This is a genomic window from Streptomyces sulphureus DSM 40104 (genome assembly GCF_000381025.1).
Taxonomy (GTDB): Bacteria; Actinomycetota; Actinomycetes; order Streptomycetales; family Streptomycetaceae; genus Streptomyces; species Streptomyces sulphureus.
The window spans coordinates 1-56,475 of the sequence record NZ_KB905831.1 but is presented as its reverse complement, the minus strand read 5'-3'; the positions used below and the strand labels follow the sequence as shown (position 1 = coordinate 56,475).

The window sequence follows — 56,475 nt, the reverse complement described above, 5'->3', positions numbered from 1 at the left end:
CGGTCTCCTCGCCGTCGAGCTTCAACAGGCCCGCCTCGTGGAGTCGGCGCAGGTGGTAGCTGACGTTGGCCTGCGAGGCACCCAGCTCGCGGGCGGCCTCGGCCGCGCTGTACGCGCGTGCGGTGGTGAGCGAGAGCAGCCGGAGGCGCAGCGGGTGCGCGAGGACGCGGAGTCCGCGCAGCTCTTCTCGCGGTGCGTCGGGGGAAGTTGGCGGCATGACGGAAGTGTCGGCGGGCGGGGGGCAACCGTCAAACAGTTATTTGGGGGTGTCCAGCGGTGGTGGCGTGCCGGGTGCGACCTCGGCGCGGTGCCCTCCCCGCAGGCCGGCCGCCGGATTCAGTCGGAGACCGCGCTCTCCTCGTCGTAGACGAGCGCCTGGTACTCCGGGTGCTTGCGAATCCAGCCCGCGACGAACGGGCAGACCGGTACGACCTGGTGCCCCGCGGCCCGCTCCGCGTCGAGCCCCGCCCGCGCCAGCGCGCTCCCGACGCCGCGGCCCTCGTACGCGGGGTCGACCTCGGTGTGGATGAACGCGACGACCGTCGGCGACCGCACGTACTGCGCGAACCCCGCCAGCTCACCGCCGATCCGGGCTTCGTACCGGTTGGCGCCCGGAGCGTCCACGACCTCGACTTCCTCTCCCATGGCAGCTCCCTTCCTTTCGCCGACGACGGCCGGCCGGCCCGCACCGCGGCCCGGCGCTCCCGCACGCGAGCCCGGAAGCCACTTCAGGCTAAGCCCCGGCCACCTGGACCGCAGCCCGCCGCCAGGGCCTCAACTGCGCTGCTCGCGGTCCCAGTCGAGCATCCGGTAGAGGTACTCGGCGCCGAGCCCGTAGGTGCCCCCGTCGGCGCGCGCGAGGTCGCGGACCTCGCCGGACGCCCGGTCTCCACGATGGCCCGCGACGGCCGCGCCCGCACGGCGGACCGCTTCAGCGACCGCCCACGAAGAGGGAGGCGGGGACGAACACCCGGTGTCCCGTGCCGAATCGCACCCGCACGCCCGCGGCCGTCCACGCGACCGATTCGATCCCCTCGGCGGCGACCCCTGCGCCGAGGTCGACGTGGTGTCCGTAGCCGTGCCCCGGGTCCCGCCCGACCACCAGACGGTACGTCTCCCGCCCGGAGAGCGTGCGCTCCTCGACGAGCGCCAGGTGATGCCGCGACCCGTCCGCGTACTGCACGTCCGCCGGGGCCCGGCTCTCCTGGACGACGTCCGACCGCGGCCACCACAGCACCGCAACGGCCGTCACCGTCACGGCGATCCCCGCGGCGCCTCCGATGACGGCGGCACCGAGACGGCCGGGACGACGGCGCCGCCCTCGGCGTGCGGAAGCTTCCACCTGGCTCCTCCTGGCAGCGCCTGGGCGCGGCGCCTCGACGCCAGGGGGGACGCACGGGGGTTCGGCGTGGTTGCGGGGGCGATTCGGGGCGTGGGGTGGGGTGTTGGGCGCGCAGGGCGAGGCGACTGTGCCGGTGGGTGCCATCGGAGCGCTGGGGTTCGTCGCGTTGGGGCTCTTTCGGTCGGGGTTTTCGCGACTCGGCGCCGAACGGGTCCGCGCTGGCGGGAAGTTCGGCGGATTGCGTGGGATCTCGGGGGCGCAGGGAGAGTGGGGGCGCTCGCCCGCGGCCGGGACGGGCGGCCCTACGCCACCCGCCCCGTCCACTCCTCGCTGCCGAACTTCGTCCGTGCCAGTTCCTCGGCGCGGGCCATCTCCTCGGCGGTAACGGCTCCTTCGGTGAGGCCGTAGCGCTGGGCGAAGGAGGCGATCATGCGGTCGATGATCTCGGCGCGGGGGAGGCCGGTCTGGCGGCGGAGGGGGTCGACGCGCTTCTTGGCGCTGGTGGTGCCCTTGTCGGAGAGTTTCTCCTTGCCGATGCGGAGGACGTCGAGCATCTTGTCGGCGTCGATGTCGTAGGACATGGTCACGTGGTGGAGGACGGCACCGTCGCCGGTGGCGATGCGCTTCTGGGCGGCGCCGCCGATCTTCCCGTCCTTCGAGGCGATGTCGTTGAGCGGCACGTACCAGGCGCGGACGCCGATGTCGCCGAGAGCCGCGAGGACCCAGTCGTCCAGGTAGGCGTAGGAGTCGGCGAAGGAGAGCCCGGAGACGAGGGAGGCGGGGACGGAGAGGGAGTAGGTGATGGTGTTGTCGCGCTCGACGAACATCGCTCCGCCGCCCGAGATCCTGCGGACGACGGTCACCCCGTGCCGGTCGGCGCCCTCGGGGTCGACCTCGTTGCGGAGGGACTGGAAGCTGCCGATGATGACGGCGGGCGAGGCCCACTCCCACACCCGCAGCGTCGGCGGCCTGCGGCCCGCGGCGACCTCCTCGGTGAGGACCTGGTCGAGCGCCATATGGAGCGGCGGGGACTGCGGTGCCTCGTGGATGACCTGCCAGTCGTAGTCGGTCCAGTCAGTCGCCTCGGCGAGGGCGCGGCGCACCGCGACGGCGACGCCCGCAGCCGTGATCCCGTACATGACGGTGTCCTCGGGGACGGCCGCCTCGATCCTCGCCGCGAGACCGGTGAGATCCGTGTCGGCGGAGGCGCCCTCGAGCGACTGGTTGATCGCGGTGATCGCCTCGTCGGGCTCCAGGAAGAAGTCGCCGGCAACCTGCACGTTCCGCAGGACGCCTCCGCGCTGCTCCAGGTCGACGACGACCAGCTTGCCGCCGGGGATCTTGTACTCACCGTGCATGCCGAAATGCCTCCGTTGCTTCGAACCGTGCCTACGGTGAACGCCGCACGGGGCCGGGCTGTTCCGCGTCGCCCGGGGGTCGACGCCGCGATGTCGGAGCTCCCCGGTCACACAACCCCGCGTCCGCGGAACAACTCCTCGGCAGCCACATGCCACGGACGCGCCGTTCCCGCCTTGAGCAGACTTGACCGATCGGTATACCGTGGTCGTCACTAAACAGACCGGTATACCCGCGAGGAGGTTCCAGCGATGCCCGAGACGATGCGCGCGGTGCGGATCACAGAGCACGGAGGACCGGAGGTGCTCGAACCGGCGGAGGTGCCCCTGCCCGTTCCGAAGACGGGGGAGGTGCTGGTGAGGGTCGGCGCCGTGGCGCTGAACAACACGGACCTGTGGACCCGGCAGGGCGCTTACGGTCGCCCGGGAGACCCGGAGGCGCTGTCGGGCTGGCGGGGCCCGATCGACTTCCCGCGCATTCAGGGCGCCGACGTCGCAGGCCGGGTCGCGGCGGTCGGCGCAGATGTGGACGAGAGCCTCGTCGGCCGCCGCGTGGTCGTCGACCCGGCCATCTACGACTCCGACGGCCCCGACGCGCAGCCCGTCGGCCTGATGGGAAGCGAACGCGACGGCGGTTACGCCGAGTACGTCACCGCGCGCACCGACCGCGTGCACGACGCGACGGAGTCCCCGCTCACGGACGAACAGCTCGCCTCGCTGCCGACCGCCTACGGCACGGCACTCGGCATGATCGAGCGCGGACGCCTCCGCGAAGGCGAGACCGTACTGGTCTCGGGGGCGTCCGGCGGGGTCGGCCTCGCGGCGGTGCAGATCGCCCGCGCGCGGGGGGCGAAGGTGCTCGCGATCAGCAGCGGATCGAAGATCGAGTCGGTGCGCGAGGCAGGCGCCCACGCGGTCCTCGACCGCGCGCGGGACGTTCCCGAGCAGGTCCACGACGCCGCGCCCGAGGGCGTCGACGTCGCGCTCGACGTCGTGGCAGGCGAGTTGGTGAGCGACGGACTGCCGCTGCTCCGCGAGGGCGGCCGGTGGGTCGTCGCCGGCGCGCTCGGCGGCTACGAGGTCGCCTTCGACGTGCGCCGCCTCTACCTCCACAACGCGCAGGTGATCGGCTCCGCGATGCACACGCCCACGCACTTCGACCTCCTCATGGACCTGGCCCGGCGGGCCGACGTCCAGCCCGTCGTCGCCGCGAGGTTCCCGCTCGACCGGGCCGCCGAGGCACAGGAGGAGCTCGCCCGCAGGGGACACGTGGGGAAGCTCGTCATGCGGCCCTAGGGCGGCGCCTGCCGCCCGTTCGGGAGGCGAAGTCGGCCCGCCGTCCGGGGAGTTGCGGGGTGCTCCACGGGTGGCGGCGGACGCGCGCCGGGGACGCGGCGCCGTCCCGCGTCCGTCCGCCGAACGGTGCGACGCAGCCGAAGGCCGCGGAACGGTGCGGCTGACCATGCGGTCGCCCCGCGTCGCCGGTGGCCCGGCCTCCGGATGTGAGCGCTCCCCGTGGTGGGACGGCTCGACTCCGGTTTTCAGCCGCCCCATGTTGCTGAACGGTGCGCCCTCGGATGCGGGTGTCCGATGCCGCGGAACGGTGCGGCGTCGTGGGACGGCACGGCCGCTGCTGCGGCCGGCCCACGTTGCGGAACGGTATGGCTCCGGATGCGGATGTCCTGCGGTGCGAGACGGTGCGTCCCTTCGATGCCCCGCTACAGCCGCCCCGCCCGCCGTTGGCGCCACAGCAGCCAGGCGAGGTACACGCCGCCGGCGCAGCCGGTGACGACGCCGACCGGGACGATGCCCGGCAGCTTGCCGGCGGCCCAGTCGGACGCCACGACGAGGAGCGCGCCGACCCACCCGGCCGGCAGCAGGTTCGGCCCGGGTGAGCGCGTCAGTCTCCGCGCGATCTGCGGTGCGGCCAGCGCGACGAACGGGATGGGTCCGGCGGCCGCGACCGACATCGCCGTCAGCCCGGTGCCGGTGACGAGCAGCAGCACCCGCGTCCGCTCGGGGCCGACGCCGAGCGCGGCGGCCGCGTCGTCGCCGAGCTCCAGGAGCGAGAGGCGCCGGGCCGCGGCGAGGAGCACGGGCAGCAGGACGAGCAGGCCGACGGCGGCCGTCGCGGCGTCGCTCCAACCGCGCCCGCCGAGGCTGCCGATGCGCCACGTCGCTGCCTCCGCCGCCTTGCCGAGGTCGGCCCGTACGAAGAGGAACGAGGTGACCGAGTTGAGGACCGCGGTGATGCCGATGCCGATGAGCACCAGCCGGTAGCCGTGGGCGCCGCCCTTGCGGGCGAGCAGGTAGACGACGACCGCGGTGAGCAGGCCGCCGCCGACGGCACCGGCCGCAGTCGGTACGGGGCCCGAGTTGAAGACGAGGAGCGCCACCAGCGCACCCGTCGAGGCACCGCTGCCGAAGCCGATGATGTCGGGGCTGCCGAGCGGGTTGCGGGAGAGCGACTGGAAGACGGCGCCTGCGACGCCCATGCCGAAGCCGACGAGGAGCGCGTCGAGCGCGCGCGGCAACCGCAGCCCCGTGACGATGAACTCGGCGCCGGGCGGCCCGTCTCCGAGCAGGGTGCGTACGACCTCGACCGGGCTGAGCGGATATTCGCCCGAACCGATGGCGACCGTCGCCATGAAGAGCCCGAGCACCGCGAGCACCGCGGCGACGTACACCGCGCGCAGCTCGAAGCGGAGGGAGAGCCGGTCGCCGCGGGTGCGCAGATGGCTGCGGGTGACGCTGTGCCGCGGGGGCTCCGGCGGCGCCTGCGGCGGGTCGAGCGTGGTGCGGCCGGGGCCGGTCGGGCTCACAGTTGCGCCACCTTTCGGCGTCGTACCAGGTGGATGAAGAGCAGGCCGCCGAGGAGGGCGGTGATGATGCCGACCTGGATCTCCGAGGGCGGCGCGACGACGCGGCCCACCACGTCGGAGACGAGCAGCAGGACCGGCGCGTACAGCGCGCAGTACGCGAAGAGCCGCGGCGTGTGGGGCCCCGTGAAGAACCGCACCGCGTGCGGCACCATCAGGCCGACGAAGCCGATCGGCCCGCAGACGGCCGTCGCGCCGCCGCACAGCAGCGTCACCGAGACGACGGAGAGCACGCGCGTGCGCCCGGGGCTTGTCCCGAGGGCGCGCGCCGAATCGTCCCCGAACGCCATCACGTTGAGCGGCCGGGCGAGCGCGAAGGCGAGGAAGGCGCCGACGACGAGGAGCGGCGCGGCCTGCGCGAGCAGGTCGCCCGAGCGTCCGGCGAGGCTGCCGACGTCCCAGTTGCGGAGCCGGTCGAGGGCGTGCGTGTCGAGGAGTTGGAGGCCGTTGATGTACCCGGAGAGCGCCGCGCTCACCGCGGTGCCGGCGAGCGCGAGTCGTACGGGGGTCGCGGCGCCGCTGCCGCCGAGCGCACTGACGACGACCGAGGCGATCCCCGCGCCGGCGACGGCGAACCACAGGTAGCCGCCGAAGCTCTCCACCCCGAAGAGACTGATCGCGGTGACGACGGCGGCGGAGGCGCCCGCGTTGACGCCGAGCAGCCCGGGGTCGGCGAGCGGGTTCCGGGTGAGCGACTGCATCACGGCGCCCGCGAGCCCCAGCGCGGCGCCGACCGCGAGCCCGATGAGGGTCCGCGGCAGCCGCATGTCCTGCACGATCGCCGCCTCTTCGCCGTGTGCGCCGTGCACCAGCGCGTCCCAGACCGTCCCCGGAGGCACGGCCTCGGCGCCGGCGCACAGGCTCAGCACCACGGAGGCGACGAGGAGCACCACCCCGAGCACCAGCCCCGCGCCGGCGCGCGCGGGGCCCACGCCCGGTGTCTGCGCCGAACTACCCGTACCCGCAGCCGAGTCGGCGGCGAGAGCGGTCACGCGGCGCCCTCCGTCCTGTGGTGCGCGGCGCGGTACCGCAGGCAGGCGTCGTGGCGGGGGAGGAGTCCGGCCTCGGCCGCCTCGGCGAGCGTCGGCGCCTCCCGGTCCTTGGCGGAGAGGATCGGCTCGATGTCGGACGGCCACGCGATGCCGATGCCGGGGTCGAGCGGCTGGATGCCGTGCTCGCGTCCGGGCGCGTACCCGGTGGAGCAGAGGTAGACCACGGTGGCGGTCTCGCTGAGCGCGAGAAAGGCGTGGCCGAGGCCCTCGGAGAGGTGGACGGAGTGCCCGTTCTCCGCGCTGAGTTCGACGGCCTCCCACGCGCCGAACGTCGGCGAGCCGACCCGTACGTCGACGACGACGTCGAGGATCGCGCCCTGTACGCACGCCACGTGCTTCGCCTGGCCGGGAGGCACGTCGGCGAAGTGGATGCCGCGCAGCGCCCCGCGCCGGGAGACCGAGCAGTTCGCCTGCGCCGTCTCGAGCCGCTCGACCTGTTCCCCCTGCTCGACGGAGTCCTCCCGGCGGAAGAGTTCGTGGAACCTCCCGCGCTCGTCCGTGTGGACGCGGGGCGTGCGGCGCCACGCGCCCTCGATCGTCAACGGTTCCTTCACGACTCTCCTTCGAAGTTCGGCGCACCGGACGGGACGACGTGGGGGAGCGCCTCGGCGAGCACCTCCCGCCAGTCCCGGGGGGCGGGTTGGTGAGGCGCAGGGGTGCGCTTCTGCATCAGGACGCTCCACGCCGGGCGGGGCGCGGCGCGTGCGAGCGCCGCGCTGGAGACGGGCCGTACCCGCGCCGGGTCGGCCCCGCACCGCTGGAAGACCTCGCGGGCGAACTCGTACCAGGTGGTGCGGCCCGCCGAGGTGCTGTGGTGGACGCCGGTCGCCGGCTCGTCGGCGCGTCCGAGCGCGAGGAGGTGTCGGGCGACGTCGCGCGTCCAGGTGGGCTGGCCGTGCTGGTCGTCGACGACGTCGACGGTGGCGCCCGCCAGGGCGCGCCCGGCCATGGTGCGGACGAAGTTGTGCCCGTGCCTGCCGTAGAGCCAGGCGGTGCGCACCACCGCGCCCGCCGCCGGCAGCTCCGCCAACACGGCCTGTTCGCCCGCGAGTTTGGTGCGCCCGTACGCGGTGCGCGGCCCCGTCGGGGCATCTTCCGCGTAAGGGAGGCGGTGGGTGCCGGGGAAGACGTAGTCCGTCGAGAGGTGCAGGAGCCGCGCGCCGTTTCGGGCGCAGGCCCGGGCGAGGAGGCGCGGTGCCTCGGCGTTCTGCCGGTGTGCCTCCGGCTCGGCCTGCTCGGCCCCGTCGACGTCGGTCCACGCGGCGCAGTTGACGACGACGGAGGGCCGCACCGCGCCGAGCGCACCGGCGACCGCCGCGCCGTCCGTGACGTCCAACTCGGCGCGTGTGCACGGCTGTACGCGCTCCCCTGCGGCTTCGAGCACGGCGACGACGTCGCGTCCGAGCATGCCCTGCGCTCCGGTGACCAGCCAGGCGCTCACCGGGCCCACCGCCCCGGGTTGTCGCGGTACCACGCGACGGTGGTGGCCAGCCCCTCCGCGAAGGAGTGCCGCGGCGTGTAGCCGAGCTCTTCGTGGATGCGGGACCAGTCGACGCAGTAGCGCCGGTCGTGGCCCTTGCGGTCGGGTACGGGCGTCACGCGGTCCCAGTCGGCGCCGCAGGCGTCGAGGAGGCGCGCGGTCAGCTCACGGTTGGTGAGTTCGGTGCCGCCGCCGATGTTGTAGACGCGGCCCGGTTCGCCGCTCTCCAGCACGAGTTGGAGCGCGTGGCAGTGGTCGGCGACGTGGAGCCAGTCGCGGACGTTGCCGCCGTCGCCGTAGAGCGGGACCGTCTCGCCGCGCAGCAGTCGGGTGGTGAAGAGCGGTATCAGCTTCTCCGGGTGCTGGCGCGGCCCGTAGTTGTTGGAGCAGCGGGTGACGCGGACGTCGAGGCCGTGGGTGCGGTGGTAGGCGAGCGCGAGCAGGTCCGAGCCGGCTTTGCTCGCGGAGTAGGGGGAGTTGGGTGCGAGCGGCTCCTCCTCCGACCAGGCGCCGTGCGGGATGGAGCCGTACACCTCGTCGGTGGAGACGTGCACGAAGCGCTCGACGCCGTGGCGGACGGCGGCCTCCAGCAGCGTCTGGGTGCCGAGCAGGTTGGTGGAGGCGAACTCCCCGCCGTCCGCGATCGATCGGTCGACGTGCGACTCGGCGGCGAGGTGCACAACGGCGTCGTGGTCGCGCATGAGCGCATCGACGAGGTGGGCGTCGCGGATGTCCCCCTCGACCACGTCGAGGCACGAACCGGTCGCGGACGAGGGGAGGTTGGCGGGATTGCCCGCGTAGGTGAAGGCGTCGAGGACGGTGACGGTGCGGTGGGTCGAAGTCCCTTCCGCCAGAAGGGAGTCGACGAGGTGGGAGCCGATGAAGCCGGCCCCGCCGGTGACGAGGATGCGCATGGGGTCCGTTCAGGTCGTGAGGTGCACGCGGCTGTGGTCGCCGAGGACGAGGCGGTGGGCGCGCGGCGCGCGGGGGGCGCCCGTGACGTGCACGGTGCGTCCCAGCAGCGATCCTTCGATGCGCCCTGCACGGTCGATGCGGCAGCCGTCGAGGACGATGGAGAACTCCACCTCGCTGCCCTCGATGAGGCACCCGCCGGCGACGGAGGTCGAAGGGCCGATGTAGGAGTCGCGTACGACGCTGCCGGCGCCGATGACCGCGGGCCCGACGATCCGCGACCGCTCGACCCTCGCCCCCTCCTCCACCCGTACGCGGCCGACGAGTTGGCTCTCCGCGTCGACGCTCCCCGCGACGGTGCCGTCGAGGGTGTCGAGCACCGAACGGTTGACCTCCAGCATGTCGAGGACGTTGCCCGTGTCCTTCCAGTAGCCGGTGATGACGGTCGCCTGCACCGCGTGCTCGTGGTCGAGCAGCCACTGCAGAGCGTCGGTGATCTCCAACTCGCCGCGGTCCGAGGGCTCGATGGCGCGCACCGCCTCGTGCACGGCCGGGGTGAAGAGGTACACGCCGACGAGGGCGAGGTCGCTGCGCGGCTGCGACGGCTTCTCCTGGAGGCTCAACACCCCGCCGTCCGCAGCGAGTTCGGCGACCCCGAAGACCGTCGGATCGCTCACCTTGGTGAGCAGGATGCCGGCCTCGGGCCGGTGCTCCCTGAAGTCGGCGACGAGGCCGCTGATCCCGCCGACGACGAAGTTGTCGCCCAGGTACATCACGAAGTCGTCGTCGCCGAGCCACTCCCGCGCGACGAGGACGGCATGCGCGAGACCCAGAGGACGCTCCTGGCGCAGATAGGTGACCTCGGCGCCGAACCGCGCACCGTCGCCGACGGCGGCGCGGATCTCCTCGGCGGTGTCGCCGACGACGATGCCGATCTCGGTGACGCCGGCGGCGACGAGCGACTCGATGCCGTAGAAGAGCACCGGCTTGTTGGCGACCGGCACGAGCTGCTTCGCCGCGGTGTGGGTGATGGGCCGCAGCCGCGAGCCCGTGCCCCCGGCGAGTACGAGAGCCTTCATCGGAGCTTCCCCTCGGTGGCAGGTGCCTCCGGGGCTTCGGCCCCGGAGGTCGGTTGAGCGGGCACGGTGACGGGCAGGTCGTCGGCGCCGTGCTGGTGGCGCCAGAGCCGCGCGTAGGCGCCGTCGGACGCCAACAGCGCCTCGTGCGTGCCCTGTTCGGCGATCCGCCCGTCCTCCACGACGGCGATGCGATCGGCCTGCGCGGCGGTGGCGAGCCGGTGGGCGACGAGCACGGTGGTGCGCCGCGGGCCCGCCGACCTGGAGGTCGCCTCCGCGGCGAACCGCTCGGCCGCGGGGTCGAGCGCCGAGGTGGCCTCGTCGAGGAGGAGCAGCCCCGGGTCGGTGAGCCGGGCGCGGGCGAGGGCGAGCAACTGCCGTTCTCCGGTGGAGAAGTTGCGGCCCCGCTCGTCGACCTGCTGCCGGAAGCCGTACGGCTGCGCGGCCACCACCGAGAGCGCACCGGTCTCCCTGGCGGCGGCCTCGACCTCGGCGTCGCTCGCCTCCGGGCGGCCGTACCTGATGTTGTCGGCGAGGTCGCCGGAGAAGAGATGGGCCTCCTGCGGCACGTAGCCGATACGGCGCCGGTAGGCGGAGGACGGGTAGGCGCGGACGTCGACGCCGTCGACGAGGACCTGGCCTTCGGCCACGTCGTAGAACCGGGTCAGGAGCTTGACGACGGTGGACTTGCCGGCACCCGTCCGCCCGACGAGGGCGAGCGTCTCGCCGGGCTCGACGCACAGGTCGACACCGTCGAGCGAGGGGCTCGGGGCGCCCGGGTAGCGGTGCGAGGCGTGCCGCAACTCCACTGCGCCTGCGAGGCGTCGGGGGAGCGGGGCGGCCTCTTCGGGGCGCTTGTCGGGGACCGAGGAGGGCAGTCGGAGGAGCTCCACCGTCCGCCGCAGGCCCACGGCGGCCTGCTGGTAGCTGTCGAAGGCGAGCGAGAGCTGCTGGATGGGGGAGAAGAGAAGGCCGAGGTAGAGCATGAAGGCGACGAGCACCCCCGCGTCGAGGGTGCCCTCGGCGACCCAGGTGCCGCCCACGAACAGGACGAGCGCCTTCCCCAGTTCGGCGCAGATGTTGACGCTCGGGAAGTAGACCGAGGCGTACCGCTGGGCGCGCAGCCGGGAGGTGCGGTAGGAGTCCGAGAGCTTGTCGAAGTCGGCCGCCGTGTCCTTCTGCCGGTTGCCGGCCTGGGCGACGCGCAGACCCGAAATGTTCTCCTGCAGCGTGGAGTTGACCTCCCCGATGCGCCGCCGCGCGTCCGCGTAGGCGGCGGAGGAGAGTCGCCAGAAGACGAAGGTGGCGAGGGCGACGAGCGGCAGCGGCGCGAGCCCCGCGAGGGCGAGCGGCAGGTCGACGGCGAGCATCGTCACCGCGACGCCCGCGACCGTCGCCAGCGCCGCCAGCGAGGTGAGCAGGTGCGACTGGAGGAAGGTCGACAGCGCCTCGATGTCGTTGACCATCCGGGTCATGATCTGGCCGCTGCGCTCGCGCTCGTAGAAGTCCATGCCGAGCCGCTGGAGTTGGGCGAAGGTGCGGACGCGCAGCCCGTACAGCACTCGTTCGCCCGCGCGGCGGGTGAGGCGGGTGTGCGTGTGGAGCAGCACCCACCCTGCGAGGACGACGCCGAGCGCCGCCAGGGCCGCGTTACGCAGGGTTCCTCCGTCGCCCTCTGCGACGCCGTAGTCGAGGCCGTGGCGGACGAACAGGGGCAGGGAGACCGTCCCGGCCGTGTCGAGGATGACGAGGACGAGCCCGGTGAGGAGCGCGGCGCGTACCGGGCGCAGTAGGCCGCTGAGGCGCAAGTCCGGTCGCGGGCGCCGGAGCTCGGCCTCGTCGAGTGCGGGATCTGCCGGCGGCTCCGTGGGCTCGTCTGCGGCTTCCGGCTCTGTCACGGGCCACAGCTCCGGGGTGACGCCCTCGGCGCCGTGGGTGTCGGCCGGGTTGATGCGCTCCTCGACCGAGCCGCTGTGCCCCGCGGTGAGTTCGCGGAACAGGGCGCAGCGCGCCGTGAGTTCGTCGAGGGTGCCGACGTCGACGACGCGTCCCTCGTCGAGGACCGCGACGCGGTCGGCGAGGTCGAGCGTGGAGCGGCGGTGCGCGATGAGCAGCGTGGTCGCCCCGCGGGTGACCTCGGCGAGGGTGGCGTGCATCGCCGCCTCGGTCTCGGCGTCGACGGCCGAGGTGGCGTCGTCGAGGACGAGCGCACGCGGGCGGGTCAGCAACGTGCGTGCCAGCGCCACGCGTTGGCGCTGGCCACCGGAGAGGGTGAGGCCGCGCTCGCCGACGTCGGTCCCGTACCCCTCGGGCAGCGCGGTGACGAAGTCGTGCGCGCCCGCCGCACGCGCCGCCGCCTCCACCTCTTCGTCCGTCGCCTCGGGGCGCCCGTGGGCGATGTTGTCGCGGACGCTGCCGGAGAAGAGGAACGGCTCCTCGAAGACGACGCCGACGGTCTCCCGGAGCGAGTCGAGCCGCAACTCCCGTACGTCGACGGTGTCTTCGACGGGCCCGACGCGGACGGACCCCGCCTGGACGTCGTAGAAACGCGGCAGCAGCAGCGAGACGGTCGACTTGCCCGAGCCGGCGGGACCGATCAGCGCGACCGTCTCGCCCGGCTCGACCGTCAGCGAGAGGCCGTCGAGGACCGGATCGCTCGGCGCGTAGCCGAAGCGCACCCCGTCGAAGGCGAGCCCCACAGGACCTGCGGGCACGGGCCGGGCGTCCGGCGCCTCCGTGATCTGCGGCTCCGCGTCGATGAGTTCGTAGACGCGCTCGGCGGAGGCTCGCCCCTGCTGCGCCGTCACCACGAAGTTGGCGAAGAGGCGGGCGGGCCCGGCGAGGAGCGAGAGGTAGGCGGCGAAGGCGAGGAAGGTGCCGATGTCGATGCTGCCCCGCAGCGCGAGCCAGCCGCCGAACCCGAGCACCGCGACCTGGCCGAGCGGCGGTAGCGCCGACATGGAGGCCGTCGCGGCCGCCTGGAGTCGCACCACCCGCAGCCGGCGCCCGAAGAGCCGGCGCGCGGCGGCGGCGAGCCGCTCGGTCTCCCGCTCCTCCTGGCCGAACCCCTTCACCACGCGGACGCCCGTGACGTTCTCCTCGACCCGCTCGGCGATACGGGCCGTCTGCGCCTGCGCCGCCTTCGTCGCGGGCACAAGCCGCTTGCGGGTGTAGGCCGTCAGGCAGGCGAGTCCCGGGACGACGGTGAGCGCGACGAGCGTCAGCAGCGGCGCCAACCAGGCCATCGCGACGACCGCGACGAGGAACTGCGCCGCGACGCCCATCGGGATCGGCAGCATGCCCAGCATGATCTGGACCTGTTGCAGGTCGCTGTTGGTCCGGGAGACGACCTGCCCGGTGCGCAGGGTGTCCTGCCCCGCTCCGTCGAGCTGCTGGATCGATGCGAACACCCGGGTACGCAATCGGTGTTGGACGGCGAGGGCGAGTTTCCCCCCGACGAAGCGCCGGGTGTACTCGGCGCCGAACTGCACCACGGCGAGCCCGACGAGGGCGGCGACGAGCAGGTGGAGCCGATGGGTCTCGCCGTCGAGTGCGTCGTTGACGCCGAGCCTGGCGACGAGCGGGCCGACGGCCTCAAGCCCCGTGCCCAGCACGGAACTCAGGACCACGGCGAGGGTCAGCCGTCGGTGCCGCAGGCAGGCCGCGGCGAGCCTGCGGAACCACGGGGCGGGTGTTGTTGGCCTCGGAATCACATGATTAGCTTAGGCTTACCTAAGTACAACATGCCACCTGCGGGGCGTGACCTCGGGCACAGAGACCCCGGAACTCCCGCGAGCGTTCCGGGACGCCTCAGGCCGTCCCCAGCCGAGGAGGAAACACCCACCATGCGCGTACTGTTGGCAGGACCGCCGTTCTTCGGGCTGCTGTACCCGATGGTCCCGCTCGCCCAGGCGTTCCGGGCCGCCGGACACGACGTCCTCGTCGGCACGTGCGGCGCCGCCGTCGAACGCACCACGGAGGCAGGGCTGTTGGCGGTCGACTGCGCCCCCGGCATCGATCCCGACGCCCGCTACGCCGAGATGGAGAAGAAGCGGCAGGGAAGACCGCCCTCGCCCGGCGAGGCAGGCCGCCCCGCCAAGGGCCGCGGTTTCTCCTTCTTCAGCGACGAGATGGCCGACCGCATGGTGCAGGTCGCGCAGGAGTGGCGGCCCGACCTCGTCGTCCACACGCCCAACGGCGTCGTCGGCCAACTCGTCGCCGCCCGCCTCGGGTTGCCCTCCGTACTGCACGCCGTCGGGTTCGGGCACACCGGAGCCCACGTCGCGATGATGAACGACGCGCTCGCCGGGGGCTACGAACGCCACGGCCTCGACGGACCCGAGCCGGTCGCCGCCTGGCTCGACGTCGCGCCGCCCAGCATGACCACGACCGACGAACCGCGCCGCTGGTCGATGCGGTACGTGCCCTACAACGGCGGGGCTGCGCTGCCCCCTTGGCTCTTCGCGCCGCGGCGGCGGCCGAGGGTCGCCGTCACGCTCGGCACTGTGCGGCCCGTCGTCGACGGCGTCTCGCCTGTGGCGTGGGTCGTCGAGGCCGCCCGCCGCCTCGACGCCGAGTTCGTCCTCGCGCTCGGCGGCGCCGACGTCGCCGCGCTCGGCGAACTGCCCGAGAACGTCAGCACCGTCGACTGGATTCCGCTCGGCGCGCTTCTCGACGCCTCCGACGCCGTCGTCCACCACGGTGGCGCAGGCACCACCCTCACCGCGCTCGACTCCGGGCTCCCGCAGATCGTCCTCGGCGAGGGCGCCGACCGCCCCGCCAACGCCGCCGCGGTACGCGACCGGGGCTGCGGACTCGTCCCCGACGGCCCGGACGACCTCACCCCCGCGCTCGTCGAGCGACTCCTCACGGACGAGGCCCTCGTCGACGCCGCCCGGGAGACCGCAGCCGAGATGGCCGCGATGCCCAGCCCCGCCGAGACCGTCGGCCGACTCGTCCAACTCGCCCTGACGCAGGGAAGAACCCGATGAACGCCCACCCTCCGCAGGCGACCGCATCCCCCGACTCCGTCCCCTACGGCACAGCCGAACCCGCCCGCGGCACGGGAGCAGGCCACCCCGCGGCACCGGCCCGCGCCCGCAGCCCCCGTGTCGCGCGCCTCGCGCGCGACCTCGACGAGCTGTCGGGCCCGGACGCGCGCGCCGCCGCGCTCGACCGCTTCTGGGCCGAGGTGCGCACGTCGGGCACCCCGCTCATCGAGCCGCTCCCCAACGAGCCGCACCACCGGGCCGTCACGTTCCTCTGGCGCGGCGGCGGCACCACGGGCGCGGTGCTGCTCCTCGCCAACCGGCTCATCGACCGCGGCGACTACACCTCGGGGCTGATGGAACACCTCGACGGCACGGACGTCTGGCACTTCACCTACCGGCTGCGCGCCGACCACCGGGGCTCCTACCGCGTCGCCGCCACGGAGGACGCGGCCGACCTCACGCACGACCGGCTCCGCGCGCTCGCCGCCGAGGCCGTCGGCGACCCGCTCAACCCCCGTACGATCGCCACCCGTTGGCACGGCCCGCCCGGCTCCGTCTTCGCGCTCCCCGAGGCACCTCCGCAGCCGTGGGCCGGCCGGCGCGACGGCGTGCCGCGGGGCGAGGTGCAGCGGCACCGCCTGAGCTCCGAGGCGCTCGGCGCCACCCGCGACGTGTGGGCCTACCTGCCCCCGACCGCGGCCGAGGCACCGGACGGCGCCGACGTACTCCTCCTCCTCGACGGCGACATGTGGTTCGGGCAACTCGCCGCCGAGAACCTCTTCGACAACCTGCACGCCGACGGCGCCGTCCGCCCGCTCGTCGTCCTCGCCCCCGACGCCGTCGACAACGCCACGCGCATGCGGGAGTTCGGCGGCCGGCAGCCCTATACGGACTTCCTCACCGAGGAGTTGCTCCCCTGGGCCGCCGCCCGCTGGCCGCTCTGCGCCGACCCGCGCCGCACCACCGTCGCGGGGCAGAGCCTCGGCGGGCTGGGCGCGCTCCACGTCGGGCTGGAGCAACGCACCCACCGCGTCGGCAACGTCGTCGCACAGTCCCCCTCGCTGTGGTGGCGCCCCGACATCGGGCCGGGCATCCCGTCGAAGATGGACACCGGCGAGCAGTGGATGAGCCGCCGGTTCGCCGAACTGCCCGTCCGCGAGGGCCTGCGGGTGCGCCTGGACGTCGGGCTGCACGAGGGGGCGATGGCCACCATGGTGCGCGAACTCTTGACCCGCCTCGACTCACGCGGCTACCCGACGGTGCTCACCGAGTTCAACGGCGGCCACGACTACACCTGTTGGAGCGGTGCGCTCGCCGACGGCCTCGCCGCGCTCCACACCTTCTGAACGATCCTTCTACTTCCGCAGGAGCAAGCACTCATGTCCCTTACCGCCTCCCGTACCCGCAGAGCCGCCGTCGTCGCCGCACTGGCGGGCGCCGTCGTCCTCACCGGCTGTGGTGGCGAGGAGTCCTCCTCGTCCTCGAAGCCCGCCGCGGACGCGGGCACCCGCACCGTCACAGGAGCCGACGGGAAGAAGGCCGAGGTCCCCGAGAAGCCGAAGAAGATCGTCACGCTCAGCGAGCCGACTCTCGACGCGGCGCTCGCCCTCGGCCACCAGCCCGTCGGCGCCACCGCAGGACGGGGCCAACAGGGCGTCTCCAGCTACCTGGCGAAGAAGGCGGCCAAGGCGAAGGTCGTCGCGACCGTCGCCGAGCCCGACCTCGAAAAGCTCGCCGTTCTCAAGCCCGACCTGATCCTCCTCGACGAGACGACCGGCTCCAAGCGCGTCACCGACAAGCTCCGCCAGATCGCCCCCACGGTCCTCACCGCGAAACTCAACGAGGACTGGCAGAAGTCCTTCCTCGCCACGGCCGATGCCCTCGGCGACAAGGCGAAGGCCCAGAAGTGGATCGAGGAGTTCGACGCCGACGTACGCGAGACCAAGAACGGCCTCGAGGACAACGCCGAGGCCGTCACCAGCGTGGTGCGCTGGCAGGACGGGGCACCCTCGGTCGTCGGCAAGGGCAAGGGCCACGTCGGCTCGACGCTCGCCTCCCTCGGCCTGAAGCGCCCCAAGGACCAGCAGGGCGAGAGCCTCGGCCACAGCGAGCCCGTCAGTCTGGAGAAGCTCCGCACCATCGACGGCGACTGGCTCTTCTTCGGCACCCTCGACGACCGGGCGTCCGGAGAGAAGGCACTGAAGGAGGCGAAGGACATCCGCAACTTCACCCGCCTCGACGCCGTACGCGACGACCACGTCGTCGTCGTGGAGGGCTCCGCCTGGAACAGCGCCGGCGGCCCGCTCGCGGCGCGTGCGGTCCTCGCCGACGTCAAGGGGAGCATGGCGGAGTAGCGGTCAACGGGGCCCCGCCGCACGTGTGTCGACGTGCGGCGGGGCGGCTTGATGGGCGGGCGGCAGCCCGATCAGGCCCTGGCGGCGAGAGGGCTGGGACCACCGGCCACTGGCACGGCGAGCCTCATGGAACCCAAGGACATCGCCTACTCCGCCTGTCTTCGCCCGCGCCCGACGACGACACCGCCATGCGCACCACCCTTTTCATGAGGTCTTCGTCCGCGGCAAGAAGACGCCGCGCTTCAGGTCCTGCTCGATGGCCTCCAGCGAACGCCCCTTGGTCTCCGGCACGCGGAAGAAGATGACGACCCAGGCGAGAACGTTCAACATGGCGTACACCAGCATCGCCCCGCCCAGGGAAAGCGCACTGACCAGGCTGAGTGCGCTGGAAGTGACGACGAGGTTCGACGCCCATAGTGCCGCAGCGTGCACACCGGTGGCCGCGGGACGAATCCGCAGCGGATACACCTCGGAGCCGATCAGCCAGCCGACGACCTGAATACCCCCGGTCTGGAACAACATGAACGCCAGTAGCATCGCCAACGCGAGCCACCCGTTGGGCTGGTCCTCGGAGACGATGAAGAGCAGGCCGAACAGCGCGATCGACAGCGCAGAGCCGGGCAGCATGATGAGCATCAGACGCCGGCGGCCGATGCGGTCCACCAGCAGTTTGCCGATCAGCGTCATCACCACGTACACGACGCCGACGTAGACATTGGCCTCCAGCGAGAACGAGGGCGCGAATCCCACGTCGGTCAGGATGATCGGCGTGTAGTAGATCATCATCTCGAGTCCGGTGATCTGAGTGAAGACCGCCACCGTGATTCCGGCGATCAGCGCCGGACGCAGCCACTTCTCGCCGAGCGCCCGCCAAGGGCCCTCCTCGGCCTCGCTCTCCCTGCGCAGGACTTCCTGAATATCACGCACCTCGCTGTCAGCGATCCGACCAGTGGGTCGCACCCAACGCAGCACTTTCCGTGCGGAGTCGATGTACTCATGCCGCACGAGCCAGCGTGGGCTCTCGGGCAGCGTGAGGATGCCGATGATCAGAATGACTGCGGGGACGACGGCTACCACGATCTTCCAGTGCCAGGCGACATCACTGAATACTGCGTTCACGATCGCCGCACTCAGAATGCCGATGCCGATCGCCATATTGAAGAAGGTGACGAAACCACCGCGACGACCGGGAGGGGAGAGTTCAGCGATGTAGGTAGGGATGGTCTGGGTGCTGCCACCCACCGCCAAACCCAGCAGCAGTCGACTGCCGATGAGCGAGAGCGGTTCGGGGGACAATGCCGCAAGCACCACCCCGACGGCGAAAAGCACAGCGACCGTCAGGATCGTGGTCCGCCGTCCGAACCGCACAGTGTACGGTCCTGCCGCGAGCGCGCCGATCACGGCACCAAGCAGAATCGAGGAGGTGATCATCTGCTCGATGGTGTTGTTGGGGATGCTGACACCGAACAACTCATAGGAATTCGTGATCCCGAAATCCTGGGCGATCTGATCGAGGGTTCCCGAAATGACCCCGGTGTCATAGCCGTACAGTAGTCCGCCCAGCGCGGACACCAAGGCCACATGGTAGATGTTCCACTTCGCGGAGTGGGACGTATCGCCGGGGATACCAGAAAGCTTCTGTTGCTGCGGCGACAGCTCCGGCTCCCCACTGAATCCGCCGCCCACGTCGTCCTCGGCATCGCTTGGTTGTTCGTGCATGCATTCTCCTCGCCGAAGCTTCGCGAAACGTGTGGCAGCGGAAACCATAGTGAGGAGCATGGTGGGCCACGGTGAGCCTTTCCCGGCGAGTTGGGTTACCAGGACCGTTTCTTCGTGGTCGGCCATGACAAAAGAAGGCGGCGCGGCTGGATGTTGCGGGACGGGACGTTATTGACACGGCTCATGCGACGTGACGGACCGTTCGTCCCGCCCCTGCGGCGGATTCGATCACCGCCGTCAGGTGCGTTCCTGCCCGCAGCAGGTCGTGTGTATGTTGGGCGATGGTGTCCGGCCGGGGGCGATACGGTCTGTCGCGTCGGCGGTCGTCATGTGCGGCAGCGGACTCGTGCACCAGGAATCTGTGCAACAGGTGTCTGCCGTACGCCGGTTGCGGATTCGTCAGAGTGGGGCGTCCTGAGGATGTGACGATGGGAATCCCTTACGGAGCTTCGCGGACGTCGGGCTCCCCACGGGCGCTGGTGATCGGAGCCGGCGTCGGCGGGCTGACGGCGGCCGCGATCCTGGCCGACCGCGGATGGTCGGTCACCGTCCTCGAACAGGCCGCGGAACTCGAACCTGTCGGTGCGGGCATCTCCCTCGCTCCCAACGCCCTGCGAGCCCTGGACATCATCGGGCTCGGAGATGCCGTGCGCGCCCTCCGGACCTGGACCGGACGTGGGGGTCTGCGCGCGCCGTCAGGCCGATGGCTGGTACCGATCACCGGGGACAGCACCAGCGCGCGTTTCGGGGACCCCCTCGTCTTGTTGACCCGCACAGCCCTCGTGGACTTGCTGCGCTCCCGATTGCCGGCCCACGCGGCACTGCGCACCGGCACGAAAGCGGTGCTCGCCGATCCGGGCGGCCCCGAGCGGCCCGCCCTCGTGACCGCCGGGGCGCAATCCCTCGAAGCCGACCTCGTCGTCGCCGCCGACGGCATCCACTCTGCGACCCGCCGGACCCTGTTCCCCGACCATCCCGGCCTTCGCTACGCGGGTTTCACCACCTGGCGCTTCCTCACCGACGCCCCGCCCGGAGGAGTCCAGCCGCACGAGACCTGGGGACGCGGGCGGATGTGGGGCACCCAGACCCTCCCGGACGGACGGGTCTACGCCTACGCGGCCGCCGCCCAACCTGCCGCGCACCACGCCCGCGACGACGAACCCGCAATGCTGCGGCGCCTGTTCTCCGCCTGGCACCCGCCCGTGCCGCAACTCCTCGAGACGCTGCCGCAGGGAGCGGTCCTGCGCAACGACGTCCACCACCTCGCCGCGCCCCTTCCCGCCCACCACCACGGCCGGGTGGTCCTGCTCGGCGACGCCGCGCACCCGATGACCCCGAGCATGGGCCAAGGCGGCAACCAGGCCATCGAGGACGCCGTCGTACTCGGGCAACTCGCCGACCCCGCCGAGAACATCACCCTCACGCCGGCCTCCTACACCCGGCTGCGCCTACCCCGCACGACCAAGATCGTGCAACAGTCGGCCCGCGCCGCGCGGACGACGACGCTCACCAGCGCACCGGCCTGCGCCCTGCGCAACGCCGCGTTCGCCCTCGTCGGCCGCCTGGCCCCCGCTCTCATGCTCCGTGCGCTCGACGGAATCGCCGACTGGCGTCCGCCGGAGCGCGTGTAGCAAGCCGGCCGCAAGTCCCCGGGCGCCGGTGAGCGGTCTGCGCCGACTCGCCCACGCCGCCGAAGTCGTCGCGCTCATCCGCCGTACAGGCCGGTGGCCTCAGCGGAACTGCTCGCTCCACGGGGCGGTGCGCAGTTGGCTCGTTCCGCGCCAGCGTGCGATGACCCCGGAGAGGCGGCGTCGGTGCGCCTCGAACTTCGGATCGTCCCAGAGGTTGTGTTCCTCACGCGGGTCGGCTTCCAGGTCGAAGAGCTGGCCCTCGTCGGAGTCGATGAACTCGACGAGTTTCATGTTGGCGTCGCGCACCATCGTCATGAGGGCCGTCGCCTGCAGGATCATGTCCCTGGCGTGCTCGGAGAAGGCGTACTCGCGTCCCGCCCAGGGCTCGCCGTGCAGCGCGGGGAGCAGGGACTCGGCCTCCATCCACTCCGGCGGCTCGATACCGGCGAGCTGGAGCACCGTCGGGCCGAGGTCCATCATCGAGGTGAGCCCGTCCACAAGTTGCCCCTGCACCACGCCCGGGCCGCGCACGAGCGCGGGGACCCGCACGCTGGGTTCGTACATGGACCACTTCTGGATGTGGCCGTGGTCGTTGAGGCAGTCGCCGTGGTCCGAGGTGAAGATGATGACCGTGTCGTCGAGAGCACCGCGCCGCTCCAGCGCCTCGATGAGGAAGCCGACCTGTTCGTCGATCATGGAGATGTTCGCCATGTAGTGCTTCCGCTGGCGGAGCACCTGTTCGTCGGTCGGGTTCTCCAGATGCACGATCCCGTCGTGGTCGACCTCCAGGTTGTCGCGCCTGAGGTCCTTCAGTGCGTGGGGCTGACTGTCCATGTCCGCCTGCGAGTTGACGGGCAGCGGCATCTCGATGTCGTCGAAGCGCGCGAGGTGCTCCTCCGTGGGGTCGTACGGCGGGTGCGGCCCGGGGAAGCCGACCTGGAGGAAGAAGGGCTCCTCGCCCGGGTAGCGGTCGAGCCAGAGTGTCGCGAGGCCGCCGATGAAGTTGTCGGCGTGCAGGTCGTCCGGGGCCTCCCACACGTAGGCGCCGAGGCGGTCCTGGTAGTCGGGCATGGCACGGTACTTGGTCGCCCGGTCCGGTTTGACGAGCCCGCGGGCCCAGAACGCCTTGTCCCACTGGTCGAGGAAGAACGGGAGGGTCGGATTGCTGCGGTCCTTGTTCTCCACGACGTGACGTTCGTGGAAGCCGATCGACGTCTCGTAGGGGAAGGTGTGCATCTTGCCGACATTGGCGCACCGGTAACCGTCGGCGGCGAGGAGCTCGACCCAGGAGTGGCTCCACGGGTCGTTGTTCTTGAGCACGCCGTTGCTGTGCGGGTAGAGGCCGGTGAACAGGCTCGCCCTGGAGGGGGCGCAGGAGGGCGCGGTGACGTAGGTGTGGGTGAAGGCGGTCCCCTCGTGGACGAGGCGGTCGAGGTTCGGGGTGAGGGCGTGCTCGTGGCCGAGCGCCGCGATCGTGTCGAAGCGCTGCTGGTCGGTGATGATGAAGACGATGTTGGGGCGCCCGTCGGGCATGTGCTTTCTCCTTGCTGGTGTAACAGCCCTGGTGTGTGGGGTGTTGGCGTCAGTCGACGCGGGCTGCGGACGCCGCGTCGTCCGCCGGCGCCGGCGTACCGTTCCGCTGCGCGGCTCGGGCGGCGGGCCCCTCCCGCATCTCGGCCTCGATCTCCTCCAGCGTGCGGCCCCGGGTCTCCGGGACGAAGAAGACGATCACGGCCACCGCGACCGCGCCCATCAACGCGAAGGTGAAGAAGGCGAATCCGCTCCCCGCCTGGAGCAGGATGGGGAAGAAGAGGGTGACGACGAATATCGCCATGAAGTTGGCGACCTCGGCGACGCTCATCGCCGTACCGCGGATGGAGATCGGCAGGATCTCCGTCTCGACGACGCGGGAGATGGGCCCCCACGTCGAGGAGAACGCGCCCTTGAAGAGGCAGAAGCAGATGATGGCCACCACGCCTGTGATCCCGGCCGTGATGCCGAAGGACCACGAGAAGATCGCCGTGAGCAGCATCGTCGTCCCCGTGATCGCCGCACCGACGATGAGCAGCGGCCGGCGCCCGACGGAGTCCCCGTAGCGCACGGCGAAGACCGTGGCGACGACGGAGATGGCGCCGAACCCCACGGTCGTGATCAGTGAGGCGCTGTCGCTGAAGCCGACGGAGGTCAGCACCGTGGGCGCGTAGTACGTGATGGCGTTGATGCCGAGGAACTGCGCGAGGACGGTCATCAGGACGGCGATGGCGGCGGGCTTGCGTGCCCAGGGCCGCAGCAGCGAGCGCCATGCCCCGCGACCGGCGGCGAGCCCCTCCTCGATCTCACGGATCGTGACACCCGGGTCGGCGCCGTCGTCCCGGGCGGCCAACGTCGCCCGGGCGTCGGCGATTCGGCCTTTCCCCACGAGCCACCTGGGGCTCTCGGGGAGGAAGAGCACGCCGAAGAAGAGCAGCACCGCGGGCACCACCGCGATCCCGATCATCCACCGCCATGCCCCGGCCGGGGAGAAGGCGAGGTTGGAGAGGTAGGCGAGCAGGATGCCGGTCGCGTTCATGAACTGAGTGAGCGACACGATGCGGCCGCGTATCCGGGCCGGGGAGATCTCCGACAGGTAGATCGGGATGTTCACCGACACGAAGCCGATGCCGATGCCGAGCACCGCGCGGCCGATGATCAGGACGACCTCGTCGCCCGCGAGTCCGGACATCAGCGTGCCGACGACGAAGATGCCGGCGGCGATGAGCAGCAGCTTCTTTCTGCCGAGCCGGTCGACGAGGAGTGCCGTGATGAGCGCGCCCGCCGCGGCGCCGATCGTGAAGGACGACGTGACGAGTCCCTGACCCGCCGAGGAGATGGCGAAGTCGCGCTTGATGTAGAGCAGCGCCCCGGAGATCACACCTGTGTCGTAGCCCCACAGCACCGCACCGAGGGCGCCGAAGACGTAGATGAACCAGGACGGTACGCCTCTCACGTGAAGTGGGGCTTTGCTGCTGGCGGTTGTCGATGTGCTCACGTGCGGGGCTCCTTCGCCGCTCACTTTCTCGGCTGCCTGTGCTCGACAGCCGGGCCAGTATGCTGGTGGTGGCACATCTGCACAAGGTGTGCATAATTTGCACAACTCTGACGATGACCGAGGAGGTTCCGGTGGGCGATACGCACGTGGCCGCTGCTTCGGATTCCCGCTCAACCCACGCCCCCCCGCCCGACGTTGTGTGTCTCGGCGAATCGATGGTGCTCGTCGCACCGCCCGCGTCGACCCCTCTGCGGTCGGCGACGGACGCCCGACTGCGGGTGGCCGGCGCCGAGTCGAACACAGCGCAGTACCTCGCCGATCTCGGCCACCGTGTGAGCTGGGTGAGCCGGCTCGGAGACGATCCGCTCGGGGAGCGGGTCGTCTCCGAGATCGCGGCGTCCGGGGTCGACACCAGGGCCGTGGTGCGCGATCCGGCGGCCCCGACCGCCGTCTACTTCAAGGACCCGGGACCCGAGGGAACCAAGGTCCACTACTACCGGGCGGGCTCCGCGGCCTCACGCATAAGCCCGGCCGATCTCGACGCCGTCGCCTTCCGTGACGTGCGTATCGGCTACACCTCGGGTGTGACGGTCGCCCTCTCCGACTCCTGCGCCGAGGCGGCCTCCGCACTCTTCGCGCGGACGCAGCGGGCCGGCGGCCTGCGCGTCTTCGACGTCAACTACCGGCCGGCGCTGTGGAGTTCGAACGAAGCCCCGCGTGTCCTGCGCGAGGTGGCACGGCAGGCGGACGTCGTCCTCGTGGGGCTCGACGAGGCCGCCGCCCTGTGGGGCACCGCCGCACCGGAGGACGTGCGGGAGCTCGTCGGGGCGAGCGGACAGCTCGTCGTCAAGGACGGCGAGGTGGGAGCCACGCTCTTCGAGGGGACGGACCGCTGGTTCCAACCGGCGGCCGAAGTCGAAGTGGTGGAGCCGGTCGGCGCGGGCGACGCGTTCGCCGCGGGGTACCTCTCGGCGCTGCTGCACGGCGCCGAGCCGGACGACCGCCTGCGGCTGGGTCACCGTACGGCGGAGCTCGCCCTCGGCTCCGTCGCCGACCATGTCGACGCGAGCGGGCTCCGCGAGGTGCGCGAGGTGGCGTCGTGAGCCAGGCCGTCGAGCGCGCCATCAGCATCCTCGAACTCATGAGTACGGGGCCGCAACGCCCCTCGGACATCGCGGCCGAGCTCGACGTGCACCGCACCACCGCCCTGCGACTGATGCAGGACCTGGTCAACGGCGGGCTCGCCCGGCGCGCGGAGGACGGCACGTTCGTCGTCGGCCACCGGTTGGTGGGACTCGCCCAGGCGGTGACGGAGCAGTTCGACCTGCGCAGCGTCACCCACTCCCACGTGCAGGCCCTCGCCGCCGAACTCCACGTCACCGTGCACGTCGCGGTGATCGACGGAGACCGCATCGTCTACGCCGACAAGGCGGAGTCGTTCGGCAGGGTGCGGCTCTACTCCCAGATCGGCAAGAGCGTGCGCCTGCACGCCTCGGGAGTCGGCAAGGCGATCCTTGCCTGGGCCGACGACGAGGAGCGCGAACGCCTCCTCGCCACCTGCTCGTTCGAGCGGTTCACGCCGACGACCGTGGCCGGCAGGGACGCCTTCACCGCGCACCTCGGGGAGATCCGCGCACGCGGCCACGCGGAGGACGACGGCGAGTACGAGAGCTTCGTCAACTGCATCGCGCTGCCGATCCGGAACGCGACCGGCGCGGTGACCTCGGCGCTGTCGGTGACCGCGCTCAAGGAGCAACTCGACCTGGAGGAGCTGCGCAGCAGGCTCCCGCTGATTCGTGAGACGGCGCAAGCGATCTCACGCGACCTGGGATGGATGAAATGACCGACGACACCAGGGCGTTCTTCGCCACGCACTTCGCACACCTTCCACTGATGACGATACTGCGCGGTTTCGACGCCGCGCGGACCGTCCAACTGGCCGAGCGGGCCTGGGACGTCGGCATCCGCCTCGTCGAGGTGCCGATCCAGTCGCCGGCCGCACTCGATGCGTTGGCCGCCACGGTCGAGGCCGGCCGCGCCCGTGGCCTGCCCGTCGGCGCCGGCACGGTGACGACCGCCGCGCACGTGCGGCAGGCGGCGGACGCCGGGGCCGTCTTCACGGTGGCGCCCGGCTTCGACCCCGCGGTGGCCGGGAGTTCGCTCACGGCGGGGCTGCCCCACCTCCCGGGCGTCGCCACCGCGAGCGAGGTGCAGCGCGTGCTGGCGTTCGGACTCGACTGGCTGAAGATGTTCCCGGCCTCCGACCTCGGCCCCGACTGGCTCCGCTCGATGCACGGACCGTTCCCGCAGGCACGGTTCGTCGCCACCGGAGGTGTCCGCCTCGACACCGCCCGGACCTATCTCGACTCCGGCGCCGCCGGCGTCGCGCTCGGCTCGGCGCTCGGCGATCCCGCGCAGCTCGAAAGAGTCCGCGAGCTGGCCGGCTCGCTGACCTCGTCCACCACCTCGGAGGTATCCGCATGAAGATCACGGGACTTGAGACGTTCTCCGTCGCGCCGCGGTGGCTGTTCCTCGCGGTCCACACCGACGAGGGCCCCACCGGCTGGGGCGAGCCCGTCGTGGAAGGCCGCGCGGCGACCGTCGCCGCCGCGGTGGAGGAGCTCTCGGACTACCTGATAGGCGCCGACCCCTTCCGCATCGAGGACCACTGGCAGACCCTCACCAAGGGCGGCTTCTACCGCGGCGGCCCGATCCTCTCCAGCGCCGTCGCCGGCATCGACCAGGCCCTGTGGGACATCAAGGGCAAGAGCCTCGGCGTCCCGGTCCACGAGCTCCTCGGCGGTGCGGTGCGCGAGCGGATGCGCACCTACGCGTGGATCGGCGGCGACGACCCCGCCGGCGTCGCGGAAGCCGCCCTGCAGAAGAAGGAGTTGGGGCTCAGTGCCGTCAAGATGAACGGCTCCGGCAGGATGCGCGGGCTGGAGTCGAAGGCGGCGCTCGACGCGATGGTCGCGCGGGTCGCCGCGGTGCGCGAGGCCACGGGCGACGACTTCGACATCGCCGTGGACTTCCACGGCCGGCTCTCCCCTGCGGTCGCGCGCCAGGCGCTCCGCCTGCTCGAACCCTTGCACCCGCTCTTCGTCGAGGAGCCGCTGGTCCCCGAACTCACCGCCGACTACCCGGCGATATGTGCGTCCACCAGCATCCCGATCGCCACCGGCGAGCGCCTCTTCTCCCGTTGGGACTTCCGCGAGGTGGTCGGCTCCGGCCTCGCCGTCGCCCAGCCCGACCTCTCGCACGCGGGCGGTATCTCCGAGGTGCGCCGCATCGCCTCGCTCGCCGAGGCGTACGGCGTCTCGCTGGCTCCGCACTGCCCGCTCGGACCGATCGCCTTCGCCGCCAGCCTCCAGGTCGACTTCGCCTCGCCGAACGCGCTCATCCAGGAGACGAGCCTCGGCATCCACTACAACGTCGGCTCGGACCTGCTCGACTACCTCGTCGACCCGGGCGTCTTCGCGACGTCGGAGAGTTATGTCGAGCGCCTGCGGGCCCCGGGCCTCGGGATCGAGATCGACGAGCGTGCGGTGCGCCGTGCCGCCGAGGTCGGGGCGCGGTGGCGCAACCCTGTCTGGCGGCACGACGACGGCTCGTTCGCCGAGTGGTGACCGGTGCGCGAGCGCGGTCGCGCGGTCGCCCCGGCCGCGCGTGCCCGCGCCGCGGCTAGGGGCTGCCGACCGTGCGGAAGCCGAGGTTGGCCGTGGCCGAGTCCGGAGTGTTCGACGACCTGGCGGCCACCCGGTAGCGGTTGCAGTAGGAGTCGTGGCAGAGGTAGGAACCACCGCGCATGACACGGGTGCTGCCCGCCTCGGGGCCGGTGGGCGCGGTCACCGGCTCCGAGGTGTAGTGGACGGGGGAGAACCGGTCGGCGCACCACTCCCAGACGTTGCCGACCGTCTGCCACAGTCCGTAACCGTTGGGCGCGAAGGTGCGGACGGGAGCCGTGGTCAGGTAGCCGTCCGCCAGGGTGTTGTGCACCGGGAAGGTGCCCTGCCAGATGTTGCACCGCCACGCGCCGTCCGGGTGCAGCACGTCCCCCCACGGGTACCGGGCGCCGGCGAGGCCGCCGCGAGCCGCGTACTCCCACTGCGCCTCGGTCGGCAGGGCGCGCCCGGCCCAGGCGCAGTACGCCGCGGCGTCGTGCCAGGAGACGTGGGTGACGGGGTGGTCGGGCGTCTCGTACGCGTCGGACTGCCGCCCGCCGGGGCGGCGCCAGTCGGCCTCCTTCACCGCCAGCCACCACGGGGTGCCGGCCGAGGACCCGACGACGTCCTCCGCGGGTGCGCGTACCGCCAGGTGGAACACGGCGGAACAGCCGAACTCCTCGGCCTCGGTGCGGTATCCGGTGGCCTCGACGAAGGCCGCGAAGTCGGCGACCGTCACGCAGGTCGCGTCGATCTCGAAGCCGGGGAGCGCCACCCGGTGCACGGGGCCCTCGCCGTCCGTCGGCTGCCCGTCGTCGTGCGCGTCGCCCATCGCGAACTCCCCGGCGGGTACCTGCGCTTGTTCGATGCCGTGGGTGCCGGTGCCGGCCCAGGCGGGTGCGACGCCGGTGTGCGCTTCGGCCGACTGCGCCGTGGAGCCTTCCGTCCTCGCGGGCGCGCAGCAGTGCGCGGTGTGGTGTTCGTCTGGCATTGCTCGTCCTCCCGCGCGTTCCTCCGGGGTCCGTTGCTCCGAACCCTTGCGCGTTCCCACGATATGCCTGTATATACGTGCACGTTGTCGAGGGGGCATCCGTTGGGGAACGGCTACGGATCGTGGTCCGTCTCCGATCCGTTCACCGCCTTGTCTCCGTGCGCCCCGCTGCTCACCCTGCGGAAAGATGCCGCAAACACGCCCCGTGCGTGTCCGGCCCGAAGCTGCGTCGCCAACCCTGCGGGACGGCACGCCAGTCGGGCCACAGGGAGTGGTCGCCCGCGCTGTTGACGAGGACGAGGAAGGCGTCGTCCCGGCCGTCGGCCGGCGGGTCGAAGGGGCCCGGCTCCGTCGCGGTCGCGGTCATCGTTGCGGTACCTCCAGGTGTGCCGCGAGCACGTCGGCGATGGCCCCGACGTGCTCGTCCCGCAGCAACTGCGGGTGGGTGCAGGGCAGTTCGTGGTTCTCGACGGTGCCGTCCACGTGCGGCTGCCACGCCAGGGGCGTGAGCCAGTCCTCCGGCCGCGGCGCCGCCGCGGTGAAGAAGACGAGGTCGCCGGTGTAGCGCCGGTGCTGGTGCTCGCGCATCCGCCTCGCGTGGTGCGGCACGATGTCGACGATCCGCGCCAGCGTGTGGTCGCTGAGCCCGGCGAGCGGGCTGCCCGCGCGCCGCAGCGTCGCGAGCACGTCCGCGTGGTCGCGCTCGGAGGTGCGCTCGAATCCGGCCATGCGCAGCACGGCGGTGAGTGCGTCGCCCTCCTCGGGCGCCGGGCGCTCGCGCCACTGCTCGGCGGGGAACGCGTCGAGCAGCGCGAGGAGTCCGACCTCCTCGCCTTCCTCCTGGAGCAGCGTCGCCACGGTGTGTGCGAGGACGCCGCCGACCGACCAGCCGAGCAACTGGTAGGGGCCGTGCGGCTGCACCGACTTGAGGTGCTCGACGTAGGCGGCCGCCTGCTCGTCGAGGGAGGACGGCAGTGGCGAGGTGTCGAGGAGGCCGGGCGCCTGGAGCCCGTAGACCGGTTGGTCGGGGCCGAGCCGCGAGGCCAACCCCGCGTAGCACCAGGAAATTCCGCCCGCCGGGTGGATCGCGAAGAGCGGCGTGCGCGAGCCGGAGGCGCGCAGCGGCAGCAGTACGCCGAGCGCGTCACCGGAGGCGGCGGAGTCGTCGGCCGTGCGGACGGCGAGCCCGGCCGGCGTCGGCGCCTCGAAGAGCGAGCCGATCGTCAACTCGGCGCCGAGGCGCTCCCGTACGCGGCCCACCAGGCGCGCGGCGAGCAGCGAGGTGCCGCCGAGATCGAAGAACGCGTCGTCGGGGCCGACGTTTTCGACCTCCAGCACCTCGGCGAAGAGCGCGGTGAGCGCCTCCTCCCGCGGCCCCTCGGGGGCGCGTCGCCCGCTGCCGGAGAAGACCGGCGCGGGCAGCGCACCGCGGTCGAGCTTGCCGTTGGGGGTGAGCGGGAACGCGTCGAGGGCGACGACGGTCGACGGCACCATGTGTTCGGGCAGCCGTCGCGCGAGCGCGGCCCGCGACGCCGCCGGCTCGGCGGTGCCCGTGGTGTAGCCGACGAGTAGCTGCTCGCCCGGCCGGTCCTCGCGGACCAGCGCGCACGCGCCGTCGACGCCGTCGAGCGCCGCCAACGCGGCCTCCACTTCGCCGAGTTCGAGACGCTGCCCGCGGAGCTTCACCTGGTTGTCGGTGCGCCCGAGGTACTCCACCTCGCCGCGGACCGTCCACCGCGCGAGGTCGCCCGTGCGGTACATGCGCGCCCCCGGCGGACCGAACGGGTCGGCGACGAACCTCGTCGCGGTGAGTTCGGGCCGGTGCAGGTAGCCGTCGGCGAGCTGTGCGCCCGCGAGGTAGAGCTCGCCCGTCACGCCTGGCGGGCAGGGCTGGAGCGCAGGGTCGAGGACGTAGAGCCGGGTGTTCCACACCGGCGCACCGATCGGTACGGGGCCGGTCTCCTCCGGCACGCACGTGTGGTGCGTCACGTCGACGGCCGCCTCGGTCGGCCCGTAGAGGTTGTGCAGCGCGACCTCGGGAAGCGCACGCGCGAACGTGTGCGCCGTCTCGCGCGGCAGCGCCTCGCCGCTGCAGAAGACCCGACGCAGCGACGCGCAGCGCGAGGCGTCCGCTTCCGCCAGGAAGACCTGAAGCATCGACGGGACGAAGTGGCAAGTGGTGACGGCGTGTTCGGCGACGGTCGCGGCGAGGCGGGCCGGGTCGCGATGGCTCCCCGGCTCGGCGACGACGAGCGTGGCGCCCTCGCGCAGCGGCCAGAAGAACTCCCAGACGGAGACGTCGAACGAGGAAGGCGTCTTCTGCAGCACGCGGTCGTCGGGCCGCAGCCGGTAGGTGTCCTGCATCCAGCGCAGCCGGTTGTCGATCGCCCCGTGCGAGACGACGACGCCCTTGGGGCGTCCCGTCGAGCCGGAGGTGTAGAGGACGTACGCGGGATGCGCGGGGGTGAGGGCCCGGGGCGGGTTGACCGCCGGGTAGGCGGCGAGCCGTTCGCGGGTGCCGGGTTCGTCGAGGAGGAGCTGCGGGCGGCCGTGCGCCGGCAGCCTCCCGGCACGGTCGGCGACGGCGCAGACCGGCGCCGCGTCGTCGAGCATGTACGCGAGGCGCTCCGGCGGGTACTCCGGGTCAAGCGGCAGGTAGGCGGCGCCCGACTTCGCGACGGCGAGGAGCGAGACGACCAGGTCGGTCGAGCGCGGCAGTGAGACGGCGACGAGCGCGCCGGGCTTCGCGCCCTCGTCCTGGAGGAGTCGTGCGAGGCGGTTGGCCCGCGCGTTGAGCTCCTCGTAGCTGAGCGCGGTGTCGCCCTCGCGGAGCGCCGTCGCCCCCGGCGTCTCGCGGGCGCGGCTCTCGAAGGGGCCTGCGAGGGTGGTGCAGGGGAGTTCGCGCGCCGTGCGGTTGCACTCGTCGAGGACGAACTCCCGCTCCGCGGGGCTCGCGACGGCGTACGCGCCCAGCGGTTGCTCCGGGTCCGCGCCGGCGAGCTGCTCCAGCAGCCGCAGGAACCTCGACTGGTGTGCGGCGAGCGCCTCGTGGGGGTAGAGCGCGGGGTTGCCGTCGTGGTCGATGCGGAGTCCCCGGCCGTCGGCCCGGTCGTAGATGTTCACCGTGAGGTCGTCGACGGGCCCCGTCGACAGGTTCATCGCCCTCGCCGGTACGCCGGCGAACGCCGCACCGTAGTCGAACGGCATGACGTTGACGAGCGGCCCGACGAGCGCCCGGCCTTCGCCGAGCAGCCCCAGGTCGCGCCGGATGTCCTCGTACCGGTACCGCTGGTGGCGGCGCACGTCCCGGATGCCGAGGACGACCTGCCGCACGAGCGAGGCGAGCGTGTCCGAGGGCCGCACCGTGAGACGCAGCGGCAGCACGTTCATCACCATGCCGGGGATGCGGAGCGCTGCGGAGCCCATGCGTCCCATCAGCGGCAGCCCGAGGACGACGTCCGAACGGCCGGTCACGCGCGCGGTGTAGAGGGCCTGCGCCGCGACGAGGACGTCGGGCCAGGTCGCGCGGAGCTCCTCGGCGAGGGTGCGCAGCCGCTCGGTGGTGGCGGGCGGCAGGTACGCGGTGCGGCGGCCGAAGGTGCGCGAGGCGAGGGCGTCCCGACCGGCGAGCCTGGGCGCCTCGGGACGGTCGGCGAGCGCCGTCGCCCAGTGCTCGCGGTCGGCGGCGAACTCTTCGGACGAGCGGTATGCGGCGTCCTGCGCCACGAGTTCCGCGAGGCGCCCGAAGGTGCGGGGCGCCGGGTCCGCGCCTTCGGCGAGCGCCGAGTACACCTCGGCGGTGCGTCGGACGAGGAGCGAGTACCCGTAGCCGTCCATGACGAGGTGGTGGATGCACTGGTACCAGAGCCACCGCTCGTCGGCGACGCGGAACAGCGCGTGTGTGAAGGGGAGTTCGCGGGAGAGGTCGCGCGCCCGCGCCAGGTCCTCGCGCATCCACGCCTCGGCCCGCCGCTCCGCTCCGTCGCCGCGCAGGTCGTGCACGGAGAGCGGCAACTCGACGGCGGGGAGCAGGTGTTGACGCGGTCCCTGCGGGGTGTCCTCGATCCGCACCCGCAGTGCCTCGGCCTCCTCGGTGACGCGGCGCAGCGCCTCGGCGAAGAGGTCGGCGTCGAGCGGCCCGTCGATCCGCAGGCACTCCGCGGTGTTGAGCGCGGGGCTCGCCGGGTCGAGCGCCTGCGCGTACCACATGCCCGACTGCGCTGCGGTGAGCGGAAGTCGGAGTGCATGCTCGGTGTCGGGCGAGGCATGGCGGTGGGTCGCTGTCGCGGTCACGAGGCGGCCCCCAGAAGCCGTGCCCACGCCTCGACCGCGGGGGCCTCGGCGAGGTCGGCGAAGTCCGCCTGCACACCGTGCTCGCGGCGCCAGCGCTCCAGCAGCGTCATGATGCGCACCGAGTCGAGGCCGTAGTCGACGAGGCTTTCGTCGACGGGGATCTCCGCCGGGTCCTCGCCGAGGGCGGCGGCGACGTCGTGGTGGATGCGTTCCGTGGTGAGTGTCATGCCAGCTCCTTGACGAGCGCGTCTGTGGTGGTCACCGCGGCGCAGCGGCCGGCGGCCCAGCGCAGCGCCGCGTCGTGGTCGTCGCGTGTGAAGTCGGCGACGGCGTCGGCGACGACCCAGGCGCGGATGTCCTGCATCCACGCGTCGCACGCGCTCACCAGTACGCCGATGTGCGCGTAGACGCCGGCGACGAGGAGCTGATCGCGCCCCGACTCCCGCAGGAGCGCTGCGAGTTCGGTGCGGACGAAGGCGCTGTACTTCCACTTGGTGAGCACCGTTTCGCCGGCTGCGGGCGCCACCGCTTCCGGTATCGCCAGCGCGGCGGGGTCGTCCGCGACGCCCGGGCCCCAGAAGTCGAGTTGGAGGCCGCGCTCCTCGGGCGTCTGCCCGCCGCGCTGCGTCGAGTAGACGACGGGCACACCGCGGCCGCGGCAGGCTTCGAGGAGGCGCGCGGTGTTGCCGAGGAGCCCGGTGAGTGGTTCGGCGCCGCGCGGGAAGGCCCCGAGGAAGTGCTGCTGGAGGTCGTGGACGAGGAGGACGGCGCGGTTCGGGTCGACGCGCCAGGCGACCCGGTTCTCGGGCAGCTCGTCGGGCCGGGGGAGCGGGTAGGGGGCGATTGCGGGGAGTGCCATGGAGAGGCGGCCTTTCAATGCTCGTCTGCCGCGGGGCCGTTCGCCCGCAGGCCCTTCTTGCTGACCTTGCCGATCCCGGTCTCGGGGAACGCGTCGACGAACTCCACGAGGTCGGGGATCTTGTAGGCGGCGATGCCGCGCTCGCGGACGAACCGTTTGAGCGCGACGGAGCCGGGGCTCTCGGCCCCGTCGCGCAGGATGACGTAGGCGAGCGAGCGCTCGCCCAGGTACTCGTCGGGCACGGCGACAACGGAGACGTCGTGGACGGCCGGGTGGGCGAGGAGGATGTTCTCCACCTCCTCCGGGGCGATCTTCTCGCCGCCCCGGTTGATCTGGTCCTTCGCCCGTCCCTCGACGACGAGGTGGCCGCTGGGGGTGCGTCGGGCGATGTCTCCCGTGCGGTAGAAGCCGTCCGCGGTGAACGAGCGCTCGTTGTGCTTGGGGGCGCGCCAGTAGCCGCGGATCGTGTAGGGGCCGCGGGTGAGGAGGTGGCCGAACTCGCCGTCGGGCACGGGCTCTCCGTCGTCGTCGACGAGGCGGATCTCGTCGTCGGGGGAGATCGGCAGGCCCTGGGTGGTGACGATCGTCTCGTAGTCGTCGTCGAGCCGGGTGTAGTTGACGAGCCCCTCCGCCATGCCGAAGACCTGCATCAGCCGGCAGCCGAGCGCGGGTTCGAGGCGCCGCGCGGCCTCCTCGCTGTACTTCGCGCCGCCGACGAGGACGAGTCGGAGGCTGCCCAGGTCCTCCTCGGCTTCCGGCGCCGCCTCGGTCCAGACGAGCGCGAGCGGCGGCACCATCCCCGTCATCGTGATCCGTTCGCGTGCGACGAGCGGGAAGGCGGCCGACGGGTCGGGACGCGGCGCGAGGACGACGGTGCCGCCCGCGTAGAGCACGCCGAGCCAACCGGGGGAGCTCATGGGGAAGTTGTGGGCGGCGGGCAGCAGCACGAGGAAGCGGGTGTCGCCGTCGACGCCGCAGATGTCGTTGGAGCCCCGCAGCGAGTAGATGTAGTCGTCGTGGGTGCGGGGGATGAGCTTCGGAAGGCCCGTCGTGCCGCCGGAGAGCTGGAGGAAGGCGACTTCGTGCGGCTCGGGACCTTCGAGCGCCGCGTCCGCTTCGGCGAACACCTCGGCGAGCGCGGTGTGTTCGCCCGGGTCGCCGACGACGAAGACGTGCCGCAGGCTCGGCGTCCGCTCTTTGACGCGGGAGGCGAGGCGGCGGTGGTCGAACCCGCCGTGGACGTCGGGCACGACGTACGCGACCGCCTCCGTGAACGAGCAGAAGTAGCCGATCTCGGTGTCGCGGTGCGCGGGCAGCGCGTAGACCGGAAGGGCTCCGATACGGAAGAGCGCGAAGACGACCTCCACGAACTCGCCCACGTTCGGTAGCTGTACGACGACGCGGTCGCCCTTCCCGATCCCCCGCGCGGCGAAGCCGGCGGCGAGCCGGTCGGCGCGCTCGTCGAGCTGCCCGTAGGTCCAGGTGCGTCTCTCCGGCGCCGGGTCGATGAGGGCGACCCGGTCCGGGTGGTCCGCGGCGCGCTCACGCAGGACGCCGCCGAAGGTCTCGCCGCGCCAGTAGCCCGCGGCGCGGTAGCGTGCCGCGCACTCCGCGGGCCAGGTGGGCGCGTCGAGACCCGGCGTCGTGGCGAGGGCGGGGGGTGCGGTCGTGGTGTCGGTCACAGCGCTGCTCCAACGGCGTCGAGGAAGGTGCGGAACTTCGCGTCGGTCTCGGCGAGTTCGGCGGCGGGCGAGGAGTCCGCGACGACGCCGGCGCCGGCGAAGAGCCGCAGCACCTTCTCCCCGACCTCGGCGCAGCGGATCGTCACCACCCATTCGCCGTCGCCTGCTGCATCCTGCCAGCCGACCATGCCGGTGTACGCGCCGCGCTCGAACGGCTCGGACGCGGCGATGGTGCGCCTCGCCGACTCGACGGGCGTCCCGCACACCGCAGGCGTGGGGTGGAGGGCCGTCGCCAACTCCAGCGCGGAAGCGGCGGGTTGGCGCAGCTCGCCCGTGACGGTCGTGGACAGGTGCCACATCGCGGCGGTGCGCACCAGCGTCGGCACCGCGGGCACCTCCAGACGGGTGCAGAACGGCGCGAGCGCCTCCCGTACGGCGTCGACGACGACGGCGTGCTCGTGCAGGTCCTTCGGGGACTCCAGCAGCGCCGCGGCCCGCCGCACGTCCTCCGCGAGGTCGCTGCTGCGCGGGGTGGAGCCGGCGAGCGGATTGGCGGTGAGGCGCCCGTCGAACCGGTTGACGAGCAGTTCGGGGCTGGCTCCCACGAGGGTGCGCCCCGGGCCGCTCGGCACGGCGAAGGTGTAGCCGCCCGGGTCGCGCCGCGCGAGGCTGCTCACCAACTGGGCGGTGTCCGGCAGCCGTTCGGCCGCAAGCTCCAGCGAGCGGGCGAGTACCACCTTGTCGAGCTCACCGTCCCGCATCCGGGTGACCGCCTCGGCGACGGCCGCCTCGTACGCCTCGGGCGTCGGAACCGGTGTGATCCGCCACTCGGTCGGCTCCACCGGCGCGCCCGGCAGCGCCACGAGCGGGTCGGTGCGCAGTGCGGGCCCCCATTCGACGCTCAACGGGGCCGCGACGGCGGGTGGCTGCTCCGGGTCGAAGGGGAGCGCCCCGGCCACGAGCGCGGGCCCGTCCCCCGACTCGGCCCGCGAAGCGAGGAGTTCGGCCACCGCACGGGTGAACGGACGGCCGTCGTGGGGCAGTTCGGCGGCCGTACCGTGAGTGAGCAGGGTGTGCCGCGGCGTTGCGAGGAAGCGGTCGCGGGTGGCGCCGTACGCGTCGAGCAGGGCGGTCGCGGCACCGGGCGCCGGTGCCGCGGCATCCGCCGCCCCGCCGGGGGATTCGCGCAGGGAGGTGGTCATCTCTCCTCCTGAGGGGATGCGGCCGCAGAGGGCCGCGGAAACGGGTGGGGTCAGGCGCGGAGCGTCGCGCCGCCGTCCACGTAGAGGTCGTGGAGGGTGATGTGCCGCGCGCGGTCGGAGGCGAGGAAGGCGACCGCCTCCGCGACGTCGACAGGGTCGGCGATGCGGCCGAGCGGGATGCCGGTGCGGTGCGAGGCGAGGTCGCCCGCGACGACGCGGCGGGCGGCCTCGTCCTCGTCCGCCGTGCCCGCGTCGCGCCACATGGCGCGCTGCATGTCGGTGAGCGTGGAGCCGGGCGAGACGGTGTTGCACCGCACGCCGCGCGAAGCGACCTCCAGGCCGAGGCACTTGGTGAACATCACGGCCGCCGCCTTCGACGCCGCATAGGCGGACATCCCGGTCCGCGGAATGCCTGCGGCGTTGGAGGCGACCGTCACGATGCTCCCCGAGCCGCGTTCCGCCATGCCGCGCACCACGGCGCGGGAGACGTGCAGGACACCGTCGGTGTTGACGGCGAAGGTCTGCGCCCAGTCGTCGTCGCCGAGCTCCACCACCTCGCAACTGCGCAGTATCCCGGCGACGTTGACGGCGATGTCGAGCGGCCCGAGAGTCGCCTCCGCCTCCTCGACGGCGTTGTCGACGGCGCCCGCGTCGGTGACGTCGAGACGCAGCGCCGTCACGCGTCCCGGGTACGCCTCGGCGAGGTCGGTGATGCCTTCGGTGTCGAGGTCGGCCGCCACGACCCGCGCGCCCCTGGCCACGAGGGTCTCCACGACGGCGCAGCCGATGCCGCGCCCGGCCCCTGTGACGAGGGCGAGACGCCCCTGGAGTTCTTCTTCGGCGTTCACTGTGCCTCCGCCTGACGTGTGGTGATCCGGTGGCCTGCTGCGCGACAGCGGCAACCGCCGGGCGGAACCCGGCCGTTGATGCCTCGGCGCGCGCTGCCGCGGCTGTGGGCGGACCCCGGCGGCGCCTCGCCCGGGCGGGAAGGGGCGCCGCGCTCGTCCTTCGGGCGGGCGCAGGCGTGCGGTCGCCTCTGCGGTCCGGCTGGATCGGGGCACGGCATGCTGAGCCTCCGTCGTCTGAGTGGGATCAGGCCGCTTGCGCGGGTCGATGGGCGCCGCCCGGGCAGGGTGCGGCGGACAAGTCGCTGTGCAGCACGGCGTATCGGGTCGTTGTCGGTCGCCCTTTCCGAGCGACTAACTTAGGTTAGGCTAACCATATGTACGTGAAGCAAGTGGGCCGGCCCCGCACCGTCCGCATCCGGTCGGCGCGAGCAGCCGCGACCAGCAGCGGAATTGACGCGCGCCGGCCAGGAGGCAGGCGCTGGTACGGCCCCGGCCGCCGACCGAGCGCGGCGGCGGAGGGCGGCCGGTGAGCGCGAGACCGCCCGGCTTGGAGGTGGCGGGGCTGCACGTGGGCTATCCGAACCGCCCGGTCGTGCACGGAGCCGACGTCACGGTCGAAGCCGGGCAGGTCGCGGCGATCGTCGGGCCCAACGGGTGCGGCAAATCGACCCTGTTGCGCAGCCTCGCCCGGCTCCATCGACCCGCTTCCGGCACGGTCCGGGCCTCGGGCGTCGACGTGTGGGCGCTCGGCAGACGAGAGGCCGCCCGACGGATCGCGCTGCTGCCGCAGTCACCGCTGGCACCGGAGGGGGTGACCGTCTCCGGGCTCGTGCGCTTCGGCCGCCACCCGCACCAGAGCGTCCTGCGGCAGTGGTCGCGCGAGGACGAACGAGCGGTACGGGAGGCGATGGAGGCGACGGCCACGGTCGAGTTCGCGGGAGAACCGCTCGCGCGGCTCTCGGGCGGGCAGCGCCAACGGTGCTGGCTCGCCATGGTGTTGGCGCAGGAGACCCCGCTCGTCCTCCTCGACGAGCCGACGAGCGCGCTCGACCTCGGCCACGTCGTCGACGTGCTGGAGCTCGTGCGGGATATCACAGCCGGCGGCCGGACGGTCGTGATGGTGCTCCACGACCTCTCGGCGGCGGCACGGTACGCGGACACCGTCGTCGCGATGAAGGACGGGCGCGTCCTCGCGCAGGGACCGCCGGCAGAGACCGTCGACAGCGCCCTCGTCAAGGAGTTGTACGAGGTCGAGGCCGACGTGGTCGCCGGGCCCTCGGACGGTGCGCCCGTGGTGGTGCCACGGTCGCGGTCGGGTGGCTGAGGAGCGGGCGGGTCAGCCCCGCAGGGCGTCGAGCAGTGGGGGCAGCACCTCGCCGATCGGCTCCCGCACGACCTCGTCGGCGAGCGCGTCGTACGGCGTGGGCGAGGCGTTGACGATCACGAGTCGGGCCCCGTGTTCGGCGGCGAGGGACGCGAGCGAGGCCGCCGGCTGCACCTGGAGGCTCGTCCCGACGGCGACGAGGACGTCGCACGCCTTCGCCACGGCGACCGCGGCGCTCAGCACCCGCGGGTCGAGCTGCTCCCCGAACATCACCGTCGCCGACTTCAGGATGCCGCCGCACACCTCGCACGCCGGGTCCTCCTCCCCGGCCTCGACCCGCCGCAACGCCGCAGCCATCGACGAAGCGGCCCCGCACCCCGTGCACACCACGCTCCGCGAACTCCCATGCAGCTCCAGCACCTTCTCCTCGGGGACGCCCGCGAGCTGGTGGAGCCCGTCGACGTTCTGCGTGATCACCCGCATCGGCACCCCCGACCGCTCCAGGCGGGCCACCGCCTCGTGCGCCGCGTTCGGCCGCGCCTCCCACGTGGGGCTGGTGCGGCGCATCTGCCAGGAGCGGCGCCGGATCTGCGGGTCGCTCATGTAGTACGTGTACGTGACGAGCTTCTCCGCCTCCGGGTCCTCGCGCCACAGGCCCCTGGGGCCGCGGTAGTCGGGGATGCCGGAGTCGGTCGAGATCCCTGCGCCGCTGAGGATCGCCACGAGGGGACGGCCGTCCTCCCCGCTGCTCTCCTCGGCGTCGTTTCCGGGGGTGTGCTCGGGGCTCATGCCCGCCAGGGTAGTGCCGCAGCGGCGAGCGGCCACCTGGCCTAGCGGCGCAGCCGGGGCATGCTTGGATTGCCGGGTGTTCCCCGAACGTCTGCTCAGCGAAGTCGAAGAGGCCGTGCGCGAGGCCGTCGCCACCGAGGTGCTGCCGCGCCGCCAACGCCTCGGCGCGGACGAGGTGTTCGAGAAGGCGGGTCCCCACGACCTCGTCACCGTCGCCGACCGCGCGGCCGAGGCGCACCTGTCGGCGGCGCTCACGGCGCTGCTCCCCGGCTCGGCGGTGGTCGGCGAAGAGTCCGTGCACGCGGACCCGGGGAGGTACGCGGCTCTCGAGGACGACGGCTGGGTCTGGATCGTCGACCCGATCGACGGCACCCGGCACTTCGTCTCGGGCGCACCCGAGTTCAGCACGCTGGTGGCGCTCGCACGCGGCGGCGAGACCGTCGCCTCCTGGACGTACGCGCCGGTCCTGGGGCTCTTCGCCACCGCGGTACGCGGCGGCGGTGCCGCGCTCGGCGGCGAGCCGCTCGCCGCACCCGAGGACCGCGGGGCGCCGCTCGACGTCGCCTTCTCCCGCCCCGGCGCCGACGACGCGGCGCAGCGCACCGCCCTCGCCGCCCTGCGCGACAGCCCGCCGGAGACGGTCGCCGTCCGGCCCACGGGCTCGGCGGGCCTGGAGTACCTCGCCGTGGCAGCAGGGGAGTTGGACGCGGTCGCCTATACCTGGGAGGCCGCTTGGGACCACGCGGCGGGGCAGCTCCTCGTCGCCGAAGTCGGCGGCGCCACCCGTACCTTCGACGGCTCGCCTTTCCGGCTCCGCGGGCACAACGCGCTCCCGTTCGTCTCCGCCCGCGACGAGTCGACCGTGCACCGGGTACTGGGGGCGCTCGGCGGCTGACCGCCACGCGGGCGTGCACCTTCCGGTCACTCGCCCCACCGCCCGCGCCGCGCACGCCGCAGGTTCTCCGCGTCCCTCTCGGCGTTCCTCCGCAAGGCCCTGGCGACGAGCGGCCGGACCGCCCACCAGGCCACACCGCTCGCCGCCCCCGCTGCTACGGCGCCCGAGGCGGAGCCGGTGAGCAGCCACCACGCCGCCCCGCACCACGCTCCGTACGCCGCGCCCTCGACCGCCCTCAGCCCCATGGCGGTCGCCTACCCCGCACCCGGCGGACGACCCCGGCCGCACCGCCCGACCTCGACGACGGGCAGCGTTCGTTCCCCCGCGCCGACCCCAACAAGCCTGGCATCGTGGACACATGGACGACCTCCCGCTCCTCCCCGACACCGCCCCCGACGAGCCCGAACCGCTCCGCTGCCGGATGTGCGGACACCCGCTGCGCGACCGCGTCTCCCGGCGCTGGGGGCTCGGCCCCGAGTGCAGAAGGCGGCTCCGGATGCGGCTCGCACCCGTGCCGGGTCCTTTCGAGCCGGCGCAGGACCCGCTCCCCGGGCTCGCGCAGGACCGCGCCTCTCCGCCGGCGCGGTGACGGGTGTGTCCGCGGTGCTGTCGGGTGGTCGCCGGTGCGGTGTCGGACCGTCCGCGTAGAGTGGCCCACGCTGTGCGACCGAGCCGGTGAGAGCCCCGCGCCAGGGGCACGAGGGGAGCCGACAGTGCCAACGATCCGTGACGTGGTCGTCGTCGGGGCCGGCCCGAACGGCCTGACGGCCGCCGTCGAGCTGGCGAGGAGAGGCTTCTCCGTGGAGCTCTTCGAGGCCGCGGAGAAGGTCGGGGGAGGGGCGAGGACCGACGAGTTGACGCTCCCCGGTTTCCGGCACGACCCCTGCTCCGCCGTACACCCCACGGGCGTCGGGTCGCCGGCGTTCCGCTCGATGCCGCTCGCCGAACACGGCCTCACGTGGCTCGACCCGGAGCTGCCGCTCGCCCACCCGTTCCCCGACGGCACCGCGGCCGTCCTCGCGCGCTCCGTCGGCGAGACGGCGAGCTCGCTCGGCCCGCGGGACGCCGGCGCGTACCGCCGCCTCGTCGCCCCGTTCATCGGCAGGTGGGACGAGCTCGCCGCCGACTTCCTCGCACTCGGCTCCGCCTTCGACGGCCGCTTCCCCCAACACCCGCTGCTCCTCGCCAGGTTCGGCCTGTCCGGGCTCCTCCCCGCCGCCCTGCTCAACCTTCGCTTCCGCGCGGAGAAGGCGAAGGCCCTCTTCGCCGGGCTCGCGGGGCACGTCATCGCACCGCTGGAGAACCCCGCCTCGGCCGGCCCCGCGCTCGTCTTCGCGCTCGCGGCGCACACCTTCGGCTGGCCGGTGCCGCGCGGCGGCTCCCAGGCGATCTCCGACGCGCTCGCCGGCTACCTCCGTGCCCTCGGCGGCACCCTCCACACCGGCACCGAGGTCCGCCGGCTCGACGAACTCCCGCCCGCCCGCGCCTACGTCTTCGACACCTCGCCCACGGCCCTCGCCCGCATCGCCGGGCTCGGCAGCGCGTACGAGCACTTCCGCTACGGCGCCAGCGTCTTCAAGCTCGACTACGCCCTCTCGGGGCCCGTCCCGTGGCGCTCGGAGGAGGCCCGCCGCGCTGGAACCGTCCACGTCGGCCCGGTGGCGCGGGACATCGACGTCGCGCTCCGCGACGCCGTCGGCGGCCGGGCGCCCGAGCGCCCCTTCCTGATCACCGCGCAGCCTAGCCTCGTCGATCCCACCAGGGCGCCGGAGGGGCGGCACACCTTCTGGGCCTACGGTCACGTGCCCAACGGATGGGAGGGCGACCTCACCGAGGCCGTCGAGCGCCAACTGGAGCGCTTCGCACCGGGTTTCCGCGACCTCGTCCTCGCCCGGGCGACGGCAGGCCCCCCGCAGCTCGCCGAGCGCAACCCCAACTACGTCGGCGGGGACATCGCCTGCGGCTCGGCCGCCGGGCTCCAACTGCTGCTCCGCCCGAAGCTCTCCCGAGTGCCGTACTCCACCGCGCACCCCGCGGTCTTCCTCTGCTCCTCCGCCACGCCCCCGGGCCCCGGCGTCCACGGCATGTCAGGACACAACGCCGCCCGCGCCGTGTGGCGGCGGCTCCGAAGAACGGAGTAACCGGGGTCGTGCCGGGGCGGGTTGGGCCGTGCGACAGCACGACAGGCCCCCGCCGCCGGACGGCCCATGGTCCGGGCACCCTTCCGGCAGATAGGGTCACCCGGGCACGACTGCCTGTTCGAGCAAAGAGAGACCCAGGGGCAGAACCATGACAACGACGGCGCATGTGCTGATCGCCGCGGACAAGTTCAAGGGATCGCTGACGGCCGTCGAGGTCGCCGAGCACGTCGGCAACGGGCTGCGCAAGGTCGCCCCCGGCACCGAGACGGAGGCGCTCCCCGTGGCCGACGGCGGCGACGGCACCGTGGAGGCCGCCGTCGCGTCCGGGTTCGAGCGCCGCGAGGCGGAGGTGACGGGTCCGCTCGGTGCGCCCGTCACCGCGGCCTTCGCGCTCCACGAGGGCACGGCCGTCGTGGAGATGGCCGCGGCGTCCGGCCTCCAACTTCTCCCCGAGGGCGTCTTCGCACCGCTCACCGCCACCACCTACGGAACCGGCGAGGTGATCAGCGCCGCCGTGGAGGCGGGCGCGCGGCGCATCATCCTCGGCGTCGGCGGCTCGGCGACGGTCGACGGGGGCGCCGGCATGCTCCAGGCGCTCGGCGCGCACTTCCTCGACGAGGACGGCGACCAGATCCCGCACGGCGGCGGCCCCCTCGTCGAGCTCGTCTCGGCCGACCTCTCCCAGCTCGACGAGCGGCTCAAGGACGTCGAGTTCGTCCTCGCCAGCGACGTCGACAACCCCCTCACGGGCCCCAAGGGCGCCGCCACCGTCTACGGGCCGCAGAAGGGCGCCTCCGAACGGGACGTCGAGGTGCTCGACGCCGCTCTCGCCCACTTCGTGCGCGTGCTCGGTGAGTCGGTCGGCGACGAGGCCGTCTCGACGGCCGAGGCCCCGGGAGCCGGTGCGGCCGGCGGTGTCGGCTACGCCGCGCTCGTCGGCCTGGGCGCCGCCTTCCGCCCGGGGATCGAAGTTCTCCTCGAAGTCCTCGGCTTCCAGCCCGCGTTGCAGCGCGCCGACCTTGTGGTGACAGGCGAGGGCTCCCTCGACGAACAGACCCTCCACGGCAAGGCCCCCGCCGGAGTGGCGGCGGCCGCAGGCAAGGCGGGCAAGCCGGTCGTCGCCGTCTGCGGACGCCTCAAGATCGACCGAAAGGCCCTCCGCGCCGCGGGAATCGAGCGCGCGTACGCACTCGCCGACATCGAGCCGGACGCGGACGCCTCCCTCGCCCAGGCGGGCCCGCTCCTGGAACGCATCGCAGCCCGCGTCGCCGAGGACTACCTCACAGCGTCCTGATCCGACGGGCGGCACCCGAAACGGAAACCTCCCCCGGCGAGCCCGACTCGGCCGCGAGCGGTCTCCGCACCAGCCGTGCGGCGCGGGCGAGTTGCTCACCGCCGCGGGTGCTCCGGGCGGGTGCGAGGTGGGGTTCCGTGGCGGTGCGGTCCGGGTGGGCTCGCTCGGCGCGGTGTTCGCCGTCCCTGCGGCGCGCGCGGCGCGAGGCGCCAACGGTTCGGGGGCAGTGGGGTGTTGGCGCTGAGGGGGACGGCTCGGCAGTTTGCTGAAGGGCGCCGTCCCGTTGAGTGCAGCGCTGTCCGGCGCGACGTTGCGGGAACAGGGGGTGCCGGCGTCACGCGGCGGTCGGGGAGTCGGTCGGGCGATGTACCGCCGGACGCCGCCTCTGTGCTCGTCCGGCGGGAGGCCGGCGCCGTGCGGCGCGGGCCGGGTGTCGCTTCGGGAGCCGTCGCCGTATCGGGGCGTCGGCGTGCTGGTCACGAAGGCGGGCGGAGGCGTGCTGGACGTGCGGCACGGACAACTGGGTCGGCAACGACCGCCACCGCGCACCGCGGGCACTGCACCGTCCCATGTTGTTGCGGCGCCGGGCCGTCGGCGTCCCGACCCGGGGCCGAGCGCTGTGGTGCCCGTGCCACGGACAGTCCGTCTCCGGAGCTCCGCAGAAACGACGCCAACCGGCGGCCATGTAGGGGCGGTTGGCCCGGACCCGCGGCGACGCTGCGGTAGCGCCGTCGAACGCCCTCGAGGCGGACGAGAAGGCACGTCCAGCCGGACCGACTGACACTCAGGCCGGCGGTGCCTCCGGAGTCGCGGACGTGCACCCTCGCCGGGGTCCGTGCGACCTCTACGCACGCGTCGTTGAGCTCGTCGCAGTACGAGCTTCGGCGCCAGGCGGGGCGGGAGGACGCGCGCATGGGATGTGCCTTCCGACGGTCGGGCGTGTCAGCGACGGACGACGGGGTGCCGACGGCCGCCTGCGCGAGGCGTGGTGCAGCGCGGACAGGACCGGGAAACGGCACTCCAACCCCCCGCGGATCACCCGCCGTTGACACCGCCATCGCGGCGTACAGCGGTCGTACCGCCCGCGCGACGGAGCGCAGCGCCCGCCGGACCCCTCCGGCACGGACCCCGCCCCACCACACCGCGGCCACCACCCGCGACAGCCCCGCTCAGAGCAACCCCCGCTCCCGCAGCGCCCCGACGAACTCCCCGTACGACTCCTCCAGCGCCTGCTGCTCGCGCGGCTCCGGCTCGACGGTGCGCCCCGGGCCCACCATCGCGGAGGCGGCCTCCGACAGGTTCCCGTACAGGGTGCCGGCCGCCGCCAACAGGGCGGCGCCGAAGGCGGTTTCGGCCCGGTCGACGACGCGCAGCTCCCGCCCCAGCACCGTCGCCCGGATACGGGTCCACAGCGCGCTGCGGCTGCCGCCGCCCGCCGCGTGGAGCGGGCCCTCCACCGCGACCCCCAGCTCGGCGACGCGCTCCAGCGCGAGCCGCTCGAGGAAGGCGACGCCCTCCTGGTCGGCCCGGTGCCGCTCGGCGTCGTCGGCGGGTGTGCCGGTGGTGAAGCCGCGCGCCGCGCTGCTGACGAACGGGAACCGCTCCCCCTCGCGGCGCAGCGGATAGCTGACGAAGGAGGCCGGCCCGCGTGCGGCTGCGGCCGCGTCGAGTTCGGGGAACCTGGACCAGTCGAACCAACCGAGCGCCTCCCCACCGGTGTTGGAGGCGCCTCCCGGTAGCCACCAGCCGTCCGGATGCCGGTGGCTGTAGACGGCGCCCGACGGGTCGGTGACCAACTCCCGCGTGACGCCCTTGAGTACGTAGGTCGTACCGAGAACCCCGACGAACTCTCCGGGACGCACGGCGCCCGTGGCGAGTTGCCCGGTGCAGCCGTCCGTCATCCCGAGCCGCACCGAAGCGCCCTCCGGCAGCCCCGTCTCCTCGGCGGCGGCCGCGCAGACGGTGCCGACCTCGGTGCCCGGCGCCTGGACGTCGGGCAGCCACGACGGCGGGATGCCGAGCGCGTCGAGGACCTCGGTCGGCCACTCGCCGCGCAGCGGGTCGTAGCCCGTCTTGAGCGAGTGGCTCCAGTCGGTGGCGGTGCGCCCGCCGGTGAGCCGCTCGGCGAGCAGGTCGGGCGTGTGGAGCAGGCGGCTGCCGCGGGGGCGCGCCACCTCTTCGGTCTGCGCGTACCACGCGAGGCGGCCGAGCGCCGCCGTCGGCCCGACGGAGATCCCGAGCGCGGACCACCGCGCGGCGCCCGACTCCTGTGCGTACGCGTTGAGTTCGGCGGCCCTGCGGTCGTCGTACATGAGCGCGGGGGAGAGGGGACGCCCCTCCGGGCCGACGAGGACGCACGTCCCCGAGGTGGCGGAGGCGGCGACCGCAACGACCTCCCGGCCGCCTCCCGCCAGCCGGGAGAGCGCCGCGCGGAGCGCCCGCGCCGCCGCCGGCCACCAGGCTCCCGCGTCCTGCTCGCTGCGGTCGCCGCTCCGCACCGGCTGAGGAAGTGGTTCTTTCCCTTCCGCGAGAACCCTCCCCGAGGCGTCGACGCACAGGACGCGGACGGCGGCCGTCGCCACGTCTATCCCGACGACGACGGGCGCGGGGGACCCGGAGGTGGTGTCCATGGGGACGCTTCCTTTCGCTGCGTGGCGGTACGGGGGCGCGGGCGTCAGGCACCCGCGACGCGCACTTCCGTCTGCTCCCGCACCTCCGCGAGCAGCGCCTCGGGGACCCCGGCGTCCACGACGACGTGGTCGAAGTCACCGACGGGGCACAGGCGGTGGAGCGCGGTGCGGGGAAGCTTGGAGTGGTCCATCAGCAGCGCCGTGCGCGTCCCGCGGCCGAGCATCGCGCGCTTGACGAGGACCACGTCCTGCTCCTGGTGGAAGGTCATCCGCGCGTCCATCGCGGAGGTGGAGACGACGACGAGGTCGACGGAGATCGCCTCGATCGCCTCCAGGCAGGGCACACCGAGGTAGGAGTCGTGCGTGGGCGAGTACTCGCCGCCGAGCGCGATCAGCCGCACGCCTTCCCGCCCCGCGAAGACGTCCACCACCCGGCGGGCGTTGGTCAGGACCGTCAACGGGACCGTCCCCGTGAGGAGTTGGGCGAGCGCGAGCGTCGTCGTGGAGTCGTCGAGCATCACCGACATGCCCGGCTCGACGAGATCGAGCGCTGCCTTCGCCACCGCCGCCTTCTCCGCCGAGCGCACCCCGAGGCGGTAGTCGAGGTTGCTCTCGAAGACGCTGGAGGGCAGCGCGGAGACCCCGCCGCGGAAGCGCCGCAGCACGCCCCGCGCGGCGAGCTCGTCCAGGTCGCGGTGGACGGTCATGACGCTGACACCGGTGAGCTCGGCGAGCCGGGCGACGCTGACCGTACCGTGCTCCAGTACCGCCTCGGTGATCAACTGGCGCCTGTGCTCCTGCGAGCGCGTGGGGCGCCCGGCGCGCACGCCCCGCGGCTCCGCCGCGCCGCTCACGCGGCGTCCGCCGTGGGGAGGTTGAGCGCGCGCAGCGCCGTCCGCTCGCCGTCGACCCCGATCTCGGTGACGGCCGCGTTCTCCAACTTCGGGAAGACGAGCCGGTATCGGCCGAGGGGGATGCCGAGCAGCGCGCAGAGCGCCACCCGCAGCGCGGTGTTGTGCGCCACGACGAGGACGGTCCCGCCCTCGTGCTCGGCGGCGAGCCCGCGGAGCGCCGCCGTGACGCGTACCGCGGCAGCGGACGGGGGTTCGGAGCCGGGGAAGGCTCCGGCCTCCGCGTCGGCCTGGAAGGCGCGGACCGTTTCGGGGTCCTCCGCCGCCATCTCCGCGATGGTGCGCCCCTCGCCCCAGCCGAAGTCGATCTCGCGCAGCCCCTCCCGCACCACGGGCGTCAGGCCGAGCCGCCGTGCGGCCGGCTCGGCCGTCGCCCTCGCGCGGCTGAGCGGCGAGCAGGCGACGGCGTCGACGCGGCGGGAAGCCGCCCAGACGCCGAGCGCCTCGGCCTGGGCGATACCTCTGTCGGTGAGCGCCACGTCCGAGATCCCCGCGTACCGGTTCTCCGCGTGCCAGACCGTCTGACCGTGGCGTACCAGCAACAGCCGCGCTGCCATCCGTCTCCTCCCGGGTCGGAGCGAAACCGCTCCGGCCGTTGCTTCTTAACGTCCGCGGATATAAATATAACAACGAGCGTGTGCGTTATCGGCGACGGAGCCAACGAGCTCTCCGGCGCCGCACGCGGGAGAGAACCGCCCCCGAGCCAAGGAAGCACGGCCATGACCGAGATCATCGGCGTCGACATCGGCACCTCCGTCACCAAGGCCGTCGCCTTCGACCACGCAGGGCGCCCGCTCCACGCGGCGAGCCGTCGCTCGACGCTGCTCAGGCAGCCGGGCGGCGTCGTCGAGCAGGACCTCGACGAGGTCCTGCGCAGCGTGACCGAGGTCGTCCGCGAGGTCGCCGCCGCGCTGCCGCAGCCGCCGGCCGCGCTCGCGCTCACGGGGCAGGGCGACGGCCTGTGGCTCAGGGACACCGAGGGGCGCGCGGCCCGGCCCATGATCAGTTGGATGGACGGCCGCGCCGCCGACCTCGTCGCCGGCTGGCAGCAGGACGGCACCGTCGAGCGCGTCTACGGGCGAACCGGTTCCGGCATGTTCCCCGGGTGCCACGCACCGCTCCTCGCCTGGCTGCGCGCACACGAGCCGCGGACCCTGGAGCGGGCGGCCGTCGCCGGCTACTGCGTCGACGCGATAGCGCAGCAACTCACGGGCACCGTCGCACTCGACGCCTCGGACGCCACCCTCCCCTTCCTCGACGCGCGAACCCGCCGCTACTCGACGGACGCCCTGGAGGCGTGCGGCGTCGCCGACCTCGCCCCTCTCCTGCCCGAGCCGGCCGAGCCCGGCACGGTGCTCGGCCTCGACGCCCGCGGAGCCGAACTCACGGGACTGCCCGAGGGGTTGCCCGTCACCTCGGGCCCCTACGACCTCCCCGCCTGCGCCATCGGCAGCGGTGTACGCGAGGTCGGCGACGGCCTGCTGACGGTCGGGACGACGCTCGCCTGCCAGGTGCTCACCGACAGCGCGGACGTCGATCCCGGGGCCGAGCCGGCCGGCATGTGGCTGTGCACGCCGGACACCGGACGCTGGCTCCGGGCGATGCCCGCCATGGTCGGCACGGCGGGTATCGAGTGGGCACTCGGCGTCGTCGGCGCCGAGACCTCCGAGTTGGAGTCCCTGCTGAGGTCGAGCCCGCCGGGTGCGGGCGGCGTGCGTGCGCTGCCGTTCCTCTCCGAGGCGGGCGAGCGCGCCCCGTTCGTCGAGCCGGGTGCGCGGGCGCGCTTCGAGGGGATGTCGCTGGCGCACGGGCGGGGCGACCTGGTCCGCGCGATGTGCGAGGCCGTCGGCTACGCCGCCCGGCACTGCCTGGAGGCGGCCGGGCTCTCCGCGACCCTCGCGGCCTGCGGCGGCGGCACGCGCTCGACCGGCTGGATGCAGACGTTCGCCGACATCCTCGGCCGCGAGGTGCGTGTGCCGGGGGAGACCGAGGTCGGGGCGAAGGGCGCGGCGATCGTCGCGCGGGCCGCGCTCGGCGACCCGGTGGACGAGTCCGTCTGGTACGCGGACCACCGGACCGTCGTCCCCGACCCAGCCAACCGCGGCCGCTACGAGCGTGGTTACGTCGATTACCGCACGGAGGTCGAGTCCGCACGGGTGCGCTGGCACGCCTGACGGAGCAACTGCCGGGCGCACGCACCCGCCCGCGCTCGTACCGACGGCAACGGCGGAGGGCCGGCCCCCAGGACCGGCCCTCCGCCGCTGACGTATCGGCTCCGCGCCGAAGGGTGTTCAGGATTGGGCGGCCGCCCGTGCCTCCCTGCGATTGCCGCGGAAGTCGTTGACCCGCCGCGCCGTCGCGAAGAGCGGAATGACGGCACCGAGCACGACCTGGAGCGCGCACCCCGTCTGCAGCAGCAGTTCGCCGCCGGGGGCGTCGAACGCCCACGCCGCGAGCAGCCCCATGCTGGCGATGATCCAGCCGAGCATCGCCACCGCGAGGCGGCCCCGCGGCTTCGGGTACTCGACCCGGCTCACCATCAGCCAGGCGACGCCGAAGATCGCCAGAAGCGTGGGCAGGAAGGGAAGTTCGAGGAGCACGATCGAGATCACGGTGAGCGCACCGAACGGACCCGGCATCCCCTGGAAGACGCCGTCCCGCATCGGCACGCACGAGAACCGCGCAAGCCGCAGCACCACCGCCAACAGCACGATGACGGCGGCCACCACCGACACACGCTGGTGCGCGTCGTTGGCCACCATCCCCCAGACCACGACGAAGTACGCGGGGGCGAGCCCGAAGCTGATCAGGTCCGAGAGGTTGTCGAGCTCGGCGCCCATCGCGGAGCTGCGGAGCTTCCGCGCGACGAGGCCGTCGAAGAGGTCGAAGACCGAGGCGAGGAGCATCAGCACCACCACGGTCGCCGCGCTGTGCCGCGCCATCCCGCCGTCCTCACTGCCGGTGAGGTGGGGGATGAGGACGCCGGTGGTGGTGAAGTAGACGGCCATGAAGCCGCATGTGGCATTGCCGAGCGTCAGGGTGTCCGCTATCGACAGCCGCGTGGAGAGCGGCATGTCGTCGATGTCGTCGTCCTCCGGGACCTCGGGGACCCAGGAGGCCCGGGTATCGGGATCAATCACGGTCAAGGCGAGTCACCCCCGCTGTCGTGGCCTGGCCGACCTCGACGGCGGCTTCGAGTCCCTCGGGCAGGTAGACGTCGACCCGGGAGCCGAAGCGGATGAGGCCCACGCGCTCGCCTTGTTCGACCTTGGCACCCGTCCCCACGTACGGCACGATGCGCCGGGCGACGGTGCCGGCGATCTGGACCATCTCGATGTCGCCGAGCTCCGTTCCAAAGTGCCACACAACGCGCTCGTTGTGCTCGCTCTCCTTGTTGAAGGCGGGGACGAACCCACCCGGAACGTGCTCAACCGACACCACCTCGCCGGCGAGCGGCGCCCTGTTGACGTGGACGTTGAGCGGACTCATGAAGATCGCGACGCGAGTGCGCCCGTCGTGCCACGGCATGATGCTCTGCACCACGCCGTCGGCGGGAGACAGCACCCGCCCCTGGGCGATCTCGCGCTCGGGGTCGCGGAAGAACCACAGCATCCCCGCGGTGAGCGCGGTGGCCGGCACGGCCACCGCGGCGGCCCGTCGGGAGCGGCCGGCGCGAGCCAGGCTGAGTGCGGCGGTGGCAGCCGTCGGCAGGAGCCACGGCGACGCTCCGCGCGCGAGACGGAGACGACCAGAGGGTGCGGAGTAGGGGCTGTGGGGCATGGATGACCTTCGTAGCGGAGGGAGCCGCAACTTCTCGGGGGACGGCGGCTTTCCGGGATGCTATCGGTTTCTGACGGCAACTGGGCAAGCCAGAGCGCCAGTCAGTGTCCCGGCGTGGTCCGGAGCGTCTCACGGGGGCGAACGTCAGCCCCCGAAAAACGCCCCGAACCGTACAATTCAGCCTTGCGCCCGGTACTCCTCGAGGAGGCGGCGGCCCACGATCATTTTCTGGATCTCGGCGGTTCCTTCACCGATCAGGAGCATCGGTGCCTCACGGTAGAGGCGCTCGATCTCGTACTCCTTGGAGAAACCGTAGCCGCCGTGGATGCGGAACGCGTCCTCGACGACCTCCTTGCAGTACTCGGAGGCGAGGTATTTGGCCATCCCCGCCTCCAGGTCGTTCCGCTCGCCCGAGTCCTTCTTCCTTGCTGCGCCGACCATCAGCGCGTGCGCGGCCTCGACCTTGGTGCCCATCTCGGCCAGTTTGAACTGGATGGCCTGGTGGCGTGCGATCGGCTTCCCGAACGTCTCGCGCTGCTGCGCGTAGTCGATGCCGAGCTCGAACGCCCGCTGTGCGACGCCGCATCCGCGCGCGGCGACGTTCACCCTGCCGACCTCGACGCCGTCCATCATCTGGTAGAAGCCGCGCCCCGTCGCGCCGCCGAGGACGCGATCGGCCGGCACGCGCAGACCGTCCATGAGGAGTTCGGTCGTGTCGACGCCCTTGTACCCCATCTTCTCGATCTTTCCGGGGACGGTGAGGCCCGGCCGCACCTCGCCGAACCCCGGCTCCTTCTCCACGAGGAACGTCGTCATGGACTTGTGCGGGGCCGTCACCTCCGGGTGCCCCTCCTCCGTGCGGCAGAGGACGGCGACGAGCGTCGAGGAGCCGCCGTTGGTGAGCCACATCTTCTGCCCGTCGAGGACGAACTCGTCGCCGTCGCGCACCGCCTTGGAGGTGATCGCGGAGACATCTGAGCCGAGCCCCGGCTCGGACATGGAGAAGGCGCCGCGCACCTCGCCCGTCGCCATCCGCGGGAGGAAGTGGTCCCGCTGCTCCTGCGTGCCGTGCTGCTTGAGCATGTACGCCACGATGAAGTGCGTGTTGACGATGCCCGAGACGCTCATCCAGCCGCGGGCTATCTCCTCGACGCAGAGCGCGTAGGTGAGGAGCGACTCCCCGAGCCCGCCGTACTCCTCGGGGATCATCAGCCCGAAGAGGCCGAGCTCCTTGAGCCCTTCGACGATCTCGGTCGGGTACTCGTCCCTGTGCTCAAGCTCCGTGGCGACGGGGAGGATCTCCTTGTCGACGAATTTCCGTACCGTTTCGACGATCTCCCGCTGGATCTCCGTGAGTCCCTCGGTCCTGGCGAGCCTGCCCATCTCACTTCTCCTTCTGCGCCAGCTCGGGACGCCCGGGCTGCTCGCCGTCGCCGGAGTCGCCGACGGCGGCGCGCTCCTCGAGGTAGGCCCGCGTCGGCACCATCACCTTGCGGCGGAAGACGCAGACGAGGGTGCCGTCCTGGTTGAACCCCTTCGTCTCGACGTGGACGATCCCGCGGTCGCTCTTCGACCTCGACGGCGTCTTGTCGAGCACCTCCGTCTGCCCGTACACCGTGTCCCCGTGGAAGGTGGGCGCCACGTGCCTGAGCGACTCCACCTCCAGGTTGGCGATCGCCTTGCCCGAGACGTCCGGCACAGACATGCCGAGCAGCAGCGAGTAGACGTAGTTGCCGACGACGACGTTCCTTCCGAAGTCGGTCGTCCGCTCCGCGTAGTTGGCGTCCATGTGGAGCGGGTGGTGGTTCATCGTCAGCAGGCAGAAGAGGTGGTCGTCGTACTCGGTGACGGTCTTGCCGGGCCAGTGCTTGTAGACGTCGCCGACCCGGAACTCCTCGAAGGTGCGCCCGAACTGCATCTCACGCCTCCGGAGGCTGGAAGGAGGTGGTGCGCCGCATGCCGGCGGCGCGGCCCTTGCCGGAGACCACCAGCGCCATCTTGCGGCTCGCCTCGTCGATCATCTCGTCGCCGAGCATCGCCGAGCCCTTCTTCCCGCCGGCCTCGGAGGTGTAGTGGGCGTAGGCGTCGAGGATCAACTCGGCGTGGTCGTAGTCCTCCTGGGAGGGCGAGTAGACCTCGTTCGCCGCGTCCACCTGGCCCGGGTGGAGGACCCACTTGCCGTCGAAGCCGAGCGCGGCGGAGCGTCCCGCGACCTCGCGGAAGCCGTCGACATCGCGGATCTGGAGGTAGGGGCCGTCGATCGCCTGGAGGTCGTGGGTGCGGGCGGCCATCAGGATGCGCATCAGGATGTAGTGATAGGCGTCCGCGGGGTAGCCGGGCGGCTGCTCGCCGACGACGAGGGTCTTCATGTTGATCGACGCCATGAAGTCGGCGGGGCCGAAGACGATCGTCTCCAGGCGCGGGGAGGCGCCGGCGATCTCGTCGACGTTGACGAGGCCGCGTGCGTTCTCGATCTGCGCCTCGATGCCGATGCGGCCGACCTCATACCCCATCGTCTTCTCGATCTGGGTGAGCAGCAGGTCGAGCGCATGGATCTGCCCCGCGTCCTGCACCTTCGGGAGCATGAGGCAGTCGAGGTGGGCGCCCGCACCCTCGACGACGGTGGTCACGTCGCGGTAAGTCCACTCCGTGGTCCAGTCGTTGACCCGCACGACGCGGGTCTTGCCGCTCCAGTCGCCCTCGTTGAGGTACTTGACGATGGTGTGGCGCGCCTCCGGCTTGGCGAGCGGGGCGCAGGCGTCCTCCAGGTCGAGGAAGACCTGGTCGGCCGGGAGCCCCTGGGCCTTCTCCAGGAAGCGCGGGTTGCTGCCGGGAACGGCCATGCAGGAGCGCCTCGGACGCAGCCGGGCCGCGTCCTGCGAGGCGCCGGGCGGGGGTTGCACGGTCATGCGGGGACCTCCACGGGGTCGAGCTTGTTCGCTGTGCGGATCTCGTCGACGATACGGCCGACGATCTCCGTGATTCCGAAGTCCTTCGGGGTGAAGACGGCCGCTACGCCGGCCTTCCGCAGGGCCTCGGCGTCGGCGGAGGGGATGATGCCGCCGACGATGACGGGGATCGGCACCTCGGTGCCGTTCGGCGGCCCGCTCGGGTCGCCTCCCGCGTCACGCAGCCGCTCCAGTACATCGGGGACGAGTGCGCTGTGCGAGCCCGACAGGATGGAGAGGCCGACGCAGTGCACGTCCTCGGCGACGGCCGCGGTGACGATCTGCTCGGGCGTGAGTCTGATGCCCTGGTAGACCACTTCGAACCCGGCGTCCCGCGCGCGTACGGCGATCTGCTCGGCGCCGTTGCTGTGCCCGTCGAGCCCCGGCTTCCCCACGAGCAGCCGCAGCTTGCCCACCCCGAGCTCCTTCGCCGTCACCTCGACGCGGCGCCGCACCTCGGCGAGGGACGAGCCCGCCTCGGCCGGCACGGCGACGGGGGCGCTGCTCACCCCGGTCGGCGCGCGGAACTCGCCGAAGACCTCGCGCAGCGCCTGCGACCACTCGCCGGTGGTGACGCCGGCGCGTGCGCATGCCAGCGTCGCCTCCATCAGGTTGGCGTCGCTCGCCGCCGCCTCCTTGAGCAGTCGGAGCGCCTGCGCCGCGCGGGGGTGGCAGTACGGTCCGTCGCGCGTGGTGCGCCACTCCCGTACGGCGTCGACGAGCTGCGCCTCGACGGTCGGGTCCGCGGTGTGCACGGCGGTGTCCAAATCGGCGGTGAGCGGGCTCGGTTCGGTCGCCTCGAAGCAGTTGACGCCGACGATCTTCTCCTCGCCCGACTCGATCCGCGCCCTGTGCCCGGCGTGCGAGGAGACGAGCTGCGACTTCAGGTAGCCGGACTCGACGGCGGCCATGACACCGCCCATCTCCTCGATCCGCTCCCGCTCCGCCTCGCTCGCCTCCACCAGCTCGTCGACCTTCGCCTCGACGACGCGCGACCCGGTGAAGAGGTCCTCGTACTCCAGCAGGTCGCTCTCGTGCGCGAGCACCTGCTGAATACGGAGCGACCACTGCTGGTCCCAGGGGCGGGGCAGGCCCAACGCCTCGTTCCACGCGGGGAGTTGCACCGCTCGTGCGCGGGCGTCCTTGGAGAGCGTCACCGCGAGCATCTCCAGCACGATCCGCTGCACGTTGTTCTCCGGCTGCGCCTCGGTGAGCCCGAGCGAGTTGACCTGCACGCCGTAGCGGAACCTGCGCTGCTTCGGGTCCTCGATGCCGTACCGCTCACGCGTGATCCGGTCCCAGATCTCGGTGAAGGCCCGCATCTTGCACATCTCCTCGACGAAGCGGACGCCCGCGTTGACGAAGAAGGAGATCCGCGCGACGACGTCGCCCATCCGCTCGGCCGGCACCTGCCCGGAGTCGCGGACCGCGTCGAGCACCGCGACGGCGGTGGACATCGCGTAGGCGATCTCCTGGACCGGCGTCGCGCCCGCCTCCTGCAGGTGGTAACTGCAGATGTTGATCGGGTTCCACTTCGGGATGTGGCCGACCGTGTAGGCGATCATGTCGGTCGTCAGCCGCAGCGAGGGCCCGGGCGGGAAGACGTGCGTCCCGCGGGAGAGGTACTCCTTGACGATGTCGTTCTGCGTCGTGCCCTGCAACTCCGCGATGTCGGCGCCCTGTTCCTCGGCGACGACCTGGTAGAGCGCGAGCAGCCACATCGCCGTCGCGTTGATCGTCATCGAGGTGTTCATCCGCTCCAGCGGGATCTCCTCGAAGAGCCGCCGCATGTCGCCGAGGTGGGAGACGGGGACGCCGACCCGGCCGACCTCGCCCCGTGCGAGGACGTGGTCGGGGTCGTAACCGGTCTGCGTCGGCAGGTCGAAGGCGACCGAGAGGCCCGTCTGGCCCTTGGCGAGGTTGCGCCGGTAGAGGCGGTTGGACGCCTCCGCCGTGGAGTGGCCCGCGTAGGTACGCATCAGCCAGGGGCGGGACCTGACGGGACGTGCGGAGCTTGCGGTTCCGACGGAGGGCGTCTCAGACATCGCGGAACCGGTTGATGGCGTCGATGTGTTGGGCGCGTTTTTCTTGGTTGCGTATGCCGAGGCCTTCTTGGGGGGCGAGGGCGAGGATGCCGACTTTGCCTTGGTGGAGGTTGCGTTGGACGTCGTGGGCGGCTTGGCCGGTTTCTTCGAGTGGGTAGGTTTTGGAGAGGGTGGGGTGGATTTTGCCTTTGGCGATGAGGCGGTTTGCTTCCCAGGCTTCGCGGTAGTTGGCGAAGTGTGAGCCGATGATGCGTTTGAGGGACATCCACAGGTAGCGGTTGTCGTAGGTGTGTTGGTAGCCGGAGGTGGAGGCGCAGGTGACGATGGTGCCGCCCTTGCGGGTGACGTAGACGCTGGCGCCG

50 protein-coding genes (1 of these 50 only partly in view) are annotated in these 56,475 nt (G+C 72.5%); 15 read left to right on the top strand and 35 right to left on the bottom strand.

What is annotated here, in order from left to right; all coding sequences use genetic code 11:
- The 4 genes from F603_RS0130515 to lplAB all read right to left on the bottom strand — a co-directional run.
- Nucleotides 1-217 carry the beginning of a helix-turn-helix domain-containing protein gene (locus F603_RS0130515; RefSeq protein ID WP_019549721.1) on the bottom strand. The gene continues 332 nt to the left of window position 1, outside the view, so 217 of the gene's 549 nt are visible here — the first part of the coding sequence; the start codon lies at nt 215-217; its stop codon lies off the left edge, out of view.
- 119 nt (nt 218-336) lie between these two features.
- Nucleotides 337-645 (bottom strand): GNAT family N-acetyltransferase, encoded by a 309-nt coding sequence (locus F603_RS0130510; protein WP_019549720.1) that lies wholly within the window; start codon nt 643-645, stop codon nt 337-339.
- Nucleotides 646-931: 286 nt separating this feature from the next.
- Nucleotides 932-1,342 (bottom strand): hypothetical protein, encoded by a 411-nt coding sequence (locus tag F603_RS0130505; protein ID WP_019549719.1) that lies wholly within the window; start codon nt 1,340-1,342, stop codon nt 932-934.
- Nucleotides 1,343-1,644: 302 nt separating this feature from the next.
- Nucleotides 1,645-2,700 (bottom strand): lipoate-protein ligase LplAB, encoded by a 1,056-nt coding sequence (gene lplAB / locus F603_RS0130500; protein WP_019549718.1) that lies wholly within the window; start codon nt 2,698-2,700, stop codon nt 1,645-1,647.
- 249 nt (nt 2,701-2,949) lie between these two features.
- On the opposite strand from lplAB, the gene F603_RS0130495 reads away from it, so the two are divergent.
- Nucleotides 2,950-3,993: a zinc-binding dehydrogenase gene (locus F603_RS0130495; RefSeq protein WP_019549717.1), complete on the top strand. Its 1,044-nt coding sequence runs from the start codon at nt 2,950-2,952 to the stop codon at nt 3,991-3,993.
- Between the two features lie 422 nt (nt 3,994-4,415).
- Here F603_RS0130495 and F603_RS0130490 read toward each other — a convergent pair whose 3' ends face one another.
- The 7 genes from F603_RS0130490 to F603_RS0130460 are packed head-to-tail and all read right to left on the bottom strand — an operon-like array spanning nt 4,416 to nt 13,809.
- Entirely contained in the window at nt 4,416-5,519 is a 1,104-nt protein-coding gene (locus F603_RS0130490) for a FecCD family ABC transporter permease (protein WP_019549716.1), read from the bottom strand.
- Nucleotides 5,516-6,568 (bottom strand): FecCD family ABC transporter permease, encoded by a 1,053-nt coding sequence (locus tag F603_RS0130485; protein WP_019549715.1) that lies wholly within the window; start codon nt 6,566-6,568, stop codon nt 5,516-5,518. The genes F603_RS0130490 and F603_RS0130485 overlap by 4 nt, the downstream gene beginning before the upstream one ends.
- Nucleotides 6,565-7,182 (bottom strand): dTDP-4-dehydrorhamnose 3,5-epimerase family protein, encoded by a 618-nt coding sequence (locus F603_RS0130480; RefSeq protein ID WP_019549714.1) that lies wholly within the window; start codon nt 7,180-7,182, stop codon nt 6,565-6,567. Before F603_RS0130480 ends, F603_RS0130485 begins: the two co-directional genes overlap by 4 nt.
- Nucleotides 7,179-8,069, bottom strand: a complete 891-nt coding sequence (gene rfbD, locus F603_RS0130475) for a dTDP-4-dehydrorhamnose reductase (RefSeq protein ID WP_019549713.1) — start codon at nt 8,067-8,069, stop codon at nt 7,179-7,181. Before rfbD ends, F603_RS0130480 begins: the two co-directional genes overlap by 4 nt.
- A complete protein-coding gene (gene rfbB / locus F603_RS0130470) occupies nt 8,066-9,022 on the bottom strand; it encodes a dTDP-glucose 4,6-dehydratase (protein WP_019549712.1) in 957 nt (318 codons plus the stop codon). The genes rfbD and rfbB overlap by 4 nt, the downstream gene beginning before the upstream one ends.
- Nucleotides 9,023-9,031: 9 nt before the next feature.
- Nucleotides 9,032-10,099, bottom strand: a complete 1,068-nt coding sequence (locus F603_RS0130465) for a glucose-1-phosphate thymidylyltransferase (protein ID WP_019549711.1) — start codon at nt 10,097-10,099, stop codon at nt 9,032-9,034.
- On the bottom strand, nt 10,096-13,809 hold the full coding sequence (locus F603_RS0130460) for an ABC transporter ATP-binding protein (RefSeq protein ID WP_158678706.1): 3,714 nt from the start codon (nt 13,807-13,809) through the stop codon (nt 10,096-10,098). Before F603_RS0130460 ends, F603_RS0130465 begins: the two co-directional genes overlap by 4 nt.
- 132 nt (nt 13,810-13,941) lie before the next feature.
- Here F603_RS0130460 and F603_RS0130455 point away from each other — a divergent pair, with 132 nt between their 5' ends.
- From F603_RS0130455 to F603_RS0130445, 3 genes are read left to right on the top strand one after another with little or no spacing between them, the layout of a single operon-like run.
- A complete protein-coding gene (locus F603_RS0130455) occupies nt 13,942-15,087 on the top strand; it encodes a nucleotide disphospho-sugar-binding domain-containing protein (RefSeq protein ID WP_019549709.1) in 1,146 nt (381 codons plus the stop codon).
- Complete coding sequence (fes, locus tag F603_RS0130450; RefSeq protein WP_019549708.1) at nt 15,084-16,433, top strand: enterochelin esterase; 1,350 nt, start codon at nt 15,084-15,086, stop codon at nt 16,431-16,433. The genes F603_RS0130455 and fes overlap by 4 nt, the downstream gene beginning before the upstream one ends.
- A 33-nt stretch (nt 16,434-16,466) precedes the next feature.
- Nucleotides 16,467-17,441: an ABC transporter substrate-binding protein gene (locus tag F603_RS0130445; RefSeq protein WP_019549707.1), complete on the top strand. Its 975-nt coding sequence runs from the start codon at nt 16,467-16,469 to the stop codon at nt 17,439-17,441.
- A gap of 204 nt (nt 17,442-17,645) precedes the next feature.
- Here F603_RS0130445 and F603_RS0130440 read toward each other — a convergent pair whose 3' ends face one another.
- The gene (locus F603_RS0130440; protein WP_019549706.1) at nt 17,646-19,160 is read right to left on the bottom strand and encodes a sugar porter family MFS transporter; all 1,515 of its coding nucleotides are present in this window, start codon (nt 19,158-19,160) and stop codon (nt 17,646-17,648) included.
- A gap of 428 nt (nt 19,161-19,588) precedes the next feature.
- Here F603_RS0130440 and F603_RS0130435 point away from each other — a divergent pair, with 428 nt between their 5' ends.
- Nucleotides 19,589-20,791, top strand: coding sequence for an FAD-dependent monooxygenase (locus F603_RS0130435; RefSeq protein ID WP_051096436.1), 1,203 nt, complete (start codon nt 19,589-19,591; stop codon nt 20,789-20,791).
- 99 nt (nt 20,792-20,890) lie between these two features.
- On the opposite strand, the gene F603_RS0130430 is transcribed toward F603_RS0130435, so the two are convergent.
- Both F603_RS0130430 and F603_RS0130425 read right to left on the bottom strand, forming a co-directional pair.
- Nucleotides 20,891-22,324, bottom strand: a complete 1,434-nt coding sequence (locus tag F603_RS0130430) for a sulfatase family protein (RefSeq protein ID WP_019549704.1) — start codon at nt 22,322-22,324, stop codon at nt 20,891-20,893.
- Nucleotides 22,325-22,373: 49 nt separating this feature from the next.
- Nucleotides 22,374-23,819 carry a sugar porter family MFS transporter gene (locus F603_RS0130425; RefSeq protein ID WP_026328862.1) on the bottom strand — a complete coding sequence of 482 codons (1,446 nt, stop codon included), beginning with the start codon at nt 23,817-23,819 and terminating at the stop codon, nt 22,374-22,376.
- Between the two features lie 131 nt (nt 23,820-23,950).
- Here F603_RS0130425 and F603_RS0130420 point away from each other — a divergent pair, with 131 nt between their 5' ends.
- From F603_RS0130420 to dgoD, 4 genes are read left to right on the top strand one after another with little or no spacing between them, the layout of a single operon-like run.
- The gene (locus F603_RS0130420) at nt 23,951-24,922 is read left to right on the top strand and encodes a sugar kinase (protein WP_342665944.1); all 972 of its coding nucleotides are present in this window, start codon (nt 23,951-23,953) and stop codon (nt 24,920-24,922) included.
- Entirely contained in the window at nt 24,919-25,662 is a 744-nt protein-coding gene (locus F603_RS0130415; protein WP_019549701.1) for an IclR family transcriptional regulator, read from the top strand. The genes F603_RS0130420 and F603_RS0130415 overlap by 4 nt, the downstream gene beginning before the upstream one ends.
- Nucleotides 25,659-26,303, top strand: a complete 645-nt coding sequence (locus F603_RS0130410) for a bifunctional 4-hydroxy-2-oxoglutarate aldolase/2-dehydro-3-deoxy-phosphogluconate aldolase (RefSeq protein ID WP_019549700.1) — start codon at nt 25,659-25,661, stop codon at nt 26,301-26,303. The genes F603_RS0130415 and F603_RS0130410 overlap by 4 nt, the downstream gene beginning before the upstream one ends.
- Nucleotides 26,300-27,445, top strand: a complete 1,146-nt coding sequence (gene dgoD / locus F603_RS0130405) for a galactonate dehydratase (RefSeq protein WP_019549699.1) — start codon at nt 26,300-26,302, stop codon at nt 27,443-27,445. Before F603_RS0130410 ends, dgoD begins: the two co-directional genes overlap by 4 nt.
- A gap of 55 nt (nt 27,446-27,500) precedes the next feature.
- Here the strand turns inward: dgoD and F603_RS0130400 are convergent, their stop codons facing one another.
- The 8 genes from F603_RS0130400 to F603_RS0130365 all read right to left on the bottom strand — a co-directional run bounded on the left by F603_RS0130400 (nt 27,501) and on the right by F603_RS0130365 (nt 37,356).
- Entirely contained in the window at nt 27,501-28,472 is a 972-nt protein-coding gene (locus F603_RS0130400) for a formylglycine-generating enzyme family protein (protein ID WP_019549698.1), read from the bottom strand.
- A gap of 172 nt (nt 28,473-28,644) precedes the next feature.
- Nucleotides 28,645-28,839 (bottom strand): MbtH family NRPS accessory protein, encoded by a 195-nt coding sequence (locus F603_RS0130395; protein WP_019549697.1) that lies wholly within the window; start codon nt 28,837-28,839, stop codon nt 28,645-28,647.
- Entirely contained in the window at nt 28,836-32,765 is a 3,930-nt protein-coding gene (locus F603_RS0130390) for a non-ribosomal peptide synthetase (protein WP_019549696.1), read from the bottom strand. The genes F603_RS0130395 and F603_RS0130390 overlap by 4 nt, the downstream gene beginning before the upstream one ends.
- Nucleotides 32,762-32,992, bottom strand: a complete 231-nt coding sequence (locus F603_RS0130385) for a phosphopantetheine-binding protein (protein WP_019549695.1) — start codon at nt 32,990-32,992, stop codon at nt 32,762-32,764. Before F603_RS0130385 ends, F603_RS0130390 begins: the two co-directional genes overlap by 4 nt.
- Nucleotides 32,989-33,624: an isochorismatase family protein gene (locus F603_RS0130380; RefSeq protein ID WP_019549694.1), complete on the bottom strand. Its 636-nt coding sequence runs from the start codon at nt 33,622-33,624 to the stop codon at nt 32,989-32,991. Before F603_RS0130380 ends, F603_RS0130385 begins: the two co-directional genes overlap by 4 nt.
- A 14-nt stretch (nt 33,625-33,638) precedes the next feature.
- Complete coding sequence (locus F603_RS0130375; RefSeq protein WP_019549693.1) at nt 33,639-35,306, bottom strand: (2,3-dihydroxybenzoyl)adenylate synthase; 1,668 nt, start codon at nt 35,304-35,306, stop codon at nt 33,639-33,641.
- The gene (locus tag F603_RS0130370; RefSeq protein WP_019549692.1) at nt 35,303-36,508 is read right to left on the bottom strand and encodes an isochorismate synthase; all 1,206 of its coding nucleotides are present in this window, start codon (nt 36,506-36,508) and stop codon (nt 35,303-35,305) included. Before F603_RS0130370 ends, F603_RS0130375 begins: the two co-directional genes overlap by 4 nt.
- A gap of 50 nt (nt 36,509-36,558) precedes the next feature.
- Complete coding sequence (locus F603_RS0130365) at nt 36,559-37,356, bottom strand: 2,3-dihydro-2,3-dihydroxybenzoate dehydrogenase (RefSeq protein WP_019549691.1); 798 nt, start codon at nt 37,354-37,356, stop codon at nt 36,559-36,561.
- Between the two features lie 526 nt (nt 37,357-37,882).
- Between F603_RS0130365 and F603_RS0130360 the strand changes: the two genes are divergently transcribed.
- Nucleotides 37,883-38,680 (top strand): ABC transporter ATP-binding protein, encoded by a 798-nt coding sequence (locus F603_RS0130360; protein WP_026328861.1) that lies wholly within the window; start codon nt 37,883-37,885, stop codon nt 38,678-38,680.
- Between the two features lie 12 nt (nt 38,681-38,692).
- On the opposite strand, the gene F603_RS0130355 is transcribed toward F603_RS0130360, so the two are convergent.
- A complete protein-coding gene (locus tag F603_RS0130355) occupies nt 38,693-39,469 on the bottom strand; it encodes an SIR2 family NAD-dependent protein deacylase (protein ID WP_019549689.1) in 777 nt (258 codons plus the stop codon).
- A 76-nt stretch (nt 39,470-39,545) separates the two neighbouring features.
- On the opposite strand from F603_RS0130355, the gene F603_RS0130350 reads away from it, so the two are divergent.
- Nucleotides 39,546-40,364 (top strand): inositol monophosphatase family protein, encoded by an 819-nt coding sequence (locus tag F603_RS0130350; protein WP_019549688.1) that lies wholly within the window; start codon nt 39,546-39,548, stop codon nt 40,362-40,364.
- 26 nt (nt 40,365-40,390) lie between these two features.
- Here F603_RS0130350 and F603_RS0130345 read toward each other — a convergent pair whose 3' ends face one another.
- Nucleotides 40,391-40,609 (bottom strand): hypothetical protein, encoded by a 219-nt coding sequence (locus tag F603_RS0130345; RefSeq protein ID WP_019549687.1) that lies wholly within the window; start codon nt 40,607-40,609, stop codon nt 40,391-40,393.
- 113 nt (nt 40,610-40,722) lie between these two features.
- Here F603_RS0130345 and F603_RS0130340 point away from each other — a divergent pair, with 113 nt between their 5' ends.
- From F603_RS0130340 to F603_RS0130330, 3 genes are all read left to right on the top strand, one after another.
- Nucleotides 40,723-40,953, top strand: coding sequence for a DUF6011 domain-containing protein (locus F603_RS0130340; RefSeq protein WP_019549686.1), 231 nt, complete (start codon nt 40,723-40,725; stop codon nt 40,951-40,953).
- Nucleotides 40,954-41,077: 124 nt separating this feature from the next.
- Nucleotides 41,078-42,505: a phytoene desaturase family protein gene (locus F603_RS0130335; protein ID WP_211231142.1), complete on the top strand. Its 1,428-nt coding sequence runs from the start codon at nt 41,078-41,080 to the stop codon at nt 42,503-42,505.
- 148 nt (nt 42,506-42,653) lie between these two features.
- Entirely contained in the window at nt 42,654-43,799 is a 1,146-nt protein-coding gene (locus F603_RS0130330; protein ID WP_037957492.1) for a glycerate kinase, read from the top strand.
- A gap of 476 nt (nt 43,800-44,275) precedes the next feature.
- Here F603_RS0130330 and F603_RS35630 read toward each other — a convergent pair whose 3' ends face one another.
- The 4 genes from F603_RS35630 to F603_RS0130315 form a co-directional block, all read right to left on the bottom strand.
- Nucleotides 44,276-44,713, bottom strand: coding sequence for a DUF397 domain-containing protein (locus tag F603_RS35630; protein ID WP_078503795.1), 438 nt, complete (start codon nt 44,711-44,713; stop codon nt 44,276-44,278).
- Between the two features lie 255 nt (nt 44,714-44,968).
- Nucleotides 44,969-46,429, bottom strand: a complete 1,461-nt coding sequence (locus F603_RS0130325; protein ID WP_019549683.1) for an FGGY-family carbohydrate kinase — start codon at nt 46,427-46,429, stop codon at nt 44,969-44,971.
- A 44-nt stretch (nt 46,430-46,473) separates the two neighbouring features.
- Entirely contained in the window at nt 46,474-47,283 is an 810-nt protein-coding gene (locus F603_RS0130320; RefSeq protein WP_019549682.1) for a DeoR/GlpR family DNA-binding transcription regulator, read from the bottom strand.
- Nucleotides 47,280-47,897, bottom strand: a complete 618-nt coding sequence (locus tag F603_RS0130315; RefSeq protein ID WP_019549681.1) for a histidine phosphatase family protein — start codon at nt 47,895-47,897, stop codon at nt 47,280-47,282. The genes F603_RS0130320 and F603_RS0130315 overlap by 4 nt, the downstream gene beginning before the upstream one ends.
- 162 nt (nt 47,898-48,059) lie before the next feature.
- On the opposite strand from F603_RS0130315, the gene F603_RS0130310 reads away from it, so the two are divergent.
- The gene (locus tag F603_RS0130310; protein ID WP_019549680.1) at nt 48,060-49,514 is read left to right on the top strand and encodes an FGGY-family carbohydrate kinase; all 1,455 of its coding nucleotides are present in this window, start codon (nt 48,060-48,062) and stop codon (nt 49,512-49,514) included.
- Nucleotides 49,515-49,631: 117 nt separating this feature from the next.
- On the opposite strand, the gene F603_RS0130305 is transcribed toward F603_RS0130310, so the two are convergent.
- The 7 genes from F603_RS0130305 to F603_RS33225 all read right to left on the bottom strand — a co-directional run.
- Nucleotides 49,632-50,486, bottom strand: a complete 855-nt coding sequence (locus F603_RS0130305) for a CDP-alcohol phosphatidyltransferase family protein (RefSeq protein WP_019549679.1) — start codon at nt 50,484-50,486, stop codon at nt 49,632-49,634.
- Nucleotides 50,473-51,120 (bottom strand): phosphatidylserine decarboxylase, encoded by a 648-nt coding sequence (locus F603_RS0130300; protein ID WP_026328859.1) that lies wholly within the window; start codon nt 51,118-51,120, stop codon nt 50,473-50,475. The genes F603_RS0130305 and F603_RS0130300 overlap by 14 nt, the downstream gene beginning before the upstream one ends.
- Before the next feature lie 177 nt (nt 51,121-51,297).
- On the bottom strand, nt 51,298-52,503 hold the full coding sequence (locus F603_RS0130295; protein ID WP_019549677.1) for an acyl-CoA dehydrogenase family protein: 1,206 nt from the start codon (nt 52,501-52,503) through the stop codon (nt 51,298-51,300).
- Between the two features lies 1 nt (nt 52,504).
- Nucleotides 52,505-53,038: a MaoC family dehydratase gene (locus F603_RS0130290; RefSeq protein ID WP_019549676.1), complete on the bottom strand. Its 534-nt coding sequence runs from the start codon at nt 53,036-53,038 to the stop codon at nt 52,505-52,507.
- Between the two features lies 1 nt (nt 53,039).
- Nucleotides 53,040-54,029: an HpcH/HpaI aldolase/citrate lyase family protein gene (locus F603_RS0130285; protein WP_019549675.1), complete on the bottom strand. Its 990-nt coding sequence runs from the start codon at nt 54,027-54,029 to the stop codon at nt 53,040-53,042.
- Nucleotides 54,026-56,113: a protein meaA gene (locus F603_RS0130280; RefSeq protein WP_051096435.1), complete on the bottom strand. Its 2,088-nt coding sequence runs from the start codon at nt 56,111-56,113 to the stop codon at nt 54,026-54,028. Before F603_RS0130280 ends, F603_RS0130285 begins: the two co-directional genes overlap by 4 nt.
- On the bottom strand, nt 56,106-56,475 hold a 370-nt coding region (locus tag F603_RS33225; RefSeq protein ID WP_037957485.1), incomplete at its 5' end, for a zinc-binding dehydrogenase. The genes F603_RS0130280 and F603_RS33225, both read right to left, overlap by 8 nt.

What these genes read in the sequence shown, in the direction of transcription:
- F603_RS0130445 (WP_019549707.1), top strand. Translation starts at nt 16,467, where the DNA reads ATGTCCCTTACCGCCTCCCGTACCCGCAGAGCCGCCGTCGTCGCCGCA.
- rfbB (WP_019549712.1), bottom strand. Translation starts at nt 9,022, where the DNA reads ATGCGCATCCTCGTCACCGGCGGGGCCGGCTTCATCGGCTCCCACCTC.
- F603_RS0130355 (WP_019549689.1), bottom strand. Translation starts at nt 39,469, where the DNA reads ATGAGCCCCGAGCACACCCCCGGAAACGACGCCGAGGAGAGCAGCGGG.
- F603_RS0130465 (WP_019549711.1), bottom strand. Translation starts at nt 10,099, where the DNA reads ATGAAGGCTCTCGTACTCGCCGGGGGCACGGGCTCGCGGCTGCGGCCC.
- F603_RS0130330 (WP_037957492.1), top strand. Translation starts at nt 42,654, where the DNA reads ATGACAACGACGGCGCATGTGCTGATCGCCGCGGACAAGTTCAAGGGA.
- F603_RS0130300 (WP_026328859.1), bottom strand. Translation starts at nt 51,120, where the DNA reads ATGCCCCACAGCCCCTACTCCGCACCCTCTGGTCGTCTCCGTCTCGCG.
- F603_RS0130380 (WP_019549694.1), bottom strand. Translation starts at nt 33,624, where the DNA reads ATGGCACTCCCCGCAATCGCCCCCTACCCGCTCCCCCGGCCCGACGAG.
- F603_RS0130385 (WP_019549695.1), bottom strand. Translation starts at nt 32,992, where the DNA reads ATGACACTCACCACGGAACGCATCCACCACGACGTCGCCGCCGCCCTC.
- F603_RS0130295 (WP_019549677.1), bottom strand. Translation starts at nt 52,503, where the DNA reads ATGGGCAGGCTCGCCAGGACCGAGGGACTCACGGAGATCCAGCGGGAG.
- F603_RS0130310 (WP_019549680.1), top strand. Translation starts at nt 48,060, where the DNA reads ATGACCGAGATCATCGGCGTCGACATCGGCACCTCCGTCACCAAGGCC.
- lplAB (WP_019549718.1), bottom strand. Translation starts at nt 2,700, where the DNA reads ATGCACGGTGAGTACAAGATCCCCGGCGGCAAGCTGGTCGTCGTCGAC.
- F603_RS0130495 (WP_019549717.1), top strand. Translation starts at nt 2,950, where the DNA reads ATGCCCGAGACGATGCGCGCGGTGCGGATCACAGAGCACGGAGGACCG.
- F603_RS0130285 (WP_019549675.1), bottom strand. Translation starts at nt 54,029, where the DNA reads ATGACCGTGCAACCCCCGCCCGGCGCCTCGCAGGACGCGGCCCGGCTG.
- F603_RS0130430 (WP_019549704.1), bottom strand. Translation starts at nt 22,324, where the DNA reads ATGCCCGACGGGCGCCCCAACATCGTCTTCATCATCACCGACCAGCAG.
- F603_RS0130290 (WP_019549676.1), bottom strand. Translation starts at nt 53,038, where the DNA reads ATGCAGTTCGGGCGCACCTTCGAGGAGTTCCGGGTCGGCGACGTCTAC.
- F603_RS0130455 (WP_019549709.1), top strand. Translation starts at nt 13,942, where the DNA reads ATGCGCGTACTGTTGGCAGGACCGCCGTTCTTCGGGCTGCTGTACCCG.
- F603_RS0130435 (WP_051096436.1), top strand. Translation starts at nt 19,589, where the DNA reads ATGGGAATCCCTTACGGAGCTTCGCGGACGTCGGGCTCCCCACGGGCG.
- fes (WP_019549708.1), top strand. Translation starts at nt 15,084, where the DNA reads ATGAACGCCCACCCTCCGCAGGCGACCGCATCCCCCGACTCCGTCCCC.
- F603_RS0130315 (WP_019549681.1), bottom strand. Translation starts at nt 47,897, where the DNA reads ATGGCAGCGCGGCTGTTGCTGGTACGCCACGGTCAGACGGTCTGGCAC.
- F603_RS0130370 (WP_019549692.1), bottom strand. Translation starts at nt 36,508, where the DNA reads ATGACCACCTCCCTGCGCGAATCCCCCGGCGGGGCGGCGGATGCCGCG.
- F603_RS0130440 (WP_019549706.1), bottom strand. Translation starts at nt 19,160, where the DNA reads ATGCACGAACAACCAAGCGATGCCGAGGACGACGTGGGCGGCGGATTC.
- F603_RS0130340 (WP_019549686.1), top strand. Translation starts at nt 40,723, where the DNA reads ATGGACGACCTCCCGCTCCTCCCCGACACCGCCCCCGACGAGCCCGAA.
- F603_RS0130410 (WP_019549700.1), top strand. Translation starts at nt 25,659, where the DNA reads ATGACCGACGACACCAGGGCGTTCTTCGCCACGCACTTCGCACACCTT.
- F603_RS0130345 (WP_019549687.1), bottom strand. Translation starts at nt 40,609, where the DNA reads ATGGGGCTGAGGGCGGTCGAGGGCGCGGCGTACGGAGCGTGGTGCGGG.
- dgoD (WP_019549699.1), top strand. Translation starts at nt 26,300, where the DNA reads ATGAAGATCACGGGACTTGAGACGTTCTCCGTCGCGCCGCGGTGGCTG.
- F603_RS0130400 (WP_019549698.1), bottom strand. Translation starts at nt 28,472, where the DNA reads ATGCCAGACGAACACCACACCGCGCACTGCTGCGCGCCCGCGAGGACG.
- F603_RS0130280 (WP_051096435.1), bottom strand. Translation starts at nt 56,113, where the DNA reads ATGTCTGAGACGCCCTCCGTCGGAACCGCAAGCTCCGCACGTCCCGTC.
- F603_RS0130510 (WP_019549720.1), bottom strand. Translation starts at nt 645, where the DNA reads ATGGGAGAGGAAGTCGAGGTCGTGGACGCTCCGGGCGCCAACCGGTAC.
- F603_RS35630 (WP_078503795.1), bottom strand. Translation starts at nt 44,713, where the DNA reads ATGCGCGCGTCCTCCCGCCCCGCCTGGCGCCGAAGCTCGTACTGCGAC.
- F603_RS0130395 (WP_019549697.1), bottom strand. Translation starts at nt 28,839, where the DNA reads ATGACCGCGACCGCGACGGAGCCGGGCCCCTTCGACCCGCCGGCCGAC.
- F603_RS0130325 (WP_019549683.1), bottom strand. Translation starts at nt 46,429, where the DNA reads ATGGACACCACCTCCGGGTCCCCCGCGCCCGTCGTCGTCGGGATAGAC.